The 51,525-nt window shown below is 61.6% G+C and carries 55 protein-coding genes and 1 pseudogene; 21 read left to right on the top strand and 35 right to left on the bottom strand.

Features of this window, described 5'->3' with window-relative positions:
* Positions 1 to 184 precede the first annotated feature (184 nt).
* Positions 185 to 433 carry a hypothetical protein gene (locus tag AC4DF4_RS01960; RefSeq protein WP_490046431.1) on the top strand — a complete coding sequence of 83 codons (249 nt, stop codon included), beginning with the start codon at positions 185 to 187 and terminating at the stop codon, positions 431 to 433.
* 76 nt (positions 434 to 509) lie between these two features.
* Here the strand turns inward: AC4DF4_RS01960 and tyrS are convergent, their stop codons facing one another.
* Both tyrS and AC4DF4_RS01950 read right to left on the bottom strand, forming a co-directional pair.
* Complete coding sequence (gene tyrS / locus AC4DF4_RS01955; protein WP_490046430.1) at positions 510 to 1,691, bottom strand: tyrosine--tRNA ligase; 1,182 nt, start codon at positions 1,689 to 1,691, stop codon at positions 510 to 512.
* 139 nt (positions 1,692 to 1,830) lie between these two features.
* Positions 1,831 to 2,580, bottom strand: coding sequence for a trypsin-like serine peptidase (locus AC4DF4_RS01950; protein WP_490046429.1), 750 nt, complete (start codon positions 2,578 to 2,580; stop codon positions 1,831 to 1,833).
* Positions 2,581 to 2,830: 250 nt separating this feature from the next.
* On the opposite strand from AC4DF4_RS01950, the gene metX reads away from it, so the two are divergent.
* Positions 2,831 to 3,982: a homoserine O-acetyltransferase MetX gene (gene metX / locus AC4DF4_RS01945; RefSeq protein ID WP_490046428.1), complete on the top strand. Its 1,152-nt coding sequence runs from the start codon at positions 2,831 to 2,833 to the stop codon at positions 3,980 to 3,982.
* 6 nt (positions 3,983 to 3,988) lie between these two features.
* Here the strand turns inward: metX and nagZ are convergent, their stop codons facing one another.
* Entirely contained in the window at positions 3,989 to 5,116 is a 1,128-nt protein-coding gene (nagZ, locus tag AC4DF4_RS01940; protein WP_490046427.1) for a beta-N-acetylhexosaminidase, read from the bottom strand.
* A gap of 18 nt (positions 5,117 to 5,134) precedes the next feature.
* Between nagZ and AC4DF4_RS01935 the strand changes: the two genes are divergently transcribed.
* Positions 5,135 to 6,073: a hypothetical protein gene (locus AC4DF4_RS01935; protein WP_490046426.1), complete on the top strand. Its 939-nt coding sequence runs from the start codon at positions 5,135 to 5,137 to the stop codon at positions 6,071 to 6,073.
* Here AC4DF4_RS01935 and AC4DF4_RS01930 read toward each other — a convergent pair.
* The gene (locus tag AC4DF4_RS01930; RefSeq protein WP_490046425.1) at positions 6,070 to 6,504 is read right to left on the bottom strand and encodes a Minf_1886 family protein; all 435 of its coding nucleotides are present in this window, start codon (positions 6,502 to 6,504) and stop codon (positions 6,070 to 6,072) included. The two genes, AC4DF4_RS01935 and AC4DF4_RS01930, sit on opposite strands and share 4 nt — an antisense overlap.
* A gap of 102 nt (positions 6,505 to 6,606) precedes the next feature.
* Here AC4DF4_RS01930 and menB point away from each other — a divergent pair, with 102 nt between their 5' ends.
* Entirely contained in the window at positions 6,607 to 7,422 is an 816-nt protein-coding gene (gene menB / locus AC4DF4_RS01925) for a 1,4-dihydroxy-2-naphthoyl-CoA synthase (protein ID WP_490046424.1), read from the top strand.
* A gap of 354 nt (positions 7,423 to 7,776) precedes the next feature.
* Here menB and AC4DF4_RS01920 read toward each other — a convergent pair whose 3' ends face one another.
* Complete coding sequence (locus AC4DF4_RS01920) at positions 7,777 to 9,186, bottom strand: GH3 family acyl-acid amido synthetase (protein ID WP_490046423.1); 1,410 nt, start codon at positions 9,184 to 9,186, stop codon at positions 7,777 to 7,779.
* A gap of 23 nt (positions 9,187 to 9,209) precedes the next feature.
* Here AC4DF4_RS01920 and AC4DF4_RS01915 point away from each other — a divergent pair, with 23 nt between their 5' ends.
* The 4 genes from AC4DF4_RS01915 (at position 9,210) to AC4DF4_RS01900 (ending at position 11,587) form a co-directional block, all read left to right on the top strand.
* Positions 9,210 to 9,845 (top strand): hypothetical protein, encoded by a 636-nt coding sequence (locus AC4DF4_RS01915; protein WP_490046422.1) that lies wholly within the window; start codon positions 9,210 to 9,212, stop codon positions 9,843 to 9,845.
* A gap of 252 nt (positions 9,846 to 10,097) precedes the next feature.
* Positions 10,098 to 10,295, top strand: coding sequence for a hypothetical protein (locus AC4DF4_RS01910; protein ID WP_490046421.1), 198 nt, complete (start codon positions 10,098 to 10,100; stop codon positions 10,293 to 10,295).
* A gap of 287 nt (positions 10,296 to 10,582) precedes the next feature.
* Entirely contained in the window at positions 10,583 to 10,738 is a 156-nt protein-coding gene (locus AC4DF4_RS01905) for a small basic protein (protein WP_490046420.1), read from the top strand.
* A gap of 84 nt (positions 10,739 to 10,822) precedes the next feature.
* Positions 10,823 to 11,587 carry a pseudouridine synthase gene (locus tag AC4DF4_RS01900; RefSeq protein WP_490046419.1) on the top strand — a complete coding sequence of 255 codons (765 nt, stop codon included), beginning with the start codon at positions 10,823 to 10,825 and terminating at the stop codon, positions 11,585 to 11,587.
* Between the two features lie 27 nt (positions 11,588 to 11,614).
* Here AC4DF4_RS01900 and AC4DF4_RS01895 read toward each other — a convergent pair whose 3' ends face one another.
* Positions 11,615 to 11,809: a hypothetical protein gene (locus AC4DF4_RS01895; RefSeq protein ID WP_490046418.1), complete on the bottom strand. Its 195-nt coding sequence runs from the start codon at positions 11,807 to 11,809 to the stop codon at positions 11,615 to 11,617.
* The gene (locus AC4DF4_RS01890) at positions 11,806 to 12,027 is read right to left on the bottom strand and encodes a hypothetical protein (protein WP_490046417.1); all 222 of its coding nucleotides are present in this window, start codon (positions 12,025 to 12,027) and stop codon (positions 11,806 to 11,808) included. Before AC4DF4_RS01890 ends, AC4DF4_RS01895 begins: the two co-directional genes overlap by 4 nt.
* A gap of 145 nt (positions 12,028 to 12,172) precedes the next feature.
* Here AC4DF4_RS01890 and acs point away from each other — a divergent pair, with 145 nt between their 5' ends.
* The 4 genes from acs (at position 12,173) to AC4DF4_RS01870 (ending at position 17,297) form a co-directional block, all read left to right on the top strand.
* Positions 12,173 to 14,128 (top strand): acetate--CoA ligase, encoded by a 1,956-nt coding sequence (gene acs, locus AC4DF4_RS01885; protein ID WP_490046416.1) that lies wholly within the window; start codon positions 12,173 to 12,175, stop codon positions 14,126 to 14,128.
* Positions 14,129 to 14,145: 17 nt separating this feature from the next.
* On the top strand, positions 14,146 to 15,027 hold the full coding sequence (locus AC4DF4_RS01880; protein WP_490046415.1) for a hypothetical protein: 882 nt from the start codon (positions 14,146 to 14,148) through the stop codon (positions 15,025 to 15,027).
* Positions 15,028 to 15,169: 142 nt separating this feature from the next.
* Positions 15,170 to 15,532: a sulfite exporter TauE/SafE family protein gene (locus tag AC4DF4_RS01875; protein ID WP_490046414.1), complete on the top strand. Its 363-nt coding sequence runs from the start codon at positions 15,170 to 15,172 to the stop codon at positions 15,530 to 15,532.
* Between the two features lie 85 nt (positions 15,533 to 15,617).
* A complete protein-coding gene (locus AC4DF4_RS01870; RefSeq protein WP_490046413.1) occupies positions 15,618 to 17,297 on the top strand; it encodes an NAD-dependent malic enzyme in 1,680 nt (559 codons plus the stop codon).
* A gap of 14 nt (positions 17,298 to 17,311) precedes the next feature.
* Here the strand turns inward: AC4DF4_RS01870 and AC4DF4_RS01865 are convergent, their stop codons facing one another.
* The 10 genes and pseudogenes from AC4DF4_RS01865 to AC4DF4_RS01820 all read right to left on the bottom strand — a co-directional run bounded on the left by AC4DF4_RS01865 (position 17,312) and on the right by AC4DF4_RS01820 (position 23,752).
* The gene (locus tag AC4DF4_RS01865; protein WP_490046412.1) at positions 17,312 to 19,789 is read right to left on the bottom strand and encodes a U32 family peptidase; all 2,478 of its coding nucleotides are present in this window, start codon (positions 19,787 to 19,789) and stop codon (positions 17,312 to 17,314) included.
* 108 nt (positions 19,790 to 19,897) lie between these two features.
* Positions 19,898 to 20,788 (bottom strand): LysR substrate-binding domain-containing protein, encoded by an 891-nt coding sequence (locus AC4DF4_RS01860; protein WP_490046411.1) that lies wholly within the window; start codon positions 20,786 to 20,788, stop codon positions 19,898 to 19,900.
* A gap of 10 nt (positions 20,789 to 20,798) precedes the next feature.
* Positions 20,799 to 21,077, bottom strand: coding sequence for a hypothetical protein (locus tag AC4DF4_RS01855; RefSeq protein WP_490046410.1), 279 nt, complete (start codon positions 21,075 to 21,077; stop codon positions 20,799 to 20,801).
* An 8-nt stretch (positions 21,078 to 21,085) separates the two neighbouring features.
* Positions 21,086 to 21,499 (bottom strand): type II toxin-antitoxin system VapC family toxin, encoded by a 414-nt coding sequence (locus AC4DF4_RS01850; RefSeq protein WP_490046409.1) that lies wholly within the window; start codon positions 21,497 to 21,499, stop codon positions 21,086 to 21,088.
* Positions 21,490 to 21,756: a type II toxin-antitoxin system Phd/YefM family antitoxin gene (locus AC4DF4_RS01845; RefSeq protein ID WP_490046408.1), complete on the bottom strand. Its 267-nt coding sequence runs from the start codon at positions 21,754 to 21,756 to the stop codon at positions 21,490 to 21,492. The genes AC4DF4_RS01850 and AC4DF4_RS01845 overlap by 10 nt, the downstream gene beginning before the upstream one ends.
* A gap of 239 nt (positions 21,757 to 21,995) precedes the next feature.
* Entirely contained in the window at positions 21,996 to 22,403 is a 408-nt protein-coding gene (locus tag AC4DF4_RS01840; protein ID WP_490046407.1) for a type II toxin-antitoxin system VapC family toxin, read from the bottom strand.
* The gene (locus tag AC4DF4_RS01835) at positions 22,400 to 22,639 is read right to left on the bottom strand and encodes a type II toxin-antitoxin system Phd/YefM family antitoxin (RefSeq protein WP_490046406.1); all 240 of its coding nucleotides are present in this window, start codon (positions 22,637 to 22,639) and stop codon (positions 22,400 to 22,402) included. Before AC4DF4_RS01835 ends, AC4DF4_RS01840 begins: the two co-directional genes overlap by 4 nt.
* A gap of 121 nt (positions 22,640 to 22,760) precedes the next feature.
* Positions 22,761 to 23,053 (bottom strand): annotated as a pseudogene (locus AC4DF4_RS01830) (HigA family addiction module antitoxin).
* Positions 23,054 to 23,083: 30 nt separating this feature from the next.
* The gene (gene nadS, locus AC4DF4_RS01825; protein ID WP_490046405.1) at positions 23,084 to 23,374 is read right to left on the bottom strand and encodes a NadS family protein; all 291 of its coding nucleotides are present in this window, start codon (positions 23,372 to 23,374) and stop codon (positions 23,084 to 23,086) included.
* A gap of 150 nt (positions 23,375 to 23,524) precedes the next feature.
* The gene (locus AC4DF4_RS01820) at positions 23,525 to 23,752 is read right to left on the bottom strand and encodes an antitoxin (protein ID WP_490046404.1); all 228 of its coding nucleotides are present in this window, start codon (positions 23,750 to 23,752) and stop codon (positions 23,525 to 23,527) included.
* 132 nt (positions 23,753 to 23,884) lie between these two features.
* On the opposite strand from AC4DF4_RS01820, the gene AC4DF4_RS01815 reads away from it, so the two are divergent.
* The 4 genes from AC4DF4_RS01815 (at position 23,885) to AC4DF4_RS01800 (ending at position 28,183) form a co-directional block, all read left to right on the top strand.
* Complete coding sequence (locus AC4DF4_RS01815; protein ID WP_490046403.1) at positions 23,885 to 24,757, top strand: hypothetical protein; 873 nt, start codon at positions 23,885 to 23,887, stop codon at positions 24,755 to 24,757.
* 167 nt (positions 24,758 to 24,924) lie between these two features.
* On the top strand, positions 24,925 to 25,245 hold the full coding sequence (locus AC4DF4_RS01810) for a hypothetical protein (protein WP_490046402.1): 321 nt from the start codon (positions 24,925 to 24,927) through the stop codon (positions 25,243 to 25,245).
* 90 nt (positions 25,246 to 25,335) lie between these two features.
* The gene (locus AC4DF4_RS01805; RefSeq protein ID WP_490046401.1) at positions 25,336 to 26,856 is read left to right on the top strand and encodes a DUF1800 domain-containing protein; all 1,521 of its coding nucleotides are present in this window, start codon (positions 25,336 to 25,338) and stop codon (positions 26,854 to 26,856) included.
* A 4-nt stretch (positions 26,857 to 26,860) separates the two neighbouring features.
* Complete coding sequence (locus AC4DF4_RS01800) at positions 26,861 to 28,183, top strand: DUF1501 domain-containing protein (protein WP_490046400.1); 1,323 nt, start codon at positions 26,861 to 26,863, stop codon at positions 28,181 to 28,183.
* A 184-nt stretch (positions 28,184 to 28,367) separates the two neighbouring features.
* Here AC4DF4_RS01800 and AC4DF4_RS01795 read toward each other — a convergent pair whose 3' ends face one another.
* The 8 genes from AC4DF4_RS01795 to AC4DF4_RS01760 form a co-directional block, all read right to left on the bottom strand.
* The gene (locus AC4DF4_RS01795) at positions 28,368 to 29,840 is read right to left on the bottom strand and encodes a trypsin-like peptidase domain-containing protein (protein ID WP_490046399.1); all 1,473 of its coding nucleotides are present in this window, start codon (positions 29,838 to 29,840) and stop codon (positions 28,368 to 28,370) included.
* A 311-nt stretch (positions 29,841 to 30,151) separates the two neighbouring features.
* A complete protein-coding gene (locus AC4DF4_RS01790; protein WP_490046398.1) occupies positions 30,152 to 30,691 on the bottom strand; it encodes a superinfection exclusion B family protein in 540 nt (179 codons plus the stop codon).
* A gap of 217 nt (positions 30,692 to 30,908) precedes the next feature.
* Positions 30,909 to 31,511 (bottom strand): hypothetical protein, encoded by a 603-nt coding sequence (locus tag AC4DF4_RS01785; RefSeq protein WP_490046397.1) that lies wholly within the window; start codon positions 31,509 to 31,511, stop codon positions 30,909 to 30,911.
* Positions 31,480 to 31,941: a hypothetical protein gene (locus AC4DF4_RS01780; protein ID WP_490046396.1), complete on the bottom strand. Its 462-nt coding sequence runs from the start codon at positions 31,939 to 31,941 to the stop codon at positions 31,480 to 31,482. Before AC4DF4_RS01780 ends, AC4DF4_RS01785 begins: the two co-directional genes overlap by 32 nt.
* Positions 31,938 to 32,495 (bottom strand): hypothetical protein, encoded by a 558-nt coding sequence (locus tag AC4DF4_RS01775; RefSeq protein ID WP_490046395.1) that lies wholly within the window; start codon positions 32,493 to 32,495, stop codon positions 31,938 to 31,940. Before AC4DF4_RS01775 ends, AC4DF4_RS01780 begins: the two co-directional genes overlap by 4 nt.
* Before the next feature lie 387 nt (positions 32,496 to 32,882).
* Positions 32,883 to 33,956 carry an acyltransferase family protein gene (locus AC4DF4_RS01770; protein ID WP_490046394.1) on the bottom strand — a complete coding sequence of 358 codons (1,074 nt, stop codon included), beginning with the start codon at positions 33,954 to 33,956 and terminating at the stop codon, positions 32,883 to 32,885.
* Positions 33,957 to 34,074: 118 nt separating this feature from the next.
* Positions 34,075 to 35,028, bottom strand: a complete 954-nt coding sequence (locus AC4DF4_RS01765; protein WP_490046393.1) for a hypothetical protein — start codon at positions 35,026 to 35,028, stop codon at positions 34,075 to 34,077.
* A gap of 12 nt (positions 35,029 to 35,040) precedes the next feature.
* Entirely contained in the window at positions 35,041 to 36,402 is a 1,362-nt protein-coding gene (locus AC4DF4_RS01760) for an MBL fold metallo-hydrolase (protein ID WP_490046392.1), read from the bottom strand.
* Between the two features lie 106 nt (positions 36,403 to 36,508).
* Here AC4DF4_RS01760 and AC4DF4_RS01755 point away from each other — a divergent pair, with 106 nt between their 5' ends.
* Positions 36,509 to 37,693 (top strand): BaiN/RdsA family NAD(P)/FAD-dependent oxidoreductase, encoded by a 1,185-nt coding sequence (locus tag AC4DF4_RS01755; protein ID WP_490046391.1) that lies wholly within the window; start codon positions 36,509 to 36,511, stop codon positions 37,691 to 37,693.
* Here AC4DF4_RS01755 and AC4DF4_RS01750 read toward each other — a convergent pair.
* Genes AC4DF4_RS01750 through AC4DF4_RS01740 form a run of 3 tightly spaced genes read right to left on the bottom strand, consistent with a single transcriptional unit; the run spans position 37,685 to position 38,576 of the window.
* Positions 37,685 to 37,966: a hypothetical protein gene (locus AC4DF4_RS01750; RefSeq protein WP_490046390.1), complete on the bottom strand. Its 282-nt coding sequence runs from the start codon at positions 37,964 to 37,966 to the stop codon at positions 37,685 to 37,687. The two genes, AC4DF4_RS01755 and AC4DF4_RS01750, sit on opposite strands and share 9 nt — an antisense overlap.
* Positions 37,963 to 38,319, bottom strand: a complete 357-nt coding sequence (locus AC4DF4_RS01745) for a hypothetical protein (RefSeq protein WP_490046389.1) — start codon at positions 38,317 to 38,319, stop codon at positions 37,963 to 37,965. The genes AC4DF4_RS01750 and AC4DF4_RS01745 overlap by 4 nt, the downstream gene beginning before the upstream one ends.
* A gap of 14 nt (positions 38,320 to 38,333) precedes the next feature.
* The gene (locus AC4DF4_RS01740; protein WP_490046388.1) at positions 38,334 to 38,576 is read right to left on the bottom strand and encodes a hypothetical protein; all 243 of its coding nucleotides are present in this window, start codon (positions 38,574 to 38,576) and stop codon (positions 38,334 to 38,336) included.
* A 101-nt stretch (positions 38,577 to 38,677) separates the two neighbouring features.
* On the opposite strand from AC4DF4_RS01740, the gene AC4DF4_RS01735 reads away from it, so the two are divergent.
* The gene (locus AC4DF4_RS01735) at positions 38,678 to 39,079 is read left to right on the top strand and encodes a phnA protein (protein WP_490046387.1); all 402 of its coding nucleotides are present in this window, start codon (positions 38,678 to 38,680) and stop codon (positions 39,077 to 39,079) included.
* A 52-nt stretch (positions 39,080 to 39,131) separates the two neighbouring features.
* Positions 39,132 to 39,773 (top strand): RNA polymerase sigma factor, encoded by a 642-nt coding sequence (locus tag AC4DF4_RS01730; protein ID WP_490046386.1) that lies wholly within the window; start codon positions 39,132 to 39,134, stop codon positions 39,771 to 39,773.
* Positions 39,774 to 39,786: 13 nt separating this feature from the next.
* Here the strand turns inward: AC4DF4_RS01730 and AC4DF4_RS01725 are convergent, their stop codons facing one another.
* From AC4DF4_RS01725 to hisF, 7 genes are all read right to left on the bottom strand, one after another.
* Positions 39,787 to 41,463: a putative manganese-dependent inorganic diphosphatase gene (locus AC4DF4_RS01725; RefSeq protein ID WP_490046385.1), complete on the bottom strand. Its 1,677-nt coding sequence runs from the start codon at positions 41,461 to 41,463 to the stop codon at positions 39,787 to 39,789.
* Positions 41,464 to 41,741: 278 nt separating this feature from the next.
* Entirely contained in the window at positions 41,742 to 42,341 is a 600-nt protein-coding gene (locus AC4DF4_RS01720) for a hypothetical protein (RefSeq protein ID WP_490046384.1), read from the bottom strand.
* Between the two features lie 47 nt (positions 42,342 to 42,388).
* A complete protein-coding gene (locus AC4DF4_RS01715) occupies positions 42,389 to 43,378 on the bottom strand; it encodes a fused MFS/spermidine synthase (protein WP_490046383.1) in 990 nt (329 codons plus the stop codon).
* 307 nt (positions 43,379 to 43,685) lie between these two features.
* Complete coding sequence (locus AC4DF4_RS01710; RefSeq protein ID WP_490046382.1) at positions 43,686 to 44,396, bottom strand: hypothetical protein; 711 nt, start codon at positions 44,394 to 44,396, stop codon at positions 43,686 to 43,688.
* Between the two features lie 513 nt (positions 44,397 to 44,909).
* Positions 44,910 to 46,337, bottom strand: coding sequence for a DUF6288 domain-containing protein (locus AC4DF4_RS01705; protein WP_490046381.1), 1,428 nt, complete (start codon positions 46,335 to 46,337; stop codon positions 44,910 to 44,912).
* 9 nt (positions 46,338 to 46,346) lie between these two features.
* Entirely contained in the window at positions 46,347 to 46,532 is a 186-nt protein-coding gene (locus AC4DF4_RS01700) for a hypothetical protein (protein ID WP_490046380.1), read from the bottom strand.
* A 229-nt stretch (positions 46,533 to 46,761) separates the two neighbouring features.
* A complete protein-coding gene (gene hisF, locus AC4DF4_RS01695; protein WP_490046379.1) occupies positions 46,762 to 47,547 on the bottom strand; it encodes an imidazole glycerol phosphate synthase subunit HisF in 786 nt (261 codons plus the stop codon).
* A gap of 142 nt (positions 47,548 to 47,689) precedes the next feature.
* Here hisF and AC4DF4_RS01690 point away from each other — a divergent pair, with 142 nt between their 5' ends.
* Together AC4DF4_RS01690 and gcvP are read left to right on the top strand one after the other, a co-directional pair.
* Entirely contained in the window at positions 47,690 to 48,481 is a 792-nt protein-coding gene (locus AC4DF4_RS01690; protein ID WP_490046378.1) for a CHAD domain-containing protein, read from the top strand.
* 102 nt (positions 48,482 to 48,583) lie between these two features.
* Entirely contained in the window at positions 48,584 to 51,412 is a 2,829-nt protein-coding gene (gene gcvP, locus AC4DF4_RS01685) for an aminomethyl-transferring glycine dehydrogenase (protein WP_490046377.1), read from the top strand.
* Positions 51,413 to 51,525 lie beyond the last annotated feature (113 nt).

The following is a 51,525-nucleotide window of genomic DNA, read 5'->3' as shown; positions in this document are numbered from 1 at the left end:
CCTTGATCCCCAATCCATGATCACCTATCTCTTTCCCGCGCCCCACCACACCAGCTTAGTTTAGCCCCTCCGTGGTCGAACTTTCGGGTCCGCCTCACTTCTTTTCATTTGTGGCCTTTGGGTTTTAAGGAAACAGCCTTCATTCCATTTCCAACTACTCCTGCCCTGTGCGCTTCTTCCGGTGATGATCGGTTTATTCGGCTCCTCACTTGGATTGTATGAAGTGCTGGATTTCAAACCATCACCCTATGCCTGTGAGGTTATTTTCAGACCCGCCGAAGCTGTGCTCCCGCTGCTCGCGGGTTCCTTCCTGTCGACATGTTTCCTTTCCCTGAGTCTGGTGATCTTGTTCATCAAAGGAAGCGCTCTTGCCAAGCAACAACTGATGGCAGGAACCCGTCTCTCGGGAATTCGCCCGGATGAGTCCCCCTGACCTCCATTGTAGCGATCGCCGCTACAGGCGTGGCCGTCGCGGGCTTCGCTGCGGCGGCGGAGCCTCGTTGTTGAGGTCAGACAAACCTCACCGCGTGCTTTTTCGAAAGCTTCAGAACATCGCCGGCGGCCGGTGAAATGGCGGCGTTGGGATCGGTGAGTTTCTCACCGTTAAGCTGGACGGAGCCGGTGGTGATGAATTGCTTCTTCAATTCGCCGTTGGATTTCTCCAGGCCGTAGGCGGCTTGGAAGGCGTGCGCGGTGAGGGTGAGGACGGTGAGATCGGCGGGAAGATCCGAGAGGGGAAGTTCCGGCAGCTCGGCGGCGGCGAGGTCTTTTTTCGAGAAGCGGGTGTCCCAGTCGGCGCGGGCGGCGGGGCCGGCCTCGGGGCCGTGGTAGCGGCTGGTGATTCTCTCGGCGAGCGCCTTCTTGGCGTCCATCGGGTGGCCGGACGGATCGCGCGCCTCGCCTAGCAGGAGCAGGTAGTAGCGGTCCATCAGCTCGTCGGAAACGCTCATGAGCTTGCCGAACATTTCCTGCGGCGCGTCGCTCACGCCGACGTAGTTGCCGTAGGACTTGGACATTTTTTTCACGCCGTCGAGGCCTTCGAGCAGGGGCATGACCATGACGACTTGCTGTGGCTGGCCTTCCTCTTTCTGGAGGTCGCGGCCGACGAGGATGTTGAAGAGCTGGTCGGTGCCGCCGATCTCGACGTCGGCGCGGATTTCCACGGAATCCCAGCCTTGCATGATCGGGTATTGGAGCTCGTGCAGGCGGATTTCCTGGCCGGCGTCGAGGCGGGTGCGGAAGTCCTCGCGCTGGAGCATCTGTTGGAGGGTGACGCGGCCGTTGAGCTTGAGGATTTCCTCGTAGGTCATTTTCCGGAACCAGTCGCCGTTGTAAACGATCTCGGTTTTCGACTTGTCGAGGATCTTGAAGGCCTGGTCGGTGTAGGTGGCGGCGTTGACCAGAACTTCGTCGCGGGTGAGCGGCGGGCGGGTGGACGAGCGGCCGGTCGGGTCACCGACGGTGGCGGTGAAGTCGCCGATGAGCAGCACGGCCTGGTGGCCGAGAAGCTGGAACTGGCGGAGTTTCTCCAGCGCGACGGTGTGCCCGAGGTGGATGTCCGGGGCGGTCGGATCGACGCCGAGCTTGATGCGCAGCGGGCGGCCGAGGCGGAGTTTTTCGAGCAGCTCCTTTTCGGATAGAACCTTGGCGGTGCCGGCGGTGAGTTGGGCGAGTTGTTGTTCGGGAGACATCTTTGGGTAAACGCTGAGAAGCTGAAAAACTGAAAAGCAGAAATGGGACAGGGGAAGAAGGACGCGGGGAGAATGCCCGGTGTGAGGGTGCTGCCAAGTCCGGATGCCGGGAAATCGCGGGGCCGGCGCGGCCGCTTCCTCAGCGGCCCAGCTCGGCCATCGCTCCGCGGATGGCGGCCTGCACCTGCGGATCGCCGTAAAACGGACCCGCTCCGGGGCCGCCGGTGGTGTGCGTTTCGAGCAGGACGAGCTCGCCGTTCTTCCACAAGAACGACGGGTTTCCGCTGTCGCCGACGATCAGGTTCCGCCGATAAACCGGATTCAGTCCGGGGACGAATCCCAGCCGCACGACCCCGCCTGAAACCGCGTCGATCTGGTGCACCGAGAGGGTGTTCGTCTGATCCGAAACGATGACCGGCCTGCCGACGGAGGCGTCGCCCGCGCTGGCGAGCCGGTAGTATTTCACCTCTGGCGGCAACGGCAGGTTCAGCTTGGCCACGGCGATGTCGCCCGCGCCTGTGAGGATTTTCACCGATGAAATGAAGCGCTCGTAAGGCTTGCCCCGCTTGTCATGGAACATCACCGAGACGTTCGCCGGCCTCGTGAAATGGGCGGCCATCACCACGTGGTTGGGAGAAATCAGCGTCGCCGTCCGCGAGTCGTTCCACGAGACGCCGGTGAGATCGAGCTTGGAAGTCCAGTTGTTCCGCCACTTCGATGGGGCCTTCGGCTGGTAGTAGGTGAACAACGTCCCCTTCTCCGCCTCTTTCGGCAGGAAGCCGAGACCGCCTTGCGCCGGCGCGGAACCTCCAGCGGCAAGGCTCGGGCCGTTGGCGGGACCACAGGCGCAGAGCAGGAGGGAAACTGACAGAAGGAGTGCGGATTTCATAGGGCGGGGAATTTCCCGATCGATAGCCGTCGCCCGCCCGACTGGCAAGAGGCTGCCATAAGGGGGGCGGACATTTTTGTCCGCCTGGACGATGGGAAAAGAAAGAGATGAGCTTCGCGCTTCCGCTTTCGCCGCGCATCGACAAGTGGACAAAATGTCCACTCCCCCTTATTTTGCCCATCATGCTCAGTGCCACCCAGAGGTGTTCCCGCCCTTGCCTTCGATGGCGGACGCCGTCTAGGCTCCGCGCATGCCCGCCGCGACCCGCACCCAATTTTTCCAAACCGGAAGCCCCGCCGACCCGGTGAGGCTGCGCGAGGGCGGGCTGCTGCCGGGAATCACCCTCGCCTACGAAACCTGGGGCGAGCTCAACGCCGCGCGATCCAACGCGATTTTCCTCTTCCACGCGCTGTCCGGCTCCCACCACGCGGTCGGCTACAATCCAAGCATCGAAGGGGTCGGCGAACTCTGGCAGCCGGAAATGCACGAAGGCTGGTGGGAAGGAATGATCGGGCCGGGCAAAGCCATCGACACCGACAAATATTTCGTCATCTGCGCGAACTACCTCGGCGGCTGTTACGGCAGCACCGGCCCGGCGTCGATCGATCCGGAGACGGGAAAACCTTGGGGCTCCTCGTTCCCCGCGGTGACCGCGGCGGACCAGGTGGAGGTTTTCGCCTCGCTGCTGGATCACTTCCGCATCCACGCGCTGCACGCGGTGGTCGGCCCGTCGGTCGGCGGCTTGGTCGCGCTGACCTTCGCCACCCGCTTCGCCGAGCGCGTCCACAACGTGATCATCATCGCCTCGGGATTCAAAACCACCGTCCTCAACCGGCTGATCCTTTTCGAGCAAATCCTCGCCATCGAGAACGACCCGCACTTCAACGGCGGCGACTACTACGACGCCGGGGCTCCGCTCTACGGCCTCGTGCTCGCCCGCATGATTTCCCACAAAACCTTCGTCCACCTCGACGCCATCGAGCGCCGCGCGCGGCAGGACGTGGTGCAGCCGGACGACGTGCTCGCCTGGTACCGCGTGCGCGACCAGTTCCAGAGCTACATGCTCCATCAGGGGAAAAAGTTCGTCCGCCGCTTCGACGCGAACACCTATCTGCGGATCATCGACCTGTGGTCGCGCTACGACGCGACCCAGGAAGGCGACGCGGAAACTCCCGCCGACTTGTTCGCACGCGCGCAGCTCGCCGGCCAGCGCTGGCTGGTCTTCTCGATCGACTCCGACTTCTGTTTCTATCCGGAAGAGCAGGCGGAGCTGGTGAAGCATCTGGAGGAAGCCAAGGTCGACGTCATGCACATCATCGTGCATTCCGACAAGGGCCACGACTCGTTCCTGCTGGAGCCCGACCTCTACACCCCGCACATTTCCTGGGTGCTCGGGAAATGACGCGGCTCAGTAATCCGCCACCGGGCTGCCGGCCTGCGTGATCTCGATTTCGGGAACCTCGGCCGCCAGCTTGGCGAGCGACTCGCAGGTCTCCCGCCACTTCTTGTCCGACCAGACGAGCGGCCCGCGGAGCTTGCGGCGGAATTTCTCCACCCGCTCGCGCGCGTCCTCCGTCATCCAGTGCGGCAGCTCGGCGACCGCCCGCGCCGCGATCTCCGCGGTGTCCGTGCGGTGGCAGATCAGCGCCAGATCGTTGCCCGCTTCGATGGCGAGCTTCACGTCCTGGCCGCGGCCGTAGCGCGTGGTGATCGCGCCCATGTCGAGGTCGTCGGTTAGCACGAGGTGCTTGTCGAACCCGAGCTGGTCGCGGAGGAAGCGCCGGATGATCCGCGGCGAGAGCGAGGCCGGGAAATCCGGGTCGATGTTAGGAAATTCCACGTGCGCCAGCATGATCGCGTCCAGCTCGGGCATCAGCGCGGTGTAGGGGATCACGTCCTCGCGCAGCAGTTCTTCGAGAGTCGCCGGCGACGAGGGCAGATCGTGGTGCGGGTCGGATTGCGCCCGACCGCAGGCGGGGAAATGTTTCGCGCAGCTCGCGATGGAGCGCTTCCGCAGCCAGCGGTTCCAGTGGCCGGCGTAGTCGATCACGCGCTGCGGATCGCGCCCCCAGCAACGGCCGCGCAGCGCGTTCTGGGTTTCCGGGAAATGATCGAGATCGAGGACGGGCGCGAAGTCCAGATTGAAACCTAGCAGGCGCAGCAGGTCGCCGGTGAAAGCCCCCGCTTCCGCGATTTTCAACATGTCCGCCTTCGCCGCGAGCGCCGGAGCGGAAGGAGCCGCCGGGGCGATTTCGCGGGTCCGCGTCACCCGCCCGCCTTCCTGGTCGATGGCGATGATCGGCGTTTCCGAGGACAAGTCGCGGAGGTCGTCGGTAAGCTTCCGCGTCTGTTCGGCGGAGACGATGTTGCGAGTGAAAAGGATGTAGCCCGCCGGTTGCAGCTTGCGGAAAAGCGCCGCCTCCTCCGGAGAAAGTTCCGGTCCGGCGATCCCGAGCACGAGCAGTGAGCCATCCATCATCGCCGTGACAACAGCAGTCCGGGCGGGCTTTGTCGAGCCTTGCGCGGGTGGATTCAAGCTGAGAGACTTCCGCCATTGGAAACGGTTTGGAAAAACGATCTGCCCGAGGGCTTCGACCCGATGACGTCCAAGGAGCTGCGGCAGAGCTTACGGCGCGGCAGCTTCGTCTATCCGTTTCTTGCGATCCAGCTATTCGCCGTGGTGGCGATGGCCGCCGAATTCCAGCTCGGCCACGCCGCGGAGAGCTCGGAATACAACGGCGTGCTGAACCTCTCGCTGCTCTGGACGTCCGGGCCGTTCTGGATGGTCGTCTCCGCGATCTGCCTGCTCGTCATGCCGCTGGGCGGCCTCGTCCTGATGGGCCAGGAACTTGAGGAAGGGAATCACGAGCTGCTCCTGCTCACCAAGCTGGACCGATGGAAAGTCGTCTTCGGGAAATTCGTCACGCTGTGGGGGCTTTGCGCGCTGACTTTCGTTTCGCTGCTGCCCTACGTGGTGGTGCGCTACATGGTCGGCGGGATCGAGTGGTGGCACGAGGCGGCCTGCGCCGGAACCGTGTTGGGAGGCTCCGCCATGATCAGCGCGGGTGCCATCGGCGCGTCGGCGTTCAAAAGAACCGGCGTGCGGGTGGCGGTGCTGGTGCTGTTTCTCGCGTCGATGGCGGTCGGCTGTGGTGCGCCGCTGCTAGGGATCGGCGCGCAAAGCGGCGGCTGCGGCTGGATCTATCATTTCACCGCGCTCGCGGCGGTGGCCTGCTACTCGCTGATGGGCCTGGCGCTGGCCCGCTCGCGCCTGCGGCTGGCGGTCATGGCCTACGAGGTGCAGCCTAGCGGAATGATCATCGGCCTGCTCGTCTTCGCTCCGTTCATCCTCGGGCTGGTGACTGCGGTCACGGTCGGCTGGGGCGGAGCCGCCGGATTGCTGGGACTGGCACTCGTCGCGGTGCGGATGGACGTGACGCCGAAAGCCCCGAAGTCGATGCCGCCGCCGCCACCGGATTTGCCCGCGGCTTAGGAAATCGCGCGCTGCGAGCGGCGCGCCTGCTTCGGTGCCGCTGCCCGGCTTTTCGGCAGGAAGGGAACGATCAGCGAGGCCTCGAAATCGAAGACCTCGGAGAAATCCTCCTTTTTGTCGGAGTCCTGTTTCCCGAAAACCTGCTCCTCGATGAGGTTGAAAACCATATCGCCGAGATCCTGGCATTTGCGGATACTCCACTCGGTCATCAGCGTGGAAGCCATCGGCCCGAACTGCTCCAGCGCGTAATCCCGGCAGCCTGCCAACAGCTCCGGCCCGCTGACGTGGCGCGCCTGGCCGCCGTTGGACTCGGCGATCCGCTTGAGCGTGAAATCCAACGCGTCCTTGAGGAAAAAGTAAGCATGCGGGTCAAATCTCTTGTCGCGTTTCAGGATCGAAACGACGGATTGCTCGAATTGCATGGCTTGCATGCGCGGGAACATGCAAAAACCGGGGTGCCGTGTCAAAGCGCTTTAAAAAATCGCCGCGATTGCCGGATTGCCGGGCGGCGGCGGATCATTCAGGCTCCCGCCATGTGGACCACCGCGCGCGAATTCGAGGACATCCGATACGAAACCACCGATGAGGGAAGTATCGCCAAAATCACCATCAACCGGCCCGAAGTGCGCAACGCCTTCCGCCCGCAAACCGTGAAGGAAATGCTCGTCGCCTTCGACCTCGCCCACGAGGACCCGAAAGTCGGCGCCATCATCCTGACCGGTGCCGGCGACCTCGCGTTCTGCTCCGGCGGCGACCAGAAAGTCCGCGGCCACGCCGGCTACATCGGCGAGGACGGCGTCCCGCGCCTCAACGTGCTCGACCTCCAGAAAAAAATCCGCTCCCTGCCCAAGCCCGTCGTCGCCATGGTCGCCGGCTACGCGATCGGCGGCGGCCATGTTTTACACATCGTCTGTGACCTCACCATCGCCGCGGACAACGCGCGCTTCGGCCAGACCGGCCCCAAGGTCGGCTCGTTCGACGGCGGCCTCGGCTCCAGCTACCTCGCCCGCATCGTCGGCCAGAAAAAGGCCCGCGAGATCTGGTACCTCTGCCGCCAGTACGACGCGCAGCAGGCGCTCGACATGGGGTTGGTCAACACCGTCGTGCCGCTCGCCGATCTCGAAAAGGAAACCCTCCAGTGGTGCCGCGAGATGCTCGCCCACTCGCCGCTCGCCCTGCGCTGCCTCAAGTCCGCCCTCAACGCCGACTGCGACGGCCAGATGGGCCTGCTCGACCTGGCCGGCAACGCCACCCTCCTTTACTACATGAGCGAGGAAGGCCGCGAAGGGAAACAAGCCTTCCTCGAAAAACGCCCGCCGGACTTCTCGAAGTTCCCGCGCGTGCCGTGAAGATCCCTGGCCCGCAGCGAGACGAGAATGCCGGGCCGCTTCGTGACTTCTGAGCTGTGGAAATCGACGCTCCCGGCAATCCCTAACGGACCACCGCCCGGGCGGGTCAGATTCTAGCCGCGTCGAAGGCGAACGGCTCTTTCCAGACTGGCGGCGCACCGTCCCAGCCCACAAGGAAATGGCGGCCGTATTCCTTCCTCGCCTTCAGCCCGCCAAGCGCGGCAGCGAGCGGATCCGCGGCGGAAAGTCACAGCAATAGCAGCCTGCTGTCATTTCCCGCCAGAGCCGCAGAAAGCAGTGCCCGGAATAAATCCTCGATCGCCACGTGGTCGGCCTCGCCAGCCCGGCGGAATATCAACCCAGCCATGCCGCCACCTCCTCCGGCGATTCCCGGGTGATCAATACAGGTGGTTTCACATCGCCGATGCGGCAGCCGCGGTGCCTGGCAAGCGCGCCCGTTAGCCGGAGACACCATTCCCCGGGCAGGCGGCGGATCCGCAGCTCAGCAAGCTGCCGGAGGGCGAGCGCCTGGTCGAAATTGGGATTCTGGCGCAGTTGTTTTTCAACCGCTCCCGCGTACGATGGGTCCTCAAGCCACAGGTCGTAGCCGGGGCGATCCGGATCGGCCACCAGAAACCCGCGGCTGGCTAACGCCTCAGCGACTTGCTCCTCATGAAGCTTCTCCCCTACCAGATCCGAGACGGTTCCGGCGCGCCCCACGAAGCGGAGCCGCGGCAGGCCGTCCGCGCCGATGCCGGTCACCCGCACGCGGTCGCCGCCGCGGTAGCGGTAGAGACCGCCGCCAGTGGTGAGAAGGACTTCGTAAATCCGGCCTGGCTGGAGATCGGGGATCGCGGTGAAATCCCCCGCTTCGTCGAGAAATTCATGCCAATGACATTCGCTAACCAGCCGCGGGCTGCCGTCGATCGCATCCGGAACGGAGCTGACGCCTTCAGTCGCTAGCAGGCCTTTTCCCTCGATCGGAATCCCGCCGAGTCGCTCGCGCAGACGCGGAATCCATGGCGCGCTCGACGCGTCCGCCCAGCAGCTCACCAGCGCGAGTCGCGGCCAGATTTCCCGCCACGTGAAATCGCCGCGCAAGCGGCGCACGGCGGCATCGACGCCCAGCAGAAACGTCGGGCCCCACACCGAGACGACGCTCAAGTCAGGTGTGGCGAGCAAGGATTCCGCCGTTTCCTCGAAAACCGATTCAGTTTTCCCGCTCAGTTCAGGAACCACCAGCCACTTCGCCAGGCGCCCGCCGATCTCGTCCGGGAAATACGCCGCGTCGCTGGTCATGCCCACCGGCAGCCCGCCGGGCGTGGTTTCCTGATTCATGCCCGGCGGCGAAATCGCCCAGTAGGCCCGGCCCTCGAAAGCTTCCGGCCGGCGGATTTTCCAAGCGCCGAACCACGCGGCCAGCCCGCGGGCGAACTCCCCTCGCAGGCCCGAGGTGATAGGAATCCACTTCGCCCGCGACGAGGTGCCGGACGTGCGTTCGAATCCGATCGGCTCGTCGCACGCGAGCACCCGCATTTCCCCGGCTGCGGCGCGGTCAATCCAGGGCCGGTGTTCCTCGTAGCTCATCGGCGGAACCGCCTCGCGGAAATCCTCCGGGCTGCGGATCGAGTCGAAACCGTGGGCCCGGCCGAACGCGCTATCAGAATGCTTCTCCAGCAGCTCGCTCAGCCGCGGCCAGCCATCGCCCGTCGGCGCGGACCCGCGCTCCAGGGAAGCCAGCAAAGCGGCGGCACGTGGATTCATGGCGCATTTCCCCGGAATGCGGCGTGCCGTGGAAGACCGGGCTGCCGTGGCTTTCGCGGCTGACGATTTACGGAGCGGACGGAAAGTCGCGCGGCCACCTCCGGCAATGGTCGTGGGACGACGTGATTTTCCGCCGCGAGCTGAAACTCATTTCACCGACGAAGGACGGCATCACCGTGTTCCGGGCTGAGAAATCCTTCGCGCTCGGGCAGTCTGCGGTGCGGGCGGGCGAGATGCTGGTGGCGCGCTGGCCGGACGCGAACGCGCTGGTCCGGGTGGAAAAGGTCGCCGCCAACGATGTGATCTATTTCCGTCTGCCGGATGCAGCGGGCGAGGATTTCGCGGGAGCTTCGAAATCCATCGGCGATCCGCAGGCGCGGGAGCGGATCATGGAATTCGCATCACTGGCAGAGGCGGCCGCAAAAGGTCAGCCCCAGGAAAAGGCGCAGGCGATGGTCGCGCTGGGCGACGCGTTCGAAGCCGCATGGAAACGATCAAGAAAGAACGCCGACGAAACATTTTCCCAAGGCGGGGCAAGTTTGGTTCTGCGGGAAAACGGCCATGCGCTCGGATTTACCAATCTGTTCGAGGATCTGACGCTCTTCTATCAAGTTCCGGGCCTGCCCAAGGAAGCTCGCGACGAATACATCCAGCTGTGACTGCGCTGCAGTGATTTCCCGGAGTTCCGCTCTTGGCAGAGCAAGCCCGATCCGCGCCCGGCGGCGGCGGAGCTCTTCAGGCATGCGCGGGCAAATCCTGCGCTCGCTCCGCTGCGGGATTTCATCGACTACGCGGAGCTCTATCTGAGCGCGAAGGAGGGTGACACACTTGAGGGTCTTGAAAAAGAATGCCGTGCGTTTCTCGAAAGACAGCCTACCCCGGCCCGTCGCGAGGCGTGCTTTCTGCTTTTGATGCGCACGATCTATCGACAACAATCAGCGCAGGGGAACGCGGAAAATACCGACGGAGCCGATACGGAACCCGTCATGCGGGAATTCCACAAAGAGCCTTTAGATGCGGTTATCGCCATCGCTCCGCATTGCATGGACCACCCGCCGCGCTGTCTCACCGCGATGCTGGAAGATGAGTTGGGACTTGGTGCGGAGTAATCGCAGATCCGGTATTGAGATCACAACGCGCCAACGGGCGACACATGGGGTCGCGGCTCACGGATTAGCAGTTCTTATCCGTTGATCTGCAAGCGAGATCACCGATCCCATTCATCCCTGTTTTACGCGAGGCAAAATTCGGGCGCAGCCCGGACGTGAAATGACCGAGGTGAACCGGGGCGGCGGCTTCCGACCGCCGCCATGGAAAAATTTCCCCTTTTTCGGATTGCCACGGGGAAAAGCCGTCCCTAGTTTCCGCCTCCCGCGATCTTTAACCTCATTCCGAGATGTCCAAGCACAATAGCCTCAAGTCCAATGCCACCGTCGGCGGCAAACGTTCCGTTCTCAAGCGCTTCGAGCGCGTCAAACTCCTCAAGGAGCGCGGCGAATGGAAAGCCGGCAGGTCCCCCGTCGGACTTCCGAAGACCAAGCACGAGGGCTAACCCCCTGGCTTCTTCCTCAGACGACACCACTTTCTAAAACGCGCGGATCCCACCGGGTTCGCGCCTTTTGTATTTACAGCTCCCATGGCAACCAACGACGGCACCCGCCTCAACAAATACCTCGCGTCCTGCGCCGTGGGCTCCCGTCGCGCTTGCGATGAACTCATCAAGGCCGGTCGCGTGGAGGTGAATGGCAGCCCGTGCGTCAACATGGGAACCCGCATCGGACCCGGCGACCACGTGAAGGTGGACGGCAAGCGGGTGGCTCCGCGCGAGACGATGATCGTCGCCTTCCACAAGCCGCGCGGCTTCGTCTGCACCCGCGAGGACGAACTCGGCCGGGACACGATTTACTCAATGCTACCAGCCTCGCTGCACTCGCTGCACCACGTCGGGCGGCTCGACATGGACTCAGAAGGCCTGCTGATTTTGACCAACGACGGCGATCTTTCGCAGCAGTTAATGCACCCGTCGAAGTCGATCGAGAAGGAATACCTCGTCACCTCGAACCAGGCGTTCGAAAACGCCCACCTCGACCAGTTTCTCGAAGGCGTCTTCACGACCGAGGGGAAATTGAAGGCGAAATCCATCGAGCGCCTCTCGTCCCGCCGCCTCAAGGTGGTGCTCGATCACGGCGCGAAGCGCCAGATCCGGGTGATGTTCGACACGCTCGGCTATCAGGTAACCAAGCTGCTGCGCGTGCGCATCGGCGCCCTGTGGCTCGGCGATTTGGAACCCGGCGCCTGGGCGGCCTTGAATTCCGTGGAAATTCAGATGCTGCTGGGAAATCCGAAGCCCGAGAAAAAGCGCGAAGCCTCGGATGAACCGAGGAAAAAGAGGCGGGATTGAGCGGTTCGAGGGCGCAAGATCCTCATTTCAGCTGATGATCAGCGCTCGGTTGGCGGATTTTTCGTTTTCGGAAAAGTAGAGGTGAAGGTTCGCGGTGAGCTGGTGCGCGGCATCGCCGATGCAGGTCATGCCGCCGCATTTGCGGGCGATAAGCTTCTGGGTCCAGAACCAGACGACCAGCGCCGTCGCGATGATAGCGACGCGTAAGACGATGGGATTCACGAGATTTCGGTCCCGGTGGGGGTGATCCTGCGCTGGCTCTTGGTCGATTCCAGCAAGGCTTCCATCTGCTGCCGGATCTCGACAGTGATGGGATCGGTGTCCTGCGATTTATCACGCGTGGCGGTGTCTTCGATGGCGTCGCCGATCTTCGCGAAGCGGAAGCTGGGTTGCGGCTGCCAGGAGAGGCGGTTTTCGATTTCCTCGATGACCGGGATCACGGTTTCCCGCAAATCGCCTTCGAAGAAATAACGAAGAACCGGGAGGAATCCGTGATTCTTCCGGCTTGCCGCCCGTGCGATAGCTTTCTAGTTTCCCGCAACGACGAGCCGTCATGCGTGCCGCCATCTGAATTTTTCGAATCCCATGAGCGCCAAAAAATCCGTTTCCAACCACGATCTGGACACCGTCCACAAGCCATCCAAGGAATTTTCCGCGAAGGCCCGCATCCCATCGATGGCGGCTTACAAGAAGCTCTACAAAGAATCCATCGACCGGCCCGACAAGTTCTGGGCGCGTGAGGCGAAGGAACTGGTTTGGCAAAAACCGTGGTCCAAAGTGCTCGATTGGAAGCCCCCGCACGCGAAGTGGTTCGACGGCGGCAAGCTCAACGTCTGCGAAAACTGCGTGGATCGCCACGCCGCCGGCCCCCGCAAAAACAAGGCCGCCATCATCTGGGAGGGCGAGCCCGGTGACAAACGCGTGATCACCTACGGCCAGCTTCAAAAGGACGTCTGCCGCTTCGCCAACGTGCTCCTCAAGAACGGCGTCAAGGCCAAGGACCGCGTGCTCATTTACATGCCGATGATTCCGGAAGCCGCCATCGCGATGCTGGCCTGCGCCCGCATCGGCGCGGTGCACAACGTGGTGTTCGGCGGCTTCGCCTCGGAGGCCATCGTCGATCGCCTCGAGGACTCCGGCGCCACCACCATCGTCACCGCCGACGGCGGTTGGCGGCGCGGCAAGGTCGTCGCCCTCAAGCCGGTGGTCGATGAAGCGCTCGCGAAATACGACAAGGTCAAGCGTGTCATCGTCGTCAAACGCTGCGCAAACGAAATCTCGATGGACGCCAAGCGCGACGCGTGGTGGCACGACGAGGTCGCCAGCGTTTCCTCGAAACACGTCGCCAAGGGCTTCGACTCCGAGCACCCGCTTTTCGTCCTCTACACGTCCGGCTCGACCGGCAAGCCGAAGGGGATTCTCCACACCTCCGGCGGCTACCTCACCGGCACCTACTCGACCTGCAAATACATTTTCGACATGCGCGACGAGGATGTTTACTGGTGCACCGCCGACGTCGGCTGGATCACCGGTCACTCCTACATCGTTTACGGCCCGCTGGCTAACGGCGTCACCCAGGTGATGTATGAAGGCGCGCCGAACTGCCCGGATTTCGGCCGCTTCTGGAAAATGGTCGAGGAATATGGCGTCACGATTTTCTACACCGCGCCGACCGCGATCCGCGCCTTCATCAAGGCGGGCGACCATTTTCCCGCCGCCCACGATCTGTCCTCGCTTCGCCTGCTAGGCTCGGTCGGCGAGCCGATCAACCCGGAAGCCTGGAACTGGTACCACAAGCACATCGGCGGCGGACGCTGCCCGATCGTCGATACCTGGTGGCAGACCGAGACGGGCGCGATCCTGATTTCCCCGCTTCCCGGAGCCACCCCTTGCAAGCCCGGCACCGCGACGCTGCCGTTTTTCGGCATCGACGCCGCGATCCTCGACGACGCGGGCAACGAATGCAAAAACGGCCAGGACGGCCGCCTCGTCATTCGCAAGCCATGGCCATCGATGATCCGCTCGATTTACGGCGACAAGGAGCGCTACAAGAAGACCTACTGGTCGGACTACCCCGGCGGCATCTACACCGCGGGCGACGGCGCGCGCCGCGACAAGGACGGCAATTTCTGGATCATCGGCCGCCTCGATGATGTGCTCAACGTCTCCGGTCACCGTCTCGGCACCGCGGAAATCGAGAGCGCGCTCGTCTCCCACCCCGCCGTCGCGGAAGCCGCGGTGGTCGGCCGCCCGGACGAAATGAAGGGCCAGGCCGTCGCCGCCTTCGTCACGCTGAAGGGGAATTACGAGGAGTCCGAAGCCCTCCGCGCCGAGTTGCGCAATCACGTCGGCAAGGTCATCGGCGCGATCGCCAAGCCGGACGATCTCCACTTCGCTCCCGGCCTGCCGAAAACCCGTTCCGGAAAAATCATGCGCCGCCTCTTGAAAGAACTCGTTTCCACGGGCAAGATCTCGGGCAACGTGACGACTCTTGAAGACTTCTCCGTCATCGAGAGCCTGCAACGCAAGATTTCCAAATAAGCCAATCTGCATTTCCCATGACTTCTTCCCGCTATCTCATCGCCCGTGTCGCGCAGACTTTCGGTTATTTCCGAAGGAGCCAGCGCATGGCGGATGCGGTGAGCGAAACGCATCTTTTGCGCGAGGCCGAGGCACAGCTCGGGATGGCGATCTGGGAGAAGGTCGAGGACATCGAGGAGCTTTCCGTCGAGTACTGGAACCTGCGGAAATTCATCAAGGAGAAGGAGCTGATCCGGAAAAAAGTCGAGGACTGCCAGATCGAACTCGACAAGGCCCACGAGAAGCGCGTCAGCGTTCTCAACAACACTCCGGAAGTCCATCAGGAGCTGATGGATCAACGCATCCACCTGCTCACCGAACTCGAAACCCTCGCCTGGCGGCGCGATGAAATCGTCGACGAAGCCCGCGAAGTCCGCCGCGCCTATGACGGATTCAAGATGAAACTCGAGGTGCTCACCAACGAGTCGAAAGGCTCGGAGGCGGACAAAGAGAAAATCGCCGAGGTCAAACGCCGCCTTACCGATCTCAAACTCAAATTTTCCGACCTCAAAAAACAACGACTCCTGATCGGCGCCGAAATCGAAGCGGGCGATGACAAGGTTGACCTCGTGGACGAGCAGCTCAACGAGAAGAAAAGGGACCGCCGGATGCACGCCTCCGAGGCCTTCCTAGTGATCAACGACTGCAACAAGGAGATCTCCATCCTGCGGTTGGAAAGCGGATTGCTAGACACCCAGATGCGCCAGCTCTACGCCGAGATCGGCCGTTTCATCAGCCGCAACACCCACCATCATCCGGCCTGCGCCACCGCGGCGTCATCCCATCAAGGTCTGGTTGATGTGATGCGCGCCCTCCGCCGCTCGATCGCGCTGAACCAGCGCCTCACCGGCACCGACTGATGCAATCTTCGCGATCCGCCCGCGGGTTCGTCGCGTGATCATCTTGATTTACCCAACCGCGGTTTGACGACTCGGCGGATTGAGGACGTCTCAAATCCGTTCAAGCGCTGATTTCCACAACCCCGCAAGCAAAACGCCGCCGATGAAATTCCTCGTTTCCGCCATCCTCATCGGCCTTGTCGCCGGACTGCTAGGCGCGCTCTGCGGCGTCGGCGGCGGCCTCGTCATGGTGCCCGCCTTCGTCCTCGCGCTCGGCATCGAGCACAAGCAAGCCGTCGCCACCTCGATGGCCGTCATCATCGTGACCGCCATCGCCGCCACGGCTAACAATTCCCGCGTCGACGGGCTCATCAACTGGAAGATCGTCCTCGCCGTGGGCCTCGCCTCCGCCGTGGCCGCCTGGTTCGGCAGCGACCTGATGCGCTCGCTCAGCAATCACACGCTCACCCGGATCTTCGGCTGCGTGCTGGTCCTCTTCGGCGTGCGGATGCTGTGGAAAGGCTGAGTCGGAGCGGGCACACTGCATGATTTGCGTGTAATATCGAAGCAGGCGCGTTGTGATTCCTCCGAGGGCTCTCCAATGTCAGGCCGTGAAAACACCCGCTCCGCACGCGCCAAGCCTGCAGGCCACCGGTGGCGCCACGTTTCCCCGCGGCTCCGCCCTGCTTGCCAATTCCCTGTTGAACAAAGGCACTGCTTTCCCGGAAGAGGAACGAGACGCCCTCGGCTTGCGCGGACTGCTGCCGCCGCGGGTGTTCACCTTGGAAGAGCAACTGGTCCGCGCCTACGCCAATTTCCAGCGCCAGCCCGAGCCTCTCGACAAATACGTCTTCCTGACATTGCTGCAAAACCGCAACGAAACCCTCTTCTACAAACTCCTCGAAACCCACCCCGAGGAGATGATCCCCATCATCTACACGCCCACCGTCGGCCAGGCCTGCCTCGACTATGGGGTGATTTTCCGCCGTCCCCGCGGCATGTTCATCAGCATCCGCGAGCGCGGCCGCATCGCCGAGATCCTCCGCCACTGGCCGCAGACCGACGTGCGCATGATCGTGGTCACCGACGGCGAGCGCATCCTCGGCCTCGGCGACCTCGGAGTGCTCGGCATGGGGATTCCTGTTGGAAAACTCGCGCTCTACACTTCCTGCGCCGGACTGCATCCGGCCTACTGCCTGCCCATCACGCTCGACGTCGGCACCAACAACGGCAACCTCCACGACAGCCCGACCTATCTGGGACTGAACCAGCCGCGTGTGCGCGGCGGCGAATATGACGCGTTCATCGACGAGTTCGTCACCGCCGTGAAGCGCGTTTTCCCCAAGGCGCTCTTGCAGTGGGAGGACTTCGGCAACACCACCGCCTTCCACCTGCTGCGAGACTATCAGAAACGGATCTGCAGTTTCAACGACGACATCCAAGGCACCGCGGCCGTCGCCCTGGCCGGCCTGATCGCCTCCCTGCGCGAAACCGGCCAATCGCTCGCGGAACAGAAGCTCCTGTTCCTCGGCGCGGGCGAGGCGGGCACCGGTATCGCCGATTTGTTCTGCGCCGCGGCGGGCGACGCCGGCCTGTCAGAAAGCGCGGCGCGGGCGCGCTGCTGGTTTGTCGATTCCCAGGGCCTGGTCGTCCAGCAACGTCTGGCGGAACTCGCCCATCACAAAATTCCCTACGCGCACCCACATCCGCCGCTGACCACGCTGGCGGAGGCGGTGGAAACCCTCCGTCCCACCGCCCTGATCGGCGTCTCCGGCACGCCCGCGAAGTTCACTCCGGAAATCATCGCCCGCATGGCGGAGTTCAACGAACGCCCGGTGATTTTCGCACTCTCCAATCCGACTTCCCAGGCGGAGTGCACTGCGGAGGCTGCTTATAAGTCGTCAGGCGGCCGCGCGATTTTCGCAAGTGGCAGTCCGTTTCCCACCGTCGAATTCGAAGGTCGCACCTTCGTTCCCGGTCAGGGAAACAACGTCTATATTTTCCCCGGCGTCGGTCTGGGCTCCTTGGTCGTGGAATCCGCGGAAGTCTCGGAACGCATGTTTCTCGTCGCCGCCCGCACCCTGGCCGGCCTCGTGACCGATGAAGACCTCGCGCTCGGCCGGATCTATCCGTCGCTCACCCGCATCCGCGAGGTGTCCGTGAAGATCGCCACCGCCGTCGCGCGGGAAGCCGTCCATTCCGGCCTGGCGGGCATTCCCCTCACGGATGACGAAATCGAGCCTGCGGTGCGCCGGTCGCTCTATCATCCCGCCTACCGTTCCTACATCTGACCGGCGGGCGCCTGTCAATGCTCGGCCAGCGTGCCTTCGGTGACGCCGAGTTTTTCAAGGGCCTGGACCTGGTTGAGGAGTTCGAAGGCGTCCGACTTGCCGCTGAGCAGATCCTGATAGGCACGGATGGTTTTCGCGGCGTCCTCGGCCTCGTCCAGCAGCTCGACGCGGAAACGCGAGAGGCCGGTGGCGCGGAGGTGCTCGTAGTAGCGCGCGCCGGTCTGCGCCTTGCCGTTGAAAAGCGTGTTGCGGCAGCCGACATCGGCTTGCAGGCGGTGGAGCTGGCCGACGCGGTCGCGGAGATGGACGACGTGGGTTTCGCACGGCCGGCCGCAATCCTTGTAGGTGGTGCCGCTGCTGAGGAAGACGCAGAAGACGCAGTGCTCCATGTGAAACATCGGCATGTGCTGGTGCAGCGTGAGCTCGAACCACTCGGGCGGCGCGCTGTGGAGCAGCTCTAGCACTTGGCCGATGTTGAGGTCGTAGGAAACCGTGAGGTAGTCGAGCGCGGCGTTTTCCATCAGGAGCTTCGCGGTGATCGGGTTGGCGACGTTGAGTGAGAAGTCGCCGATTTTATTCAGGTCGTGGCGGTCTTTGTAGTAGTGGAGCGCGCCGAGGTTGCGGAGGAGCAGTCCGTCGGGTTCGGCTTTCTCGATGAGTTTCAAATAGCCCGTCTCACCGGGTTTGAGGATGCGCGGGGTGGCGAGGTGGATTTGGGAATTCCCCGAGCGGACGAGGGCGACGGCTTGCTTGTAGCGGCGCGGGTCTTCGAAGTCGCAGTAAATTGTCTCCACGCCGCATTCGAGGGCGGCGGCGACTTGGCCGGGCGTGCGGCAGAGGACGGAGAGGGTGGGAACATCGAACGTCGAACTTCCAACATCGGACGTCGAAGGAAGAAGGTCCTGATAGGTGGTGGTGATTTTCGGCAGCACCGGCTTGATCGCGGCGGCGGTCTCCAGCTGTTTCACCAAGGCGCGGCGGAGTTGGTTCAGCGCGGAAACGGCGATGTGGCAGTTTCCTTCGAGCTGGTTGTCGAGCGTGCCGAGCTCGAACGAGGAATCGCCGAGACGGCCGAGCTGCTCGACGAGCTTTTCGGTGCCGAGCGGGTGTTTCGCGGCGGGTTCGAGCAGGAGGGTGGAGGACGCGGAGAAAGACAGACGGTCACAGACCGCTGCTACAGTGATGGGTTCGCCGGTCTTGCCGCTAACAACAAGGTGGAGCGGCGTCTTTTTCTCGGCGGGGCGGGAGTTCTGCCAGAAGCGGCGGAGCTCGGAGTCGAGCTTGGGATCGGAGGTTTTGTAGAGCGTCTGACCGGGCTTGATGCGGTCGAAGTTGATGCCGCTGTAGGTGAGGTGGAAAATGAGGCGGTCGCCCTCGATCACCCAGATGCGAGCGCCTTGTTCGAGGTCGCGGTTCTCGCCGGCATCGAAGACGACGCCGTCGCCGGCGGTGAATGGCACGCCGGTGAGTTCGCCGAGCCGGATCCAGCCGGGGCCGCATTCGGTGATGGTGCCGAGCAGCGGGCCGCGCTTTTTGCCAAACTTCCCGTGAGTGAGATACGGGTGGTTGGTGCCCGCGAACCAACCGGTGCTGAGGCCGCGGGAGAAGGTCATTTCCAGCTCGTAGCGGTCGGACGGGGTGATCGGGGATTCGGTTTCCGCCATCGCGGCATCGAGCGCTTTTCGATAGACACGGGTGACGGCGGAGACGTATTCGGGCGACTTGAGGCGGCCTTCGATCTTGAAGGATTTCACCCCGGCGCGGACGAGGTCGGGGACGAGATCGACGGCGGCAAGATCCTGCGGGCTGAGCAAATAGCGAACCGCGCCGAGCTCGCGGGTCTCGCCATCGACCACGATTTCATAGGGCATGCGGCAGGCTTGCGCGCATTCGCCGCGGTTGGCGCTGCGCTGGCCGAGCGACTCGCTGGTCAGGCACTGGCCGGAGTAAGCGACGCAGAGCGCGCCGTGGACGAACACTTCGAGCGGGGTTTTCGTCTCCACGGAAGAAGCCTGAAAACGCTCGATTTCCTTGATGGAAAGCTCGCGGGCGAGGACGGCTCTTTCTAGCGAAAAGAGCGATTCGACGAAAGCGAGCCCTTCCGGCGAGGTGATGGTCATCTGGGTCGAGGCGTGGAGCTCGACGTTCGGCGCGACTTCGCGGGCGAGCTTGGCGAGGCCGAGGTCCTGGATGATGAGCGCGTCCACGCCGGCGGCGGCGATTTTGCGGAGCTGCTCCTCGGCTGTCTTCATTTCACTGGTGAAGATGAGGGTGTTCATCGCCACGAATCCCTTCACGCCGTGGCGGTGGAGGTATTCCATGAGCTCATTGAGATCCGCATCGATGAAATTATCCGCGCGCAGGCGGGCGTTGAAGCGCGGCAGGCCGAAATAGATGGCATCCGCCCCGGCGGCGACGGCGGCGCGGGCGCAGTCCCAGTTTCCCGCGGGGGAGAGGAGTTCGGGAGTGGGATCAAGGTCGCGCGGTTGCATGGCGGGAATGAATCACGGGCCGCGCGTGAAAAACAGGGGGATTTTTTACAATGGGCATCCCACTCCGCGCGGAACGCAGTTGGGGACAATTCAGTTTGACTCCAGGCGTCACTTCATCCCCCCGAGCGCCTTCACCAGCTTCGCCACCTCCGGCCGGCGTTCAGCGACTTTCCGGTTCCAGCCGAGTTGGAACTTCCGCTGGTGTTGTTCCAGCCCGGGTAGCTTCTGTGTCCGCGCCGCCCATTCCTTGCGCCGCCGCCACCAATACTCCGGCACAAACACCGCCCAGCCTGCCACCTCCGCCAGATCGGCAGCCTGCGGGTAGCTGGTGCATTCGGCTCCGATCTTGAGATTCACTCCGTGCTCACGCTCACAGCCCGCGAGGAACTGCCGGAACTTTCCATCGCCATCCAGCACGACCACCGGCAGATCCGTCAGGCGTTTCCAACCGCTTTTATCCGGTGTTTCGTGCTCTGGCAGCAACAACTTGAACCCGTAGCTTTCGAGGTCCACCACTGCCACATTCCCACTTGCTTCAAGTCCAGAGGCGATCCCCACGTCCAGCCGTTCCGCTGCGAGTCCTTCTTGAATCTTCCGCCACGTCAGATTGCGCATCACCCAGGAAACCGGCTGCTTGCCCTTGCTCTGCCTGCCGATCTTCGGAATCAAAAATTCCCGGATCACCACCTCGCCCGCACCCACGGTGATTGGCAGCTGCAATCCCCCCGCCTCCGCGGAAACCTCCTTCACCTCGCGCACGAAGCGCTCGTAGGCGTCGGCCAACCGTTGAGCCGCGACCGTTGGAGGATAGGGCTTCTTGATCCGGTCCAGCAGATTCAAGCCCAGCACTTCTTCCAGCTCCTTGATGTCTCCGCTGATCTGGCTCTGCGCATTGGCATCCCCTTTGGCCGCTAGAGTGATTGTCCCCTCCCGCACCACCTTTGCCAGACTTTGCATCCGGCCAAGCGAAACCCCGTTCTTCGAGAAAATGTCGTTCATGACCGGTCAGTCATGTGACATGCGATTCCGCCCGTAGCAAGAACCATCCGCTCAGCGGATTCCAGACCCGCTGGAAGCCGCAGTCGCGGAAGTCCTTTTCGTTGACGGTGGCGAATTCGGTGACGCCTTGTTGGATGAGGAGGAGCGCGGCCCGCCAATCGTAGGCGCGGCGGCGGGCGAAGTCGGCCTCGCGGAGTTTCGGCCAGAAGGCATCATGAAAGTCCCGGCTGTCAGGAGGGAAGCCGATGACTTGCCAACGGGGGTGCTGGCGGCCGCAGGATTTTTTCATGGGGGGGCTCAGTTCGCGGTTAAAACCCGGACTTCGAGGCCCGCGATCCGGCGGAAATTGGCTTCATCCTTGGGGCCGACGAGGACGCCGCATCCCAGACAACGCGCGGTGGCGGCCACGGCGATGTCGTTTTGGGGAATCATCGTGCCGCTTTGGGTCAACTCGGCGAAGATATCGGCATGGTGTTCGGCGGTTTCGGCGGTGAACGGCTCGATGCCCATCACGCGGCGCAAGGCTTCGAGGCGCGCCATCCGGCGGGCGGCCCGGGCGGCGGAATCGGCCAGACGGACGCCGGCCAGGGCCTCGGCCCACACCACGGCGGGCATCACCAGTTCCTCGCCGTTGTCGAGGGCGAGGGTTTGTCCGGCATTCTCGGCACGTTCCCAAGCCACCAGAGCGGAAGTATCGAGAATCAGGCCCATGGATTGGCGGCGGGTTGGTCGGCCTCGTTCACTTTTTCAAGATCATCCGCGAACATGGGATCGCGTGGCAGACGGGCGACGGCAGACACCAATTCCCCCCAGGTGGCGCGGCGGGACCCGCTGGCTGGCGAGAGTTCAGCGATTGGTTGATCGTTCTTCGTGAGAAGGAAATGCTCGCCTTTGTGTTTGACCCTTGCGAGGTAGTCACCCAAGTGGCGTGCCGCGTCGGTGGTGCTGATGGTGGTAGCAGTCGGCATGCGTAAATATGTAATTTACAAGATGCCGAAATTCAAGGGTCTTTATTTGGTTGGAAAACGAGTGTTTCTGTCCGGTCACGCCGCATGTGGCTGGACCTCGCGTTGGATTCGTTCGCCATTCTCGTGCTCGGCGCGCATCAGATCGTAGTCGAGCTGGAGGCGGAGCCAGAAGAGGAGGAAATTATGAATTTTGAATGTTGAATGTTGGATGGAAAGAGGGGGGCAGAGATCCAGCGGTATCACCAGACCCTCCTGACTTGATAGGAGTCGATGATTTTATCCACGGAGATGATTCCTAATCCAAGGCGCTTGGCTTGGCAGACCAGCATGCGGTCGAAGGGATCGCCGTGATGTTTGGGGAGTTCCTGGAGAAGGCGGCAATCGTCGATGTTTGGCGATAGGAGTGGCACGCCGATGCGCTTCAGCTCGTCCGGGTAAAGCTGGTTCCAGTCGTCGGTGATTTCGAAGTCGAATCCCTTGCCGGAAAGTTTGATGGCGATTTCCCAAAAGCTCGCTGACGAGTGATAGAGTGGGAGTTTTCCATCGATGGCTTGGGCCGCCGGTTTTGAAAGGCGCGTGTCGCCATGGAGCATCCACAGCAGCGCGTGGGTGTCGAGCAACCAGCCTGTCACGGTGGTGGCGGTCACGGGGCGTTGAAGGTTTTGGCGATTTCCGCGTTGAGTGCGGGGGCGTCAAAGTTCGCGCCCATTTTGAATTTGCTGCCTTTCAGTCCACCGATCCGGGTCTTGCCGGTGTATTCCTCGACGATGCTCAGCCGGACCACCGGCTTGTCGCGACGGGCGATGATGACTTCCTCGCCGCGCTCTGCCGCCGCAATCAACCTCGAAAGCTGCGTTTTTGCCTCATGGATGGTGACTTGCATGACAGTGGAAAGTTAGCCAAGTTGGTCAGGATGATCAACGGAATTTTTCTGCGAAGAAATTGGGTAGAGGTAGCGGGTCGGTGTTTCGTTTCATGGTCGTCAATGGCGGTCGCTAATTTTTTCACAACGCAGGGCATGGCTGGATTTCAGCAAGGGCGGATTTCAGGGAGTCCTTGGCGGTTTGCTGGTCGTGGTGAGACTGGAGATTGAGCCACACATCGGCGGGCCAGCCGAAGTAGCGTTCGAGGCGCAGGGCGGTGTCCACGGTGAGGGAGCGCTTGCCTTTCACGATCTCGTTGATGCGCCGGGGCGGGACGCCAATGTCCTTGGCGATGCGGTATTCCGAGAGGCCAAGGGAAGCAGGAAATCCTCGCGAAGAACCTCGCCAGGATGAATGGGAGCGTGTGTTTTCATGTTGGATTCAATGGCCTTTAGGGAAGAAATTCAGCGATGCAGGGCTTCCAACACGGCTTGCGGGTGGATCTCCGCGACTCGGAGCAGGGCGCGGGCGGTTCCTTCGGGATGGCGGTGGCCTTGCTCCCAATTCTGCAGCGTGCGCGGGCTGATGCCGATGAGCGCGGCGAACTGGGTCTGGCTGAGACCGAGTTTCTCGCGAATCCCCCGTGCATCGGGCGATTCGAGAGTGGTCGTTCGAGCGGCCTTCTTTTTGCCACGCAGGATCGCACCGCCCTCCTTGAGACTGGCGGCGAGTTGTTGGAAGAGTTCGTCTTTCATGGGTATTCGGTTTCGATGATGGATTTCAACCAAGCGACCTGTCGGATAAAGAAGGAAGTTTCCTAGAAGACGAATCTCACGCGGCGGAATATCCGTCATTGACGGGGGGCTGCCAACCCCCAAACCGAGCAATTCGAGCAGTCCGCGAGATCATCGTTCGGTGAGGCGGCGAAGGGTTTCCAAGGGCACCTTGATGCCGCCGGCATCGACGCGGGGAAGCGTCCAAGTGCCACGTGCCGGCTCGTTGCTTGGGAAGCGGTCGAGAAACAACTCCAAGCCACGGCGGGTGACCTCAGCGAGGGAAAGCTCCCGTTGCGCGGCGAAGGCCTTGGCCCGCTGGTAAAGCTCGTCCGGGAGTTGGATCTGGGTGCGCTTCATGTTGTAAATCCTACATCACTCGGGAATGGTGTCCATTCGCCGGTTCATGACCGCGCAGTCATGTGACATGGGATCTCGGCGATACCCGGCCGCGACGGATCGTGGCAGTCTGATTTCCTTCTCGAAACCATCATGAACCACACCACCGCCAACCCCGCCCTTCCGGCCTCCAATCCCTACGCCGTCTTCCGCCAACGAATCGACGTGCTTGGCAGGCAATTGGATGGCCTGCTGTCTCTCATCTGCAAGTGGGTCTTGATGCTCATCCCCGTGCTGTTCGCGGCGGCGCATATCGCAGCAACGGGGGAGACCTCGAATTTCGTGAGGCGCTGGAAATTTGATCCGCTGTATGACCTCATCAGCACCTATACCACTCGCAGTCCGGCGGGCTGGGCGATGGTGGCGTGCATGGTGGGCTTCGCGTTTGTGCTGGGCTTCATCTCTTGGCATGCGGCGAAGCGGGGGCCGGGATTTCTCGCTTGGTTCACCTCGGTGGCGGCGGCGATCGGGATGGCGATGATGCTGCAGACGGCATGGTTTCCGCTGAAGCCATCGCTGGCAGAGTTCACAAGCATCCAGGAGGAGGCAAATCGCCACCCGGCGGCGAACGGCACGAAACCGAAGAGTAACGCAGCTCTCGATTTCAAGGCGGTGGCAGAATCCAACCGCATGGAGGTTCCGAAGTATGACGCCAGTCTGCGGGCCTACTGGCTTCACCGTCAGGGAATCTATTTGGCGCAACTCCAGATTCTACTCTCCATGATAGGAGCCATGTTTCTGTGGGAGCGACACGGACCTGATCGCAAATACTGGTCGCGGGCGCAATGGGTGGTGTTGCTCTGGATCATGACGGGCCTGCTCATTCGGATATGGCAGCCCAACCTCGTTGGCCTGGCTCAGCGACTCTTGTATTTCGGATTCTACCTCTGGATGCTGATCATCGTGCGGGAGATCGAACTCGGAAGACGGCACCTCGACATACAAGCTGAAACGCTGAAACGCTGAAACGCTGAAACGCTGAAACGCTGAAACGCTGAAAAGCTGAGAAGCTGAAATGGAGAACATCGCGCACAGCCAAGGCATTTCCGGGACTGAGAGGCAAAGTGCGGCGGTCATAGACGCGCCGCTACAATCCTGAAATTCATGACGGTCACAGACACGCTGCTACAATCATGAAATTTGAACCCCCATTTGACCGCAGGCATTTCGACAGACACACCGCACCGCCATGTGGGCGGAGTCCGGATGGGGTGTGGATCGTTTCCGCCGACGATTTACCGATTCTCCCGATCCCGAAGCAAGCGGTGGTGACGAAGTATTTCATCGAATTCGACGGCTGGGTGTTTCCGCTTGCGTATGTCACGAAGAGTCTGCTGGTGTGGCTTCAGCAGACGTTTATTCGCTGGTCGAAAGAAGATGACAGCGAGAAGAACAAGGAGTGGATCAATGGCCTCGTGAAGGCTTTTGAGGATGGCTTGGCGGGTAGGCTGTGATGGAATCGAAGTAAATCGCTTTCCGATTCTTGTGAAACAGCCATGGTTTTTCCGCGCGCAACTTCCGGTTTGCGGCAGGGTTTCCCCTCCATGCTACCAAGAGCGGAAGAAACCTGGACCATCTTCGAGGCCGCCCACCTCCTGAACCGAGCGGGTTTCGGCGGCACCCCGGCGGAAATCAAATCCTTCCACGCGCTCGGGCGGGAGAAGGCGGTGAATTCCCTGGTCTCGCCCGCCGAGCCGCTGGATGCGTTCCCGCTTCCGGCGTGGAGTGTCGGCGATCAGGCGCTCGCCGCCATGCGCGAACGTCGCCAGCTATTCCGCGGCAACCGAAAGGCGATGGAGGGCCTCTCTCCCGAAGAGGTCGCAAACGCCAAGCGCGAGGCCATCAAGAAATTCCAGCAGGAAAGCCGCCAGCAAGCCCTCGAAGGCCAGGCCTGGTGGTTCCGCCGGATGCTCAAAACGCAGGCCCCGCTGCGTGAGAAAATGACGCTCTTCTGGCACGACCACTTCGCCACCTCTATCCAGAAGGTGAAGCAACCGGTTTTCATGATGCGCCAGAACGAGTTGTTCCGGCGGAGCGCTTTCGGAAGTTTCAAGGACCTGACCCACGCGATCCTGATGGACCCGGCGATGGTGCTCTATCTCGACACCCAGAGCTCGAAGAAGAACATGCCTAACGAGAACTTCGCCCGCGAGGTGATGGAGCTCTTCACCCTCGGCGAGGGCAACTACACCGAGCAGGACATCCGCGAAGCCGCCCGCGCGTTCACCGGCTACTATCTGAATCAAGGCGAGGGGAAAGTCAGCCACGACAAGCGCCAATGGGACCCGGCGGATAAAACCATCTTCGGCAAGACCGGCCCGTTCACCGGCAAGGACGTCATCGACCTCATCTTCGCGAAAAAGCAGGCCGCCCGCTTCATGACGAAAAAACTCTGGGAATTCTTCGTCTATGAGAACCCGTCGGAGCCCGCGCTCGACGCCCTCGCCGAGAGTTTCCAGAAGGCGGATTTCCAGAGTGGTCCCCTGCTCCGTGAAATTTTCCTGTCCAAGGAGTTCTACTCCGAGGCCGCCATCCGCTCACAGATCAAATCCCCGGTCCAATACCTCGTCGAGCTGCTCAAGCAGCTCGAAATCACCGACCCGCCGATCGGGTTCCCCGTCACCGCGCAGCAGCAGTTAGGCCAGGTGCTGTTCATGCCGCCCAACGTCGCCGGCTGGGACTGGGGACAGGCGTGGATCAACACCAACACCCTGCTCACCCGCTACAACCTCGCCGGATTTCTCACCAAAGGCGCGGGCGAGGCCGACAATTCGATGACGGCCGAGAGGGTGAAAACTCCCGGCATGGCACCCGGCCCAAAGCGCATGGGCCGCGGCTGGGACGGTCCCGACTACGGGAAAATCGCCCCGCGCCCGCTGCGGGAAAACCCCGCCGATCTCGTCGATTCGCTCATCTTCCGCTTCTTCCAGTGCCCGCTTCCCGACAAAGCCCGCAAATCGTTCATCGAATACGCGGTCACCAAGAAAGGCGCGATTTTCACCGACAAGGAAACCGCCGAGCTCTGCCACCTGATGCTCAGCACCCCATACTATCAACTCACTTGAATCCATGAAAACCCGCCGCGATTTCCTCCGCTCCACCGTCCTCGGCGCCTCCGCCACCTGGACCGTCCCGATGTTCGTCGAGCGCACCTTCGGCCAGCTCCACGAAGGCGCCCGCGACCTTGCCGTCCAGCCCGTCACCGGCAAGGACGACACCATCCTCATCGTCCTCCAGCTCGCCGGCGGCAATGACGGGCTCAACACGCTCGTCCCCTTCGCGGATGACGCCTATCACAAGGCCCGCCCGCGCCTCGCCAAGAAGGAAAAGGAAATCATCAAGCTCAGCGACCACGTCGGCCTGAACGCCGCGATGCCCTTCCTCGGCTCGCTGTTCAAGGAAGGCGACCTCGGCATCGTCCAAGGCGTCGGCTATCCGAATCCGAACCGCTCGCACTTCGTCTCCACCTCCATCTGGGAAACCGCCGACACCACCAACCACTCCAACACCGGCTGGCTCGGCCGCTATTTCGACAACGCCTGCCCTGGTGCCGATCCCACCGTCGGCATCAGCTTCAACAAAACCCAGCCCGAGAGCTTCGGAGCCTTGAAAAACCCCGGCGTCTGCCTGAACTCGCCCGAGCTCTACCGCTGGATCCACAGCGGCGGCGACAAGGACCAGGCGGAACTATTCTTCGCCGACCTCAACAAGCCTAACACCGCATCGGATCATGAGGATGACGAGCCCACCGACGGCGGCTCCATCGCCATGGCCGCGGGCGGCAAGGTGGGCGGCATCACCGGCGAGGGAAATCTCGCCTTCCTCGAACGCGTCGCCCTCGACGCCCGCGTCAGCTCGAAGACCATCCTCGAACTCGCCGCCAAACACAAAACCTCCGTCCGCTACGACGGCACCCCGCTGGCGCGGAATCTCAACCTCGTCGCCCGCATGATCGCCGGCGGCATGCCGACCCGCGTTTACTACGTCAGCCACGGCGGCTTCGACACCCACAACCAGCAGGTCAATTCCCACGACCGCCTGCTAGGCCAGCTCGACAGCGGTTTGAAATCCTTCTTCGCCGATCTCAAACAGCAGGGAAATGACAAGCGCGTCGTGCTCATGACCTTCTCCGAGTTCGGCCGCCGCGTCTCCGAGAACGCCAGCGCCGGCACCGACCACGGCAAGGCCTCCTGCCTCTTCCTCGCCGGCCCCGGCATCAAGGGCGGCCTCCACGGCAGCCACCCCAGCCTCACCGACCTATCGGAAGGCGACATCAAGCACACCGTCGATTTCCGCAGCGTTTACGGCACCCTGCTCGGCGACTGGCTCAAGGCCCCGAACCTGAAACCCATCCTCGGCGCGAACTACCCGAAGATGGGGCTCATCGGGTGAATGTGTTCCGACTGTCTCAGCCGGATTCTGAGGCTCCTCGTTCGGCTGAGACAGCCGGGACACTTTCTCAAGCTTCCTCGAACTCTTCTTCCACCGCTGGCACCAGCTTGCGGAAGTGGACCTGGCCGACGCGGCGGCCGTCGGTGCGGCTCATTCGTGTTTTGTTTCATGCCACCACCTCGCTTCAATACCCAAGAATAAGCACCGTCGCCTTCTTCACGTCGTCTACCATAGACTCGAACTTCTGTTCGTGGGTCTTCGCATCGGGCATTCCAGCGCTGGCTTCGGGGACGGCTTCGAGAAAGCCGAGCAGATAGCTGCTCTTCACCGCGTAGTTCACGTTTTGCGCCAGTGTGCCGGTGCTTGCCAGCGCGGCTTCCTGACTCAGCTGGGAGGTGACGACGCCGACAACATTGCCGCGCTCATCGACCAAGGCTCCGCCCGAGTTCCCCGGTTGGACGGGCACGCTGATCTGGAAATATCTCACATCGTCCTGAATCCCGGCGAGGCTCGAAATGTCGCCTTTCGAAAGTTTCGGTTCGAAGCCCTGAAGGCCGGTGTTGGGAAATCCCACGGTCGCCACCGTCGCCCCCAAGCGGGCGGTGCGGCTGCTCACGACGGGCAGCGCATCGAAAGTCCCGTTCACTTTGAGCAGCGCAAGGTCCGAGGCGGCATCCACGCGGACCACCACCGCATCCAATAAGCCTGCGGCGGTCTGGACGCGCACTTTGGTGCTGTTCTTCACAACGTGGTGATTGGTCACCAGATAGCCGTTGCGCGTGATCAAGAATCCGGTGCCTGTGATCTTAGGACTATTGCCCGCTGGAGCAGTTGCGGGGCGAGGTTCGATTTCTTGGTTGGCTCCCCGATTTGCGAGCCTCGCTTCCCATTCCTGGGCCAGACGCTGGCCTTCGGCACGCTGAGCTGTGGATAAGCGGACCTCTTGAATTAACACGGTTTTCTTTGCTGTCTCATCCCCTTGAGCCGCTGCGAGGAGTATCCATTTATAACCCTCCAGCTCATTTTTTATCACTCCATCGCCGTTCCAATAACAAGCCCCAAGGTTGCATTGAGCTACCGCATCTCCTTGATCAGCAGCCTTGCGATACCACTTCACCGCCTCGGCTGCGTCCTGATCCACACCTGAGCCGTTGTAATAGCAAGTCCCAAGGTTGCATTGAGCTACCGCAAGTCCTTGTTCGGCAGCCTTGCGAATCCATTTGACTGCCTCGACCTCGTCCTTCACAACGCCGTTGCCTATCTCATAGCAACACCCGAGGTTGTATTGGGCAGGGGTAAATCCTTGGTCGGCAGCCTTGCGATACCACTTCACCGCCTCGGCAGCGTTCTTCTTCACGCCTGTGCCTTCGCAATAGTGAACCCCGAGGTTGTGTTGGGCAGCGGCATCTCCCTGATCAGCGCCCTTGCGAAACCATTTGACTGCCTCGACTGCGTTCTTCTTCACGCCTGCGCCGTTCCCATAACAAAAACCGAGTCTGCATTGAGCAAGTGCATCTCCCTGCTCGGCCCCCTTACGCCAATCCGCAATCTGAGCGTCGGATGGTTTCTCTTGGCTATGAGCAGGCAAGCCACAGAGGCAAAACAAGACGGCGAGCACGGAAAGCAGGCCGCGAGGGAAGGGATTCAACGTCATCATAAAGCGAATCTAGCGAGTTGGTGGCGCGGCTGTGAAGTGAAATCTTCCGGGCTGGTAATCAAGATCCCAGACAAACGGCGTTTCCGCCAAGCTTTTCACGGCAGATTAGGGCGTTTTTGTTGTCGAGGCCGGCAGGCTCAAACCCACCGCCCGCGCCTCATCTTTCAATCCGGCGATCTCCATCTCCAGCTCTTTTTTCTGTGCTGAAATGATGCGCTCGATCACCAACCACAATCAGTTCTTGCTAGTCGGGACGGTTCTTGCGATGCGGACCAGCATGCTCACCCACGCCTTGTTCGCCTCTTTTGGAATCACCATTCGATTTTGTCGGTTCGGGTTCTCTCACTCTCCCCCTTGATGACCTCAGGACATGCGTGGAGGTAGTCCCACGTCGCCTCACTGATGTTGTGAGGAAAGCCGTCAACCATACTGCCAACAGTAGTGGATCGAAAAATAATTCGGTTGTTCACAAGTCCCTGAACGACACCATCGTCGATGCGGAGGCAATTGCTTCTCGTATTGAACTTCACGTAATGCCGGAGAATCTGCTTCTCGTCTTCAGTGAGAGCGTTCAGGCGCTTCGTGAGGCGCTGAAACGCTTTCCTCTTCATCCATTCACGTTGAATCCAATTCCATCCGCTGCCTGCGATAGCGACCACCAAAAGCACGATAGACGACAAGAAGGCAATCCCGAGAACAGAGCGGTAATCCTGTGAAAATTTGGTAAGTCCAAGCGTCTCTCTGAACTGATTGCTGCCGAAAAGAACCATACCAGCGACAAGTCCAATTGCCATGAGATAGCGTGGCGTGAGTTTCAGGAATTCAAAGAGCGGCTTGAAGAAATCGAGCATATTCATTCTCTGGCCAGCAGTGGTTATTCGTAGGATCTCCGGCAGTGAGATCCAGAAGGGCTATGCCGTGACGATGGACTGCGATTCCATGATTCAACAAGTTTTTTCTGAGGTCGAGTGTGTCTATCGGTTAAGTTTGGGTGGTGCGATTTCGAGTGACATGCCGTGCCTGATATCGCGGGGTGGATTCTGGGAGGATGACCTGCGGGAAGTAAACTCAGGCTGCGGGCAGCTCCGGAATCATGATCGGGAGCATGCTGGATTGCGCTTCCTGCAGTTTGGCGAACACCGCGCGGAGGAGCTCGTTCGTGGAATCCGTCCCCGATGCCATGGCGGCCGCGAGAAAGGCGTTTCCGAGCTGGGTGCGGTCCAGTCGCTTGGTGACGAGGTGCGCGGCATTCAGGTCGAGAATCTCGATATGCCACTTACCGGCGATGGTCTTGCCACTCAGAATGCCGGTGGCACGGTCTTCGATAATGTGCTTGCCGTAGTCCGCTTCCTCATAGGGATTGATGAGATAGAGCCCCGCCTTGCGGTCCTCGGCAGAGGGCCAGGTGTCGGACTTCGCACCATTGCAATGACGACTGGCAGCAATCAGATTTCCATGGCGATTGCGGAACGGATGCCTGAGTTTCGGATTGAAATGATCCACCTCCATCGACTTGCGGCCCAGATCGAGAACGTGCTGGAGCGAATAACCGCAGCGGTCGCCGGTCTCCATGAGGAGCGAGGGCAGCGCCTGCCGGTATTTGGTCTTCGGATATTGGGCGCTGACCGGTTTCCCGCGCTCAAGTCTCGGCTCGGAAGGTGCGGGTGCCATGGTCGATCAACTGCTGGAGGCCGGCAATGGCGGCACGGACCGCTTGGTGGAACTCGATATCCGCCTTGATTTGCTCGAAGGATCTCGAAGGATTTTCCCTGCGGCGGAGGATTTTGAGGTTCTCGTATTCGGTGGTTTGAGCCGGGGTCAAGCGCCCCAGCGCGAATTTCCGCGAAAGGTCGTTGAATCGCTCTTTGGCGGAACCATCCCACTCGGCATCGGTGTCGAAAACGATTTCATTCGCCTGAGCGGTTGCTTCTATCGGAGCGGTGGAGAGCTTTGCCGGCGATGAAACCACGGCCTTGGACTCAACTTCGGCAAAAGTGTGGCTCCCGGTCTCGTGCATGAGCGAGCCTTGCGCGGCGACAAGGGTTGCGCCGGTAGCCGCCACTTTGAAGGCTTTGCTGCGGATGGATGAGACCGTTTTCATGGTTGTCCCGAGTGGATGATCAGGTCGTAAATCAAACGCTTGTGGGTATCGGTGTCTGAAACATAAACGCCGTGAGTCACACCCGTCACGGTGTTCGACTCCGCAGTCGGATGCTTCAAATCAATCGCCGCTTTGTGAGAAAACTGGCGGATCGAGATTTCACCCCAGCCGCCCCGTGAAGCGCATCCGATCTGGTTGAACGGGATTGGTGCTGTGGAGAAATTGGAGGAACTCAAGGTGCCTTTGGGCTCGTCGGGATTTGGGGCTCCAATTTTTTCGATGTATTTTTGCAGATCCGGAACCTGGGATGCCAAATCAAGATTCCAGATCACACCTCGAAAAACGGTCTTGATTGGGGCGCCTGGATCCGCGAATCCGAGAATAAGCGTGATGAATTCCCCGGATTTTTGGACCTGGTGGCAGTTGAAAAACAGGAACTCCTTGGGCGCGCCCGAAAAATCCACTTCCACGACGCGCTTGGATGCTGTCGTTTTCTCGGTTTTCAAAGGTTTTTTCACGGCTGGCACGTAGGGAGTGTTGAAATGGGCAATCATCTCTGGCAATCAAAAACTAGCGCCCGCCGGCCGGTGTTGGACGAACCTCGGCACGCTCTCGTACGGACCTTGGGGCGTACTGTACAAACCTTGGCGTCATCTCATACAAACCTTGGAGGCGTCTTGGACGGACCTTGACGGCATCCCTCACGAACCTTGGAGGCATCCCGCATGAACCTTGGCACGATCTGGACAGGCCTTGGCATCGGCTCTTGCGGACCTCGGGGCGGTCGGCACGAAGCTGGGCATCGTCTGATACGAACCTTGGGATGGACTGGATTGAACCTGGGCATCAACCGCGATGCACCTTGGCTCATCCTGCATCAACCTCGGGGCGTGCTGTACGGATCTCGGCTTTGGCTGGATGGGGAATGTGTTCCGACTGTCTCAGCCGGATTCTGAGGCTCCTCGTTCGGCTGAGACAGCCGGGACACATTTTCGGCCGTGCGCCGGCCTCGTTTCGAGATAGCGCCAGCACAGCCAAGCCAGCCCCCAGGATGTCAGGCCGAAGACTCCCAAGCGGAGGATTTGCCAAAATCCGGTGAAGAACGGAAACCACAGCCACGGCAGCACGAAGCCCAACAACAGCGGCACCGGCGTGTGAAAGAGATACAGCCCGAAGCTCAAGCGCCCGACATGCTGCACCGCCGGATGATTCAGGATTTTTTCCCGGAATCCGCCGAAGCCCGCCAAGGTCGCCGAGATCAGGCCCGCGAACGCCACCGAGACCAGCGTCTGCTGGATGTGGCAAAAGCCTGCGACCTGCCGGCCCATCTCATTGAAAACGTAGAGCACGATGTATCCGGCGAACGCGGCCATCGCTGCTAGATTCAGCCTTCCGTCGCCCGCCTTCATCCCACGGTCGATCGCGAGAGCGAGCAAGGCGCCCACGCCGAAATAATCCATCGCCGTGAAAGTGATCATCTCGCTGTGATGGATTTCCGGAAACCGCCACGCCAGGATCATCCGCAAAACGGGCGCGAGCGCCACGCAGCCGAGAAACACCCCCGCTAGCAGCTTCCGAGGCGTGAGGAAAACCACCAGCGGCCACACCAGATAGAACTGCACCTGGATCGCCAGCGTCCAGTAGTGCGCCGTCCCCGATGGCCAGCCCTCCATGAACGCCATGTGGAAATTCGACCAATGCCCGAAGTAGGCCAGCCAATGCTGCCGGATGTCCGGAGCGCCCACGATGATCGCGAAAAGCATTGCCGCGTAGCACGGCACCAGGATCCGCATCATCCGCCGCTTTTGGAAATGCACGTAAGCCTTGAAATGCCATTTCCCGCCGCCTTCCTCGCAAGCCGTTCGCTCGCGCAGCAGGATCCGGGTGATCAGGAAACCGGTCAGCGTCAGGAAAAAGAACAGCCCGATCTCGAAGGGAAAGTGCCCGCGCCAAACCGCCGGCACCCAGTGCAACCACATCACCCCCAGCACCGCGAAGGCCCGCCATCCGTCCAACTGGGAATTTCGAATCGCCGTCAAATCGGCGGCAGCTTTCACAGCGGCTGCCCATCCAGCAAGACCAATGCCGATGGTTCCGTTTCTCCCGTCTGCCATACGCCGCAGCGGGCGCTGATCAGTCGAGCGGGGAAAGCTCGGCAGATGGCGTTTTCGAGGCTGCTGGAACTTCCTCGTCGATGACGAGAGTTTCTTCCATAACGACAAGAGTTTCTTCCAAGACCACAGGAGCTTCTTCCACAGCAGCAGGAATCTCTTCCACGATGACGATGGTTTCTTCTACGACGACAGTGGGTTCTTCCTCTGCGAAAACTATGGTGGCGGCTTCCTTTTGCTTGTTCATCTCGACGAGGCGGATGACTTCGGCTTTGGCGGCGGCGATGCGATCGGACTCGACGACGGGGCCGATTTTCTTGGAAACGGCGGCCGGGCGGGATGGATCGCTGAGATCGGCGAGCTTGGCCTCGGCTTTTTCAAGCGCCTCGATGGCGGCGGCCTCGCGCTTTCTCACTTCACCGGCGAAGCGGCTGGAAACGGCGACGGATTCGCGGAGTCGCTCGATCTCGGCGTGAAGCTCGGCGCTGTCGTCGGGGCGGTTCTGGAGAACGGCGAGTTGCTCGCGGGTTTTCGAGAGCTCGTTTTCGAGGGCGAAGCTGCGTTCTTTCTGGGCCTTTTCGCCGTCGTTGAGACGGGCGTTGAGCTGTTTGACGGTGTCCTGGGCTTTCTTGAGGTCGGCCTCCAGGGTGGAAATGCGCTTGGTCTCGGTGTCGACGGCACTGCGCGCGGCGGCGAGCTCGGCGTAGGTGTGGTCGAAGGTGGCTTTGGTGACGGAGGCGGACTGGAGGTTTTCCAGCTCGGCTTTCAGGGCCTTGTGGGCGGCCTTGGATTTCTCAAGGGCGGCTTCGAGGTTTTTCGCGCGGTCTTGCTGGCCTTTGTCGGCGGCGGGCGAGGGTTTGGCGGGAGCCGTTTTCGCAGGACGGCCACGCAGCGACCAGCCGATGAAGCCGCAAAGGACGGCGATGATGGCAAGCTGCGGAAGAACCTTGGACAGGAGTGTGAGTGTTTCGGACATGATGGATGGTTGTTAGATTTCGTATTCGACGCCGGGCTCGGGGACGATGACTTCGGTGTTTGGCAGGCGACGCTTGATTTCCTGGCTGAACCAGGCGACCGCGCCGTCGTCGCCGTGGACGAGGAAGGCTTTTTTCGGGGCGACCTTGATGATGTAATCGAGGATCGCGTCACGGGTGGAGTGGCCGCTGAAGTCGAAGATCCGCATCTCGCAGTTGAGCGGGACGGCGGGGTGCGCGGGGTCGAGCTCGACGAGATCGCCGTGCTTGGCGAGGCGGATTTTGCCGCCGGGCGTCTCGGGGTCCGCGTAACCGACGAAGAACAGGCCGTGCTTGGCGTTTTCCAAAACTCCCTGGCGGGCGAAGGTGTTGGAGACGGTCTTCTCCGACATCATGCCGCTGGAAAGCGCGTAAATGCAGCCGGGGTGGAAGGGGATCGGGCCCTTGCGCTTCTTGCTGCCCGCTTCGAGTTCCATGTCCTTGAGGAAGCGGAAATTCGGCAGGTGGCGGCGTGAGTGGCCGCTGAACCGGTCGTAAACCTGGGTCATTTTCGTGCTCAGGCCGCCGATGTAAACCGGCGTGTTTTTCGGGATCAGCCCCTCTTTTTTGAAGCGGTGGATCATGCCGAGAACCTCCTGGGTTTTGCCCATCGCGAAGACCGGGATGAGCACCGAGCCCTTGCGCTCGATGACGCCCTTGATGGCGGCGGCGAACTCGTTTTCCTCAGTCGGGCGGTCGTATTTCGGGTCGCGCGCCTGCTCGCCGCGGGTGGTCTCGACGATCAGCGCGTCCACCGTCGTTTCCGGAAACATCGCGCCTTTTTGCAGCGTGCTGTGCTCGAAATTCACATCACCGGTGTAGAAAATCTTTTTTCCCTCCGCTTCGATCGTCACGCCAACCGAGCCGAGAATGTGGCCCGCGTCATGGAAAGTGGCGCGGATCGTGCCGGCGGGATCGAGGTCGAACATGCGCTCGATGTTGCGCGTTTCGAAGTCCTCCTCGATCTGGTCGAGCTCGCGGTGCTCGAAGAGCGGATACTCGGCGATGCCGTGCTCGATGCGCTTCGACTGCATCACGTTGACCGAGTTGTGGAGCATCGCGGAGGCGAGTCCGGCGGTTTCGGGCGAGAGGAAAACCTTCGCCTGAGGCTGATCCTGGAGGAAAACCGGCAGCGTCCCCACGTGGTCGAGGTGGGAGTGGGTGATGATGATCGAGTCCGCGGTGCCGGCTTCGAGGAACTCGTAATGCGGAATGGCTTCGGAACCTTCGTGTTTCGGGTGCATCCCGGCGTCCAGCACGACTTTGGCGGACTTGGTTTTGAGAAGGTAGGAATTCGCGCCGATACCGGCGTGGCGACAGAGACTTTTAAAAATCATGATGAATGCGGAAAACGCGGGACCATGGGGGCGCGGCGGGGTTCTGTCAACCCGGCTTCTTGAACCCGCCATTGACGCCGATGATGCTCCGGCTAGCCTCCCGTCCTTGCCCACTCATTCCCAACTTGCCGTCATCGGCGGCGGCCCGGCGGGCCTCCGCGCGGCGGAAGTCGCGGCCGGTGCCGGGCTGCAAGTCACCCTTTACGACGGCAAGCCCTCGGTTGGCCGGAAATTCCTCGTTGCCGGAAAAGGCGGGCTCAATCTCACCCACGGCGAGTCGCTCGACCGCTTCGTCACCCGCTATTCCGGCCCTGGCCAGCCTGCGGAAATCTGGGAAAACCTGATCGCCGGCTTCGATCCCGCAGCCCTCCGAGGCTGGGCGGCCGGACTCGGCGTGGAAACTTTCCAAGCGACCAGCGGGCGGATTTACCCGCGAGCCCTCAAAGCCGCGCCGCTGCTCCGCCGCTGGATCGAGCGGCTGCGCGGACGGGGCGTGCGTTTCGAGATGAACCACCGGCTTGTCTCCCTCGATCCATCCCGCCGACTCGGATTTGAAAACGGCCAGACAGCCACTGCCAATGCCGTCATCCTCGCCCTCGGCGGCGGCTCGTGGGCGAAGACCGGCTCCGACGGCGGCTGGACCTCGATTTTCGAAAAGCTCGGCATCGCCCACCACCCGCTCGCCCCCGCGAACTGCGGCTGGGAACACGAATGGCCGCCCGAAGTTCTCGCGCAAGCGGAGGGCAAGCCGCTGAAAAACCTCCACGTCCGCGCCGGGGAAATGACCGCCATCGGCGAGCTGATGGTCACCCGCTACGGACTCGAAGGCGGCGCGATCTACCAACTCGGTGCCGCCCTCCGCGCCATGCCGGAGCCCGCCATCGCCATTGATTTCAAACCCACCTTCACCCACGCCCAACTCGTCGCAAAGATGCAGTCCGTGCGCCGCGATTTCCTCCACGAAGCCCGCGCCCGCTGGAAGCTCAGCGATCCCGCCCACGCCATCCTTGCCCGGAAAATCTGGCCGGATGCCGATTCCCTCGCCCGCGAAGTCAAAAACTGCCTCATCCCACTCGCCCGCCCGCGCCCACTCGACGAAGCGATTTCCTCCGCCGGTGGCGTCTGCTGGAGCGAAATCGACGAGGCGCTGATGTTGAAAAAACTTCCCGGCATCTTCGTCGCTGGGGAAATGATCGACTGGGAAGCGCCCACCGGCGGCTATCTCATGCAGGGCTGCTTCGCCACCGGCACGCGCGCCGCGAACTCGGCGGTGGCGTGGCGGTCAAGGTAGCTCGCGGCCTTCGAGGATCGCCTGCGAGAAAGGATCGCCCGCCGCAGCGAACTCGCGGAGGTGGGTCATGGCGAGTTCGCGGACTTCCGGTGAAGGATTTTGAAGAGCGGGAACAAGCACCTGCCACTCGGAATAACGCCCGAGCATGGCTTCCGCTTCTTCCAACGAGGCGGTGGGACGGCGGTTCTTGTAGGTGGTGCGGACCACGGATTCGAGATAGAGAATATCTTGCAAATCCTTATCGCGGCCGGTGTCAAACTTGCTTTGGATCAAATCAAGAGGGTCAGGAAGCAATGTGCCGTCTCCGCGTATGGCCGCTCGCTGACAAAACGAGTCAAAGTCGGAGATTTCGATTTCGTTGGGTTTTCGAAACACATCAAGGGGCAGTCGAGGCCCTGAATCCGAATCATGTGGGTTTCATCCACGGCATCCACCAGATCCTGCCCGGACACGGGAATCCAGCCGGGAAGTCGATGCAGGGTGAGTCCTCCGAATTCGATACACGCTTTTTCCAAAAAGTCCGACCACTCGCTGCTGCTGCCCATCGGGTCGAGCCAGATGTCCCCATCAAAGGTAGATCGACTGAAACCATGGGCGATTACAGCCAGTCCCCCGAGCACGATCACCCGGTGCCGCCGGGTCAAAGCGCGGACAAAATGGTCGGTAGGTGTTTCCATGCTTTGACGCGTTCGTTCACTTTGCAGGCGATATGCCAATCGTCCGAAACCGAATCCGGGTTCGCCAGCCACGGCTCGCTGTTATCCCTGATCTTGCCCTTCGGCGGGCGCGGGCCGCGGGCGGCGATGTATTTCCTCCGGGCGATGGGCGCGGCGAAGTCCTCCTGCAAGCGCCGGATCGAGGGATGATACTTGGTGAATTCCACAGGACGGAACCTAGCACAGCTCCGGGCAATGGAAAGCATCAAGAAGGAGCCTCCGAAATTCAAGATTCCAAGCGCCGGATTTCCCGTGATAGCCTTCGCGCATGGGAAAAGGTTACGAGACGCATCAGGCGCGGGTGGTGGCTTTGCAGGGGCTCGGCAAGGACCTTGCACGGCGGGCGAAATCGAAGTGCGAACTGACGGGCGCGGCCGGTGTTTCCTTGCGGCCTTACGAGGTGCCGCCGGTGGCGGACGAGCCGGACATCGAGCGGACGCTTTTGATCAGCGAGGCGTGTCACGAGGTGTTGGAGCACCCGAAGCGGCTGAAGGGCCGCGAATGGCAGTGCCTGGCGGAGGTGGTTTGGAGCGAGATGCCGGCGGTGCAGGTGGTCGCCTGGCGGATGCTCAATCACCTGGCGCAAAGCGAGGACTGGGCGCGCGAGGTGATCGAGGAGGTTTTCCTCGACGAGGCAGTGGAGGAGTGGGCGAAATCCGTAGAACTGTGAGCCGTATGATTTTCACCCGCAACTTCACTCGCGGCATGCGGTTAAACGCTCCATGTTTAGCGCCGACATCGCCGCGACACCCTTTTTCCTGAAGATGGAGGCTGATTCCGTTCCAAACCCGGCAGACGGCAGCGCCATCGATTTCGCGCTGATGGAGCGCGTCGGGGCGGGCGATCACGAGGCGTTCCGCGAACTCGTCGAGCGCCATCAGAACGCGGTGATCGGCACGGTGGCGAAGATGTTGGGCAACGCCTCCGAGTCGGAGGACATCGCCCAGCAGGTTTTCCTGCGGATCTGGCGGAACGCGAAACGCTACCGGCCGGACGCGAAATTCACCACCTATCTGTTCACGATCACGCGCAATCTCGTCTTCAACGAGACCCGCCGGAAGAGCCGGAAAAAGGAAGTTTCCTCGGACGAGCGCGAGGAGAATTCCAACCAGCTCATCGCCGCCAGCCCGGACCGCCAGCCGGACTCGGAGCTGCTCCAAGCCGAGTTGCAGCGCGCGGTGGATGACGCCATCGCCTCGCTGCCGGAAGTCCAGCGGATGGCCGTGGTGCTGCGGCGCTACGAGCAGCTTTCCTACGAGGAAATCGCGGTGGTGCTCAAGCTGTCGGTCTCCGCCGTGAAGAGCCTGCTGTTCCGCGCGCGGACGACGCTGCGGGAATCGTTGAGCGGGTATTTAAGCGAGTGAAATGTAGCGGCGATCACCGCGAGTGCTGGATCGCCTCACAAACGGCGGGGAAAATCTGGCGCTTGCGACTGACCACTCCGGGCGCGTGAAACAAGGTCGCGTCGATCCGCTCGAAGGGCAGCTTCTCCAGCATCGCATCCTGGCCGATGGCGAGAATCATGCTGTGATGCAGCGCCACGTCGGTCACCGCGAGCACGGCCAGATCATGGTGCTGGCGCTCGAAGAGTCCCTTCAAGGCGGCTTCCAATTCCTCGCGCCGCGCGGCGAATCCCACCAGGTCGCGCTCTTCGACCTGGGAGATACTAACGGACAACCCTTGCTCGTTGAACTCCTTGCGGTCCGCGTTGAGGATTTCCTCCGGCGTGCCGCTGGCGATCAACGAGCCGACCGCGAAGAACTCGTCGGTGAATTTCTGGGGATCCACGCCCGCCACGCCGCTGAGCCAGGTGAGCATCTCGCGATCGAGAATCGTGGTCGTCGGCGAGGTCAGGCAGAGCGTGTCCGAGACGATGCCGGCGCAGAGACAGAGGGCCACGCTCGGCGCGGGCATCAGGCCGCGGTAAAAAAATTTCCGGCCCACCAGCGTGCAGGTCGAGCCGACCGGTTCGTTCAGATAGCGGATCGGCTCGCGGGAAACGAGGTCGCCCGCGAGACGGTGGTGGTCGATGACTTCGGTGATTTCCGCCTCCTCCACGCCGTTGACGGCCTGGGCGTATTCGTTGTGATCGACCAGCGCGATGCGGATGCGCGGCGGGTCCACGAGGTCGGACTTGGCGATGACGCCCAGCATTTTCCCGCCGGTGTGCTCGACCACCGGGAACAAATCCTGGTCGATGGCGGAGAGGCTTTTCCGCAGCCGCGAGATCGGCTCGTTGACGGACAAAGTCAGGAATTTCTTCTCCATCACGTGGCGCACGGTGCGCGAGCAACGGATCAGCGTGGAGGCGGTGGCGGTGTCCTGATGGCACGTCAAAACGACCACGCCTTTGCGCGCGGCGTAGGCGAGGATGTCGCCGGAAACCGGATTGTCCCCGGTGACCAGAAGGGCGCGGGCGCCGTGGTCGATCGCGTAGCGCTGGACGATCGGGCGGTCGCCGCAAATCACCAGGAATTTCCCGATGTTGCCGTCCGCGATCGCCTGCTTGAGGCGCTTCTCGACGGTGGCCTGGGACGAGGCGCCGACGAGCAGGATCACATCCTCCTCGAACTCCGGCGAAGGCAGCATGGCTCCGAGGCTCTGGGCTTGCAGCGTGTCCGCCAGTTTCGCCAGGGAAACGTGGATGGTCCGCACGCTGAGTCCTTCCGTGTGGCCGGGCAGCAGCAGCTTGAGCAAGTTGAAATAGTGGAGGATGCCGAAGAGGTTGCCCTCGTCGTCCTCGACCGGCACGCAGCGGATCTCGGCGGCGAGCATCCGCTGATAGGCGGTCAGGAAGGTGTCGGACAAGGTCACCTTGATGACCTTGCGGTGGCAAATCATGCCGGCATTGACGCGGACGTCGGTCAGCAGCATCGGCGCGTCCAGCCCCGCGCGCTCCAGCACCCACTTGGTCCGCGAGGAAATCTCGCCGCATCGCGCCGCGATCGCCTTGGGTTCCTCGCCGACGGCGCGGAGCAGGGCGGCGTAGCCGATCGCCGAGCAAATCGCGTCGGTATCCGGGTTTTTATGACCAATGACGTAGAAGGGGAGCATGGGAAAGACGAACTGGTATCCGGTGAGAATAGGTAAGACGAGACGGACGGCAAGATTCTTCCCGGCTTCCCAGTGGATTATCAAACAAACCTTGTCTCATCTGTTCGGGAAGATTACGCCGGCGAAGTTCGGATTGCATTTTCTCCAAAAATCGCGGTTCTCATGTGTCGTTGGAGAAGCGGGGCGTATTAACGATTATTTGTCTGAACACCGTTGAACGTTTGAGGAGGACAGGAACCGCTCTGCTGGAGAAAGCGCATGGAAGGTCAGGGATGGCTTCAATCTGCGGCACCTTCGGCAGGCTCTGGCTCCGTCCATTGGGTGAGAAACGTTTCCCACTCATTCTTCCAGGATTCCTCATCGCCGTGGATCCGGGCGATCCATGCGCGGTGGAAGGCCGACCCAGCGAGGGGCAGCTTGCGGCCTGAGGACCTCCTGTTAGCCAGTAAGGGCTCTTTGTCGGGCGGGGTTCGGCTCTGCAGCTTGTCCACGAGGTTAGCGAAAGGGGTTTCGAGAAACTGCGGTCGATCGGAACCCGAGGGCTGGTGCAGGGAGCGCGGGGTTCCGAACTCGATCACAGGCCTGTCATCGGTGTTGAGCGGGTATTTCTCGAACAGATCGCCGGCCAGGGTCAGGTTGCCACCGTAGAAAAGCGTGATGGTCTGCTCGTTGAAGGGCAGCATGAGATCCTGCATGTCGAGGTGGGTGGCGCCCTCCACCGCGCGCTGCTTTGCGCGTCCCACATCGAGGGTGGAGGCGGGCAGCGGGGTGTGATCGGCATGTCCGACCATCGCGGCGACTTCCGCCCCGGGCTGGAAATTCCCGCGCCACAGGCTGACCTGTGGAAATACGGCGAGCATCGTACGGGCGATGATCATCGAGTATTTGTCTCGGTTTGCGAGAGGGTGGTTGCGTCCGTCGGCGATCACAACCTCGGCGCGGGGATCCGTGTAGAGGCCGTTGGTGAGGTCGGAGCCGTCGGGGCCGTCGGTGAAGTATTTCCTGGAGGCGGCGACGCGTTGGGCGAGAGCTCGCAGGCAACGACCTTTTCTACTTTTGGAAAATCGTTGCGGCTCAGCGCCTCCCCGGCGGTGATGCCGGTGCCCATGCCGAGGAAGAACACGCTGTCGCTCGCAGGCCAGGCGAGCAGCGGAATCCGCGCCTGGAACATCTGCGACCCGTAAGCACCCCGGGAGCCGAGGCTGTAGTTTGAGTTGATGCGGATGCTGACGTCGTCCCGCGAATCCCTGACCACGGTGACGGTTGCATCGCTTCCCTCCCATTTCCCCATCACATCTTCGTTAGAAGCAGCGCCCGAGGGTTCGGCAAGCCGCGAAGGGTTCAGAAGGGTAAGCAGGAGCACGAGCATGACACCCGAAGCGACCCTAGCAGAATTCGCGGCGGCGTTTCCCCTGACGGGCATCAGCACGGCGAAGATGAGATAGATCGCGGAGACCAACTGGATGGTGTGCCAGATGCCCAGCGATTCCAGCAGCAGGAAGCCCGCGGCCAGCGAGCCGAGGATGGCACCGCCCGTGTTGATGGCGGAGAGCGCGCCGATGCTTTTCCCTGCATGGGTGATGAATTCTTCCTCGCCCTTCATGAGAAAGGGAAACACCGCGCCGAGCGGTAGGCAGGCCGGTCCGATGGTCGCGAATCCGGTGGCGAAGAGCCGGAATACGTAGGCGGCGAATGAGAAATCAGTGTCCAGCATTTTCATGCCCCGGGTGATCCCCATGGAAATGAGCGGAGTCATGGCCAGGGCCGCGCCACCGAGGGCGAAGAGCCATAACAGAACCTGCGGGGCTGGCATCTTGCTGCGGGCAAGCCGCGAGGCGAGCCAGGCGCCCAGTGATAGGCAGACCAGCACCACGATCAGAACCGTGGCGAAACTGTAAACCGAGTTCTCATGCACCTGCGGCAGAATTCGAGGTTCGCCAGCCCGGTGTCATCCTTCGGGATCTCACCGAGGACCGCTCCGCCGGGTGTCCGATGAATTCGTATCCTTCCGTCGCTCAGGACAATGGCGAGCAAGGTGCCGTCAGGACTCATCGCCATGCGGGTGGCCGTGTCGTCAAATGGCACCGCCCACACAGGCTCCAATCGTTCACCCTCTTCGTCCAAGTTGATCCATTTCACTGGCTTCTCGGCCAAGCCGAGACTGGGCCGGATGGCATTGCGCAGCTCAGACTCCCGATCTTCTTGCCGCAGTGTTTCATCTATCAAATTTCACCGTGAAAATCATTGATCATCAGGGCAAGATAAATCAACGGCGTCGTCTCCATGGCATCAAAGCCGGGATGAGCCACCAGCGCCGTCATGGATTTCCTCCAATCTGCCGGACGCCTCCGGTGGTATTCGGTAATGAATGCCATTTGATCGGTCGTCCCGTTGCTGATCGGTTCAGTCCCATAAAACCAATCGACCACAAATTTCAATTCCCTGTCGGCTCTGAGTTCCAACAAGGCCGCCATGGCCCGCGCCCGGTCCCATCCCTGATCTTGCGTTTCGATTTTCAGAGATACGAATTTCCGCTGATCAGAATCAAAATAAATGTTAGAGCCGAAAGGAGACTGCGAGGGAAACGCCAGGCCCTCATCCCCCAGCCGACTGTGGATCACGCGAAAGGCATTGGGGTCCCTGCTGATATACAATTTCATCAACGCCAAAGCCCGGATCTTCGAGTCTGCGTGCTCCGCCCGCTTTTTCAATTCCGGGAGGTCGGCAGGGATCGCCATCGCGTCTTGAAGTGCATTCAGCCTAGGTGAATCCGCTTCTCCAAAATTCCGTGGTGGCCGGTTGTAAAGGAAATCGCTGTAATTGACGTAGGAGATTTGCTCCGCCAAACGCTGCCATTCATCCGCTCGCGCAGGGATTCCGCCAAGCGACACATGCACGAACACGAGTAAAATCCAGGATTTCAAAGTCAGCATTTATGATCGAGATGTGTGCGATAGTCCTCTTCATCAACTTGTCTTGCTGTGGCCGTTAGCGCGGCTTCTTTGCGCCACTCCCTGAGCCAACCGAGATCGGCGGGCGCGGCAGCTTCACCCAAGCCCTCCAGCATTTCCTGATAGATGGTGTAAGAAGCAGTTCGCCGAAGCGATTCTTCGCATCCGTGGCGGTGAATGTGATCATGCGTATAGAATAGCCAAAATGGCTATTCTGGCAAGGTCCGGCGGGAAGAACCACGGAGAGGGGGTGCAGGACAAAAAAGTCATCCTAGACATGAACCGATCCGTCACTGGCATCCACGGAGGGGCGGAACGCGTCCGCCCACGCGGATGACGAGTCAATGGGAAGTCCATCGGGCCTTTTCATTGGCATTTCATCCTCACGGCGAACGCGTTTCGCCGCTCCTTGACTTTTTTGTCATGCCCCCACGGAGAGGGCAGTTGAAACAACCGTGAATTTCCAAAGGATTCCGGGAGTTGATCGGCGATCCGTTACTGCCTCACATAGACGTGATAGCCGCAATGCCAGTCCTTGGAGACTCGGGCGGTGGCTGCCTCTTCGGTATCAGGAACGGCGTTGAATCCTCCGCGTTCGATGATGAGGAAATCGCGCCCACCGACTTTTCGGACCTCCATTTTCAGGGCTTGGTCGTCATTGACGCCGATGAGCATGTCGCCGGACCAGAAATAGCCGCCGAAGAATTTGGATTTAGCGACCTTTCCGCCGTCCAGAAGCTGGATGGTATCCTTGGCGTTCTCGATTTTGTCGGGACCTTTGCCGCCATTGGCCTTCATGAAGGCGGCGATGCGGGCGTCGATTTCCGAGGGGTTGCCAGGTTGAGGATAAACCGCCCATGCCCAGGTCCCGACGACGGCGGGGTTCGGGGTGAATTTTTCGTAGGAATACATGTCGGAATCCTTGCCGCTGATGTGGGAGGCCAGGGTGGTTCTGGGGAGGTGTCGCACGAATTCCTCACCGCCCGGGACTTCCTGCAAAATGGCGCCGATGCGCGAGCGGATGGTTTTTGCCCCGTTCGTCATCAAGGCGCCGGTGTTGGTGGCGTAGAAGGCTTTCGTGGCGGAATTGTCGCGCGCCTTGGCATAGACCGAGTCCTCGCCCGCGGGGTCAACCATCGCCGCCGCCCCAAGGCCGAATGCCAGACCGCTGGTCTTGCCGTTGTCGCGGAAACCGCCCTCCGGCAATGTGTTACCGTAAGCCACGTTGCCGTGTCCGGCGAAGCGGTAGAACTGCGAGAAAGTCTCATCGAACATGTATTTATCCACTTCCACACCACACAGCTTGGCCATCAGGAGGAAGCTCATGCAGTTCACCCCGGAGGCATGGACTTGCCCGGTGCCAACGGAATAGGTGAAGGCCGCCGGCCCTGCGCGACCGCTCCAACCGCCGCTAAACATGTTCACCCTCAGCTCCTCGGTCATCTGTTTGATGACTGGCAGCACGCTCTGATCGCCAGTGCGCAGGTAATACTCGCAGAGTCCCGGACCTTTGTAGCCTCTATCCCAATTCATCCCGGCGTAATTCTTGATGCCCTTCATCCAGCGCTTCACGACGTCGAGATCCTTCTCCTCGCCTGTGGAAAGGAGGAAAATGACCGACCCCCATTTCGGCTGATCCTGTTTCGCAATCAGGTCGGCGAGGTTTCTGACGATTTTGTCGGACTTCGGGCAATTCACCGGCCACGTCTTGCTGTAGCTGCCCATCACCGGGATGCCGACCGTGACGTCACCTGCTCCTTGGATTTTCAGGACAACCTTCCCATCCTTCGCCTCGGCCTCGGTGACGATGTCTCCGAGAATGATGCGGGGATCCACCTCCTTGAGCACCTTGCCATTGATGCTCTCAATGATCTGGCCTTTCTGAAGCTTGCCGGTCGCCTCGGCGGGAGAACCTATTTCCACGTTGTTGATCTACATGGTCATGCCCGGGCGGACCAGCATGATGCCGATTCCGACCGGCCCGAGGTTTCTCACCAGCCATCGTTTCTTGTCGGTGACGTTGGGAAAGGGATTGAAGATCGGTGTGGTGGCGGGGGTGTAGTAGGCGGGCTCATTGCTCGCCGCCGCGTTTTTTTTCTGCGACCAGGCATTCGACACGAGTGCCAGCGTGATCACTGCGGCGCCAGCGCCGGCGATCCGTTTAAAGTGTGGGCTTCCCTAATTTCATGTCCTGGCTCATATTGATTGAGGATGGCTTGCTTCACGGATCACACCCCAAAACCAACCGCGTCAGCATGTCGGTTAGGTCCAATTGGTGAAACCATGCCTGAAGCTAGGTTTGGTCCCCTCCGGTGGCGAGTAGATTTTCGACGTCAGAGAGTTGTCGTTAACACTGCAATTGCTTCGCCCAATCATACGGCCTGACAGGCACGCCGCGCCCGGCGAAATGCCGCTTCGCCTCGCAGACCGTGTGCATGCCGAAGTGGAAAATGCTGGCTGCCAGAACGGCGTCGGCCTTGCCGGCGTTGAGCACGTCCACCATGTGATCGAGGTTTCCCGCGCCGCCGCTGGCGATGACCGGGATGCCGATCGCGGAGGAAACCGCGGCGGTCAGCTCGATGTCGTAGCCGGCCTGCGTGCCGTCCGAGTCCATGCTCGTCAGCAGGATCTCCCCGGCTCCGCGACGCCAGACTTCCTTGGCCCACTCGACGGCGTCCATCCCGACGGGCGTGCGCCCGCCGTGCGTGTAAACGCCCCATTTCCCCGGACCTTCGCGCTTCGCGTCGATGGCGACGACGATGCACTGGCTGCCGAACGCCTTGGCCCCGGCATCGACGAGACCGGGATGGGTCACCGCCGAGGTGTTGACGCCGACCTTGTCCGCGCCCGCCAAAAGCATTTCGCGCATGTTTTCCACGGTGCGGATGCCGCCGCCGACGGTCAGCGGGATGAAGCATTTTTCCGCCGTGCGGCGCACCACATCGACCATCGTGTTGCGGTTGTCCGACGAGGCGGTGATGTCGAGAAACACGAGCTCGTCGGCCTGCTGCAAATTGTAGGCGATCGCGCATTCCACCGGATCGCCGGCATCGATGAGATCGACAAAATTGACGCCTTTGACGACACGACCGGCGGTCACATCGAGGCAGGGAATGATTCGTTTCGCAAGCACGCGGAGAGCAAAGCGCCAAATCGGAGCGCCGCCAAGCACAAGGAAGGTTTTTGCGTCACGGCCTTCCCACCCCGAAATATAATTCCCCGCTGGAAATCCCGGGTGCTGACAAGGGGCTCGATTTGCGATTTCATCCTGTGTCATGAGATCCCCCGTTGAACAAGAAGCGAAGTTCGCCCGCGAGCAACTGCTGGCCGGTTGCGACACGATGGAGCGCTTGCTGCACGGACTGCTCGACTCGAAGGGCCGCGTCGCCGAGGAGGTGCACGCCATTCGCAAGCTCGGGAAATCGCTGCGCGGCGGGTTCTCGCTTTTCCGGCTCGGCAAGAATTCCGCCAAGGAAATCCAGGCGATCGGCCGCTTGCTCGCCAGCCCGCGCGACGCGGTTTCGCGGCTGAACACCTGGCACAAACTCGGCTGGAATGAGGACGACGCCGCCAGCGCAGCGATCGGCGCGTTGCTCGTCCAACAAACCCACTCGGCCGCCCGCCGGCCGCCGCCGCCAACCATCGCGTGGAGCGTCGAGCGCGTCGCCGCCGCCCGGCGAAATCTGCAGGAACTGCCAGAAGACGATCTCACCGAGCGGGTCGGGATCGGCCTGAAAAAGCTCCGCAAGCAGCTCGCCAAGCGTTTTGAAAACATCGATCACTCGGGCGAGGAGGATTTCCATGACGCCCGCAAAGCCCTCAAAGCCTACATCGGCGCGCTCGGATTCATGCCCGCCGAGTCTTTCGCGCCCGCCCCTGAAATGAACGAGCTCGCCGATGTTCTCGGCGATGAAAACGACCTCGGCACCCTTTCCGCATGGCTCGAAGCCCGCGGCTTCACCGAGGATTTCATCCCCGGACTCTGGGAGAAGCTGACGAAATCCCGCGGCAAGCGGCGGAAAGAGGCGATCGATGACGCCGCGCGCATCATTTCCACGGTGGAATAGCCTCCCGGAAGTTAGCGGAATTCTCGCGCACAGGGGTTGCGCCGGGGGCATTTTCCACTATGGAGGGGGCGTCCGATTTCCCCCTCCCTACTTCCATCCGTCATGTCCGCACGCCTCGACTTCCGCAGCCGCCACCTGGGTCCCATCGGCACCGACCGCGATGAAATGCTCCGCGAAACCGGCTTCCCGTCGCTCGCCGCGCTCATCGACGCCGCCGTGCCCGCCGGCATCCGCCTCGACACCGCGATGAGCCTGCCCGCCGCCCGCTCGGAACACGACGCGCTCGCCTGGCTGAAGTCGATCATGGGGAGAAACCAGGTGCTCAAGTCGTTCATCGGCCAAGGCTACCACGGCACCCACACGCCCGGCGTGATCCAGCGGAACATTCTGGAAAACCCCGGCTGGTACACCGCCTACACGCCCTATCAGGCGGAAATCGCGCAGGGCCGGCTCGAGGCGCTGCTGAATTTCCAGACGATGATCACCGACCTGACCGGTCTGGACGTCTCCAACGCCTCGCTGCTCGACGAGGGCACCGCCGCCGCCGAGGCCATGAGCCTCGCGCTCGCCGGCAAGCCGAAGGGCAAGGCGATTTTCGTCTCCGACCGCTGCCATCCGCAGACGATCGACGTGGTGGCGACGCGCGCCGAGCCGCTCGGCATCGAGGTGATCACCGGTGATTGGGAAGCCTTCGAGCCGGGCGAAGGCCTGTTCGCCGCGCTGGTGCAATACCCCGACACCCGCGGCCGCATCGACGACTTCGAAGGCTTTTTCACCAGGTGCAAATCCGCCGGCGCGGTGACCATCGTCGCCGCGGACCTGCTAGCGCTCACCGTTCTCAAGGCGCCCGGCGAATTCGGCGCGGACATCTGTATCGGCTCGTCGCAGCGTTTCGGCGTGCCGATGGGCTTCGGCGGTCCGCATGCGGGATTCATGGCCTGCGCCGACGCATTGAAACGCAAGATGCCCGGCCGCCTCATCGGCGTGTCGGTCGATTCGCGCGGCAAGCCCGGCTACCGCCTTTCCCTGCAGACCCGCGAGCAGCACATCCGCCGCGACAAGGCCACATCCAACATCTGCACCGCCCAAGTCCTGCTCGCGGTGATGGCCTCGATGTATGCCGTCTATCACGGGCCGGAAGGGCTCAAGCACATCGCCCGCACCACCCATGCCCGCGCGGCGGAACTCAAGGCTGCGCTCGTCGCCGGCGGGATCGCGATCGAGGACGGCCTGTTCTTCGACACGCTCGTCGCGAAGGTTCCCGGCAAGGCGGACGCCGTCCTATCAGCCGCCGCGGCGGAAGGCATCAACCTCCGCCGCATCGATGCGGATCACCTCGGGATTTCATTTGATGAAACCTCGACGTCCGCAGACGTGGTCACGCTTGCCGGCACGTTCGGGATCAGCGCCAGCGAGCAGGAAGTTTCCGGAGTCGTCTGGCCCGCCTCGCTCACCCGCGGCACGGATTTCCTCACTCAAAAAGTCTTCAACAGCTATCACTCGGAAACCGACATGCTGCGTTATTTGAAGCGCTTGGAGTCGAAGGACCTCGCGCTCAACGAGTCGATGATCGCGCTCGGCTCCTGCACCATGAAGCTCAACGCGACCTCGGAAATGATGCCGCTGAGCTGGCCGGAAGTTTCCTCGCTGCATCCCTTCGTGCCCGCCGGGCAGAGCGAAGGCTACCGCGAAATGCTCGCGGTGCTGGAAGGCTGGCTGGCCGAAGTCACGGGCTTCGCAGGAGTCTCCCTCCAGCCGAACGCCGGCTCGCAGGGCGAATACGCAGGACTGTTAGCCATCCGCCGCTATCACCTCGCGCGCGGCGATTCGCACCGCAACATCTGCCTCATCCCCGTTTCCGCCCACGGCACGAACCCCGCTTCCGCCGTTATGGTCGGGATGAAAGTCATCGGCCTGAAGTGCGACGACAAGGGCAACATCGACGTCGACGACCTCGCTGCGCGCACCGAGGAACACCGTGAAAACCTCGCGGCGCTGATGGTCACCTATCCATCGACCCACGGCGTGTTCGAGGAAACAATCCGCTCGATTTGCGAAATCATCCACGAGGCCGGCGGCCAGGTTTATATGGACGGCGCCAACATGAACGCGCAGGTCGGCCTCACCTCGCCCGGCCTGATCGGTGCGGATGTCTGCCATCTCAATCTCCACAAAACCTTCTGCATCCCCCACGGCGGCGGCGGACCGGGCGTCGGCCCCATCGGCGTGGCGGCGCAGCTGTTGCCCTATCTTCCCGGCCACCGCGAGCTCGACGCCAAGGAAGGCGCGGTCTGCTCGGCACCGTGGGGGAGCGCTTCGATCAACACCATTTCCTGGATGTATATCGCCATGATGGGACCCGCCGGACTCACCGAAGCCACCGAGGTCGCCATCCTCAACGCGAACTACATCGCCAAGCGACTCGCGCCGTATTTCCCGGTGCTTTACACCGGAAACCAAGGCCTCGTCGCCCACGAGTGCATCATCGACGTCCGCCCTCTATCCGACGCCAGCGGCGTCACGGTGGAAGACGTGGCCAAGCGGCTGATGGACTACGGTTTCCACGCGCCGACCATGAGCTGGCCGGTCGGCGGCACCTTGATGATCGAGCCGACCGAGTCCGAGTCCAAGCCCGAGCTCGACCGTTTCTGCGACGCGATGATTTCCATCCACGGCGAAATTTCCGCTGTCATCAGCGGCGAACTGGATGCGAATGACAACCCGCTCAAACACGCGCCGCATCCCTGCGAGACGGTTTGCGGGAACGAATGGCCGCACGCCTACACCCGCGAGCAGGCGGCCTTCCCCCTGCCCTATCTGCGCCAGCACAAGTTCTGGCCGTCCGTCGGCCGCATCGACAACGTCCACGGCGACCGCAATCTCGTCTGCACCTGCGACTCCGTGGAAGCCTACGCGGAAGGCAACGCATGATGATCGAGTCGCCCATCGACTGGACTGCGTGGAGCGGCGAGATGCACGCCACCATCATGTTCATCATCAAGGACGGGCAGATCCTCCTCATCGAGAAAAAGCGCGGGCTCGGC

The sequence above is a fragment of the Luteolibacter sp. genome (assembly GCF_058122085.1).
This window is presented reverse-complemented; position numbering and strand designations above follow the sequence as displayed.

Coding starts and splice junctions, on each gene's coding strand:
- AC4DF4_RS01960 (WP_490046431.1), top strand. CDS start 185: ATGATCGGTTTATTCGGCTCCTCACTTGGATTGTATGAAGTGCTGGAT.
- tyrS (WP_490046430.1), bottom strand. CDS start 1,691: ATGTCTCCCGAACAACAACTCGCCCAACTCACCGCCGGCACCGCCAAG.
- AC4DF4_RS01950 (WP_490046429.1), bottom strand. CDS start 2,580: ATGAAATCCGCACTCCTTCTGTCAGTTTCCCTCCTGCTCTGCGCCTGT.
- metX (WP_490046428.1), top strand. CDS start 2,831: ATGCCCGCCGCGACCCGCACCCAATTTTTCCAAACCGGAAGCCCCGCC.
- AC4DF4_RS01930 (WP_490046425.1), bottom strand. CDS start 6,504: ATGCAAGCCATGCAATTCGAGCAATCCGTCGTTTCGATCCTGAAACGC.
- menB (WP_490046424.1), top strand. CDS start 6,607: ATGTGGACCACCGCGCGCGAATTCGAGGACATCCGATACGAAACCACC.
- AC4DF4_RS01920 (WP_490046423.1), bottom strand. CDS start 9,186: ATGAATCCACGTGCCGCCGCTTTGCTGGCTTCCCTGGAGCGCGGGTCC.
- AC4DF4_RS01910 (WP_490046421.1), top strand. CDS start 10,098: ATGCGCACGATCTATCGACAACAATCAGCGCAGGGGAACGCGGAAAAT.
- AC4DF4_RS01905 (WP_490046420.1), top strand. CDS start 10,583: ATGTCCAAGCACAATAGCCTCAAGTCCAATGCCACCGTCGGCGGCAAA.
- AC4DF4_RS01900 (WP_490046419.1), top strand. CDS start 10,823: ATGGCAACCAACGACGGCACCCGCCTCAACAAATACCTCGCGTCCTGC.
- acs (WP_490046416.1), top strand. CDS start 12,173: ATGAGCGCCAAAAAATCCGTTTCCAACCACGATCTGGACACCGTCCAC.
- AC4DF4_RS01880 (WP_490046415.1), top strand. CDS start 14,146: ATGACTTCTTCCCGCTATCTCATCGCCCGTGTCGCGCAGACTTTCGGT.
- AC4DF4_RS01875 (WP_490046414.1), top strand. CDS start 15,170: ATGAAATTCCTCGTTTCCGCCATCCTCATCGGCCTTGTCGCCGGACTG.
- AC4DF4_RS01865 (WP_490046412.1), bottom strand. CDS start 19,789: ATGCAACCGCGCGACCTTGATCCCACTCCCGAACTCCTCTCCCCCGCG.
- AC4DF4_RS01860 (WP_490046411.1), bottom strand. CDS start 20,788: ATGAACGACATTTTCTCGAAGAACGGGGTTTCGCTTGGCCGGATGCAA.
- AC4DF4_RS01855 (WP_490046410.1), bottom strand. CDS start 21,077: ATGAAAAAATCCTGCGGCCGCCAGCACCCCCGTTGGCAAGTCATCGGC.
- AC4DF4_RS01850 (WP_490046409.1), bottom strand. CDS start 21,499: ATGGGCCTGATTCTCGATACTTCCGCTCTGGTGGCTTGGGAACGTGCC.
- AC4DF4_RS01845 (WP_490046408.1), bottom strand. CDS start 21,756: ATGCCGACTGCTACCACCATCAGCACCACCGACGCGGCACGCCACTTG.
- AC4DF4_RS01835 (WP_490046406.1), bottom strand. CDS start 22,639: ATGCAAGTCACCATCCATGAGGCAAAAACGCAGCTTTCGAGGTTGATT.
- nadS (WP_490046405.1), bottom strand. CDS start 23,374: ATGAAAGACGAACTCTTCCAACAACTCGCCGCCAGTCTCAAGGAGGGC.
- AC4DF4_RS01820 (WP_490046404.1), bottom strand. CDS start 23,752: ATGAAGCGCACCCAGATCCAACTCCCGGACGAGCTTTACCAGCGGGCC.
- AC4DF4_RS01815 (WP_490046403.1), top strand. CDS start 23,885: ATGAACCACACCACCGCCAACCCCGCCCTTCCGGCCTCCAATCCCTAC.
- AC4DF4_RS01810 (WP_490046402.1), top strand. CDS start 24,925: ATGAAATTTGAACCCCCATTTGACCGCAGGCATTTCGACAGACACACC.
- AC4DF4_RS01805 (WP_490046401.1), top strand. CDS start 25,336: ATGCTACCAAGAGCGGAAGAAACCTGGACCATCTTCGAGGCCGCCCAC.
- AC4DF4_RS01800 (WP_490046400.1), top strand. CDS start 26,861: ATGAAAACCCGCCGCGATTTCCTCCGCTCCACCGTCCTCGGCGCCTCC.
- AC4DF4_RS01795 (WP_490046399.1), bottom strand. CDS start 29,840: ATGATGACGTTGAATCCCTTCCCTCGCGGCCTGCTTTCCGTGCTCGCC.
- AC4DF4_RS01790 (WP_490046398.1), bottom strand. CDS start 30,691: ATGCTCGATTTCTTCAAGCCGCTCTTTGAATTCCTGAAACTCACGCCA.
- AC4DF4_RS01785 (WP_490046397.1), bottom strand. CDS start 31,511: ATGGCACCCGCACCTTCCGAGCCGAGACTTGAGCGCGGGAAACCGGTC.
- AC4DF4_RS01780 (WP_490046396.1), bottom strand. CDS start 31,941: ATGAAAACGGTCTCATCCATCCGCAGCAAAGCCTTCAAAGTGGCGGCT.
- AC4DF4_RS01775 (WP_490046395.1), bottom strand. CDS start 32,495: ATGATTGCCCATTTCAACACTCCCTACGTGCCAGCCGTGAAAAAACCT.
- AC4DF4_RS01765 (WP_490046393.1), bottom strand. CDS start 35,028: ATGTCCGAAACACTCACACTCCTGTCCAAGGTTCTTCCGCAGCTTGCC.
- AC4DF4_RS01760 (WP_490046392.1), bottom strand. CDS start 36,402: ATGATTTTTAAAAGTCTCTGTCGCCACGCCGGTATCGGCGCGAATTCC.
- AC4DF4_RS01735 (WP_490046387.1), top strand. CDS start 38,678: ATGGGAAAAGGTTACGAGACGCATCAGGCGCGGGTGGTGGCTTTGCAG.
- AC4DF4_RS01730 (WP_490046386.1), top strand. CDS start 39,132: ATGTTTAGCGCCGACATCGCCGCGACACCCTTTTTCCTGAAGATGGAG.
- AC4DF4_RS01725 (WP_490046385.1), bottom strand. CDS start 41,463: ATGCTCCCCTTCTACGTCATTGGTCATAAAAACCCGGATACCGACGCG.
- AC4DF4_RS01720 (WP_490046384.1), bottom strand. CDS start 42,341: ATGATCATCGCCCGTACGATGCTCGCCGTATTTCCACAGGTCAGCCTG.
- AC4DF4_RS01710 (WP_490046382.1), bottom strand. CDS start 44,396: ATGCTGACTTTGAAATCCTGGATTTTACTCGTGTTCGTGCATGTGTCG.
- AC4DF4_RS01690 (WP_490046378.1), top strand. CDS start 47,690: ATGAGATCCCCCGTTGAACAAGAAGCGAAGTTCGCCCGCGAGCAACTG.
- gcvP (WP_490046377.1), top strand. CDS start 48,584: ATGTCCGCACGCCTCGACTTCCGCAGCCGCCACCTGGGTCCCATCGGC.